The organism is Actinomycetospora chlora (assembly GCF_039542135.1).
Lineage (GTDB): Bacteria > Actinomycetota > Actinomycetes > Mycobacteriales > Pseudonocardiaceae > Actinomycetospora > Actinomycetospora chlora.
This window is the reverse complement of the sequence record NZ_BAABHO010000038.1, coordinates 1-57671: the sequence shown is the minus strand read 5'-3', so window position 1 is coordinate 57671 and position 57671 is coordinate 1. Positions and strand designations below refer to the sequence as shown.

37 protein-coding genes (1 of these 37 running past the window's edge) are annotated in these 57671 nt (G+C 75.6%); 17 read left to right on the top strand and 20 right to left on the bottom strand.

Annotated features, from left to right (window positions below; genetic code table 11):
* On the top strand, window positions 1-1226 hold the 3' portion of the coding sequence (locus tag ABD994_RS21415) for an ABC transporter ATP-binding protein (protein WP_345419819.1). Its footprint begins 487 nt before the window's first position; the window shows 1226 of its 1713 coding nt (coding positions 488-1713); its start codon lies beyond the left edge, outside the window; it ends in the stop codon at window positions 1224-1226.
* An 80-nt stretch (window positions 1227-1306) separates the two neighbouring features.
* On the opposite strand, the gene ABD994_RS21410 is transcribed toward ABD994_RS21415, so the two are convergent.
* The 6 genes from ABD994_RS21410 to ABD994_RS21385 all read right to left on the bottom strand — a co-directional run bounded on the left by ABD994_RS21410 (window position 1307) and on the right by ABD994_RS21385 (window position 20303).
* Complete coding sequence (locus tag ABD994_RS21410) at window positions 1307-14767, bottom strand: amino acid adenylation domain-containing protein (RefSeq protein WP_345419816.1); 13461 nt, start codon at window positions 14765-14767, stop codon at window positions 1307-1309.
* The gene (locus ABD994_RS21405) at window positions 14764-16209 is read right to left on the bottom strand and encodes a lysine N(6)-hydroxylase/L-ornithine N(5)-oxygenase family protein (RefSeq protein ID WP_345419813.1); all 1446 of its coding nucleotides are present in this window, start codon (window positions 16207-16209) and stop codon (window positions 14764-14766) included. The genes ABD994_RS21410 and ABD994_RS21405 overlap by 4 nt, the downstream gene beginning before the upstream one ends.
* A gap of 96 nt (window positions 16210-16305) precedes the next feature.
* Complete coding sequence (locus ABD994_RS21400) at window positions 16306-17262, bottom strand: iron-siderophore ABC transporter substrate-binding protein (RefSeq protein WP_345419810.1); 957 nt, start codon at window positions 17260-17262, stop codon at window positions 16306-16308.
* A 73-nt stretch (window positions 17263-17335) separates the two neighbouring features.
* Window positions 17336-18196 carry an ABC transporter ATP-binding protein gene (locus ABD994_RS21395; protein ID WP_345419807.1) on the bottom strand — a complete coding sequence of 287 codons (861 nt, stop codon included), beginning with the start codon at window positions 18194-18196 and terminating at the stop codon, window positions 17336-17338.
* Entirely contained in the window at window positions 18193-19278 is a 1086-nt protein-coding gene (locus ABD994_RS21390) for a FecCD family ABC transporter permease (protein WP_345419804.1), read from the bottom strand. The genes ABD994_RS21395 and ABD994_RS21390 overlap by 4 nt, the downstream gene beginning before the upstream one ends.
* The gene (locus ABD994_RS21385) at window positions 19275-20303 is read right to left on the bottom strand and encodes a FecCD family ABC transporter permease (protein ID WP_345419801.1); all 1029 of its coding nucleotides are present in this window, start codon (window positions 20301-20303) and stop codon (window positions 19275-19277) included. The genes ABD994_RS21390 and ABD994_RS21385 overlap by 4 nt, the downstream gene beginning before the upstream one ends.
* Before the next feature lie 161 nt (window positions 20304-20464).
* On the opposite strand from ABD994_RS21385, the gene ABD994_RS21380 reads away from it, so the two are divergent.
* On the top strand, window positions 20465-20932 hold the full coding sequence (locus tag ABD994_RS21380) for a BLUF domain-containing protein (protein WP_345419799.1): 468 nt from the start codon (window positions 20465-20467) through the stop codon (window positions 20930-20932).
* 139 nt (window positions 20933-21071) lie between these two features.
* The gene (locus ABD994_RS21375; protein WP_345419798.1) at window positions 21072-22685 is read left to right on the top strand and encodes a hypothetical protein; all 1614 of its coding nucleotides are present in this window, start codon (window positions 21072-21074) and stop codon (window positions 22683-22685) included.
* 196 nt (window positions 22686-22881) lie between these two features.
* Here the strand turns inward: ABD994_RS21375 and ABD994_RS21370 are convergent, their stop codons facing one another.
* Together ABD994_RS21370 and ABD994_RS21365 are read right to left on the bottom strand one after the other, a co-directional pair.
* On the bottom strand, window positions 22882-23181 hold the full coding sequence (locus tag ABD994_RS21370) for a hypothetical protein (RefSeq protein WP_345419795.1): 300 nt from the start codon (window positions 23179-23181) through the stop codon (window positions 22882-22884).
* Between the two features lie 307 nt (window positions 23182-23488).
* Window positions 23489-25912: an FUSC family protein gene (locus ABD994_RS21365; RefSeq protein ID WP_345419792.1), complete on the bottom strand. Its 2424-nt coding sequence runs from the start codon at window positions 25910-25912 to the stop codon at window positions 23489-23491.
* 75 nt (window positions 25913-25987) lie between these two features.
* Here ABD994_RS21365 and ABD994_RS21360 point away from each other — a divergent pair, with 75 nt between their 5' ends.
* The 3 genes from ABD994_RS21360 to ABD994_RS21350 all read left to right on the top strand — a co-directional run bounded on the left by ABD994_RS21360 (window position 25988) and on the right by ABD994_RS21350 (window position 29643).
* Window positions 25988-26749 carry a class I SAM-dependent methyltransferase gene (locus ABD994_RS21360; RefSeq protein ID WP_345419789.1) on the top strand — a complete coding sequence of 254 codons (762 nt, stop codon included), beginning with the start codon at window positions 25988-25990 and terminating at the stop codon, window positions 26747-26749.
* A 33-nt stretch (window positions 26750-26782) separates the two neighbouring features.
* On the top strand, window positions 26783-28339 hold the full coding sequence (locus ABD994_RS21355; RefSeq protein WP_345419786.1) for a 1,4-alpha-glucan branching protein domain-containing protein: 1557 nt from the start codon (window positions 26783-26785) through the stop codon (window positions 28337-28339).
* A gap of 74 nt (window positions 28340-28413) precedes the next feature.
* A complete protein-coding gene (locus ABD994_RS21350) occupies window positions 28414-29643 on the top strand; it encodes a glycosyltransferase family 4 protein (protein ID WP_345419783.1) in 1230 nt (409 codons plus the stop codon).
* A 128-nt stretch (window positions 29644-29771) separates the two neighbouring features.
* Here ABD994_RS21350 and ABD994_RS21345 read toward each other — a convergent pair whose 3' ends face one another.
* Window positions 29772-30035: a hypothetical protein gene (locus tag ABD994_RS21345; RefSeq protein WP_345419780.1), complete on the bottom strand. Its 264-nt coding sequence runs from the start codon at window positions 30033-30035 to the stop codon at window positions 29772-29774.
* A gap of 535 nt (window positions 30036-30570) precedes the next feature.
* A complete protein-coding gene (locus tag ABD994_RS21340; protein WP_345419777.1) occupies window positions 30571-31317 on the bottom strand; it encodes an acyltransferase in 747 nt (248 codons plus the stop codon).
* A 24-nt stretch (window positions 31318-31341) separates the two neighbouring features.
* Here ABD994_RS21340 and ABD994_RS21335 point away from each other — a divergent pair, with 24 nt between their 5' ends.
* From ABD994_RS21335 to ABD994_RS21325, 3 genes are read left to right on the top strand one after another with little or no spacing between them, the layout of a single operon-like run.
* Entirely contained in the window at window positions 31342-32202 is an 861-nt protein-coding gene (locus ABD994_RS21335) for a ribokinase (protein ID WP_345419775.1), read from the top strand.
* Window positions 32199-33155 carry a nucleoside hydrolase gene (locus ABD994_RS21330; RefSeq protein ID WP_345419772.1) on the top strand — a complete coding sequence of 319 codons (957 nt, stop codon included), beginning with the start codon at window positions 32199-32201 and terminating at the stop codon, window positions 33153-33155. The genes ABD994_RS21335 and ABD994_RS21330 overlap by 4 nt, the downstream gene beginning before the upstream one ends.
* 8 nt (window positions 33156-33163) lie before the next feature.
* Window positions 33164-33709 carry a DUF5709 domain-containing protein gene (locus ABD994_RS21325; RefSeq protein ID WP_345419769.1) on the top strand — a complete coding sequence of 182 codons (546 nt, stop codon included), beginning with the start codon at window positions 33164-33166 and terminating at the stop codon, window positions 33707-33709.
* Window positions 33710-33767: 58 nt separating this feature from the next.
* Here ABD994_RS21325 and ABD994_RS21320 read toward each other — a convergent pair whose 3' ends face one another.
* The 5 genes from ABD994_RS21320 to ABD994_RS21300 are packed head-to-tail and all read right to left on the bottom strand — an operon-like array spanning window position 33768 to window position 37851.
* Window positions 33768-34115 carry a TraR/DksA family transcriptional regulator gene (locus tag ABD994_RS21320; RefSeq protein WP_425550096.1) on the bottom strand — a complete coding sequence of 116 codons (348 nt, stop codon included), beginning with the start codon at window positions 34113-34115 and terminating at the stop codon, window positions 33768-33770.
* Window positions 34112-35332, bottom strand: a complete 1221-nt coding sequence (locus ABD994_RS21315; protein WP_345419766.1) for a THUMP-like domain-containing protein — start codon at window positions 35330-35332, stop codon at window positions 34112-34114. Before ABD994_RS21315 ends, ABD994_RS21320 begins: the two co-directional genes overlap by 4 nt.
* A 2-nt stretch (window positions 35333-35334) precedes the next feature.
* A complete protein-coding gene (locus ABD994_RS21310) occupies window positions 35335-36270 on the bottom strand; it encodes a class I SAM-dependent methyltransferase (RefSeq protein WP_345419763.1) in 936 nt (311 codons plus the stop codon).
* A complete protein-coding gene (locus ABD994_RS21305) occupies window positions 36267-37046 on the bottom strand; it encodes an enoyl-CoA hydratase/isomerase family protein (protein WP_345419760.1) in 780 nt (259 codons plus the stop codon). Before ABD994_RS21305 ends, ABD994_RS21310 begins: the two co-directional genes overlap by 4 nt.
* 40 nt (window positions 37047-37086) lie before the next feature.
* On the bottom strand, window positions 37087-37851 hold the full coding sequence (locus ABD994_RS21300) for an ABC transporter ATP-binding protein (RefSeq protein ID WP_345419831.1): 765 nt from the start codon (window positions 37849-37851) through the stop codon (window positions 37087-37089).
* A 172-nt stretch (window positions 37852-38023) separates the two neighbouring features.
* Between ABD994_RS21300 and glgX the strand changes: the two genes are divergently transcribed.
* Window positions 38024-40081 (top strand): glycogen debranching protein GlgX, encoded by a 2058-nt coding sequence (gene glgX / locus ABD994_RS21295; protein WP_345419757.1) that lies wholly within the window; start codon window positions 38024-38026, stop codon window positions 40079-40081.
* A 36-nt stretch (window positions 40082-40117) separates the two neighbouring features.
* Here the strand turns inward: glgX and ABD994_RS21290 are convergent, their stop codons facing one another.
* Window positions 40118-41125, bottom strand: coding sequence for a DUF559 domain-containing protein (locus ABD994_RS21290; RefSeq protein WP_345419754.1), 1008 nt, complete (start codon window positions 41123-41125; stop codon window positions 40118-40120).
* Between the two features lie 10 nt (window positions 41126-41135).
* Window positions 41136-43670: an alpha-glucan family phosphorylase gene (gene glgP, locus ABD994_RS21285; protein ID WP_345419751.1), complete on the bottom strand. Its 2535-nt coding sequence runs from the start codon at window positions 43668-43670 to the stop codon at window positions 41136-41138.
* A gap of 1572 nt (window positions 43671-45242) precedes the next feature.
* On the opposite strand from glgP, the gene ABD994_RS21280 reads away from it, so the two are divergent.
* From ABD994_RS21280 to ABD994_RS21255, 6 genes are all read left to right on the top strand, one after another.
* The gene (locus ABD994_RS21280; RefSeq protein ID WP_345419828.1) at window positions 45243-47339 is read left to right on the top strand and encodes an alpha-1,4-glucan--maltose-1-phosphate maltosyltransferase; all 2097 of its coding nucleotides are present in this window, start codon (window positions 45243-45245) and stop codon (window positions 47337-47339) included.
* A 57-nt stretch (window positions 47340-47396) separates the two neighbouring features.
* Window positions 47397-47906 carry an FxsA family protein gene (locus tag ABD994_RS21275; RefSeq protein ID WP_345419749.1) on the top strand — a complete coding sequence of 170 codons (510 nt, stop codon included), beginning with the start codon at window positions 47397-47399 and terminating at the stop codon, window positions 47904-47906.
* 50 nt (window positions 47907-47956) lie between these two features.
* On the top strand, window positions 47957-49744 hold the full coding sequence (gene treS, locus ABD994_RS21270; RefSeq protein WP_345419746.1) for a maltose alpha-D-glucosyltransferase: 1788 nt from the start codon (window positions 47957-47959) through the stop codon (window positions 49742-49744).
* Window positions 49744-51189 carry a maltokinase N-terminal cap-like domain-containing protein gene (locus tag ABD994_RS21265; RefSeq protein WP_345419743.1) on the top strand — a complete coding sequence of 482 codons (1446 nt, stop codon included), beginning with the start codon at window positions 49744-49746 and terminating at the stop codon, window positions 51187-51189. The genes treS and ABD994_RS21265 overlap by 1 nt, the downstream gene beginning before the upstream one ends.
* Before the next feature lie 80 nt (window positions 51190-51269).
* Window positions 51270-53501 (top strand): 1,4-alpha-glucan branching protein GlgB, encoded by a 2232-nt coding sequence (glgB, locus tag ABD994_RS21260; protein WP_425550095.1) that lies wholly within the window; start codon window positions 51270-51272, stop codon window positions 53499-53501.
* Between the two features lie 61 nt (window positions 53502-53562).
* A complete protein-coding gene (locus tag ABD994_RS21255; protein WP_345419740.1) occupies window positions 53563-54960 on the top strand; it encodes a neutral zinc metallopeptidase in 1398 nt (465 codons plus the stop codon).
* A 66-nt stretch (window positions 54961-55026) separates the two neighbouring features.
* Here the strand turns inward: ABD994_RS21255 and ABD994_RS21250 are convergent, their stop codons facing one another.
* Both ABD994_RS21250 and ABD994_RS21245 read right to left on the bottom strand, forming a co-directional pair.
* Window positions 55027-56040, bottom strand: coding sequence for a tetratricopeptide repeat protein (locus ABD994_RS21250; protein WP_345419737.1), 1014 nt, complete (start codon window positions 56038-56040; stop codon window positions 55027-55029).
* Between the two features lie 29 nt (window positions 56041-56069).
* Window positions 56070-56387, bottom strand: a complete 318-nt coding sequence (locus ABD994_RS21245) for a thiamine-binding protein (RefSeq protein WP_345419734.1) — start codon at window positions 56385-56387, stop codon at window positions 56070-56072.
* A gap of 60 nt (window positions 56388-56447) precedes the next feature.
* Between ABD994_RS21245 and ABD994_RS21240 the strand changes: the two genes are divergently transcribed.
* On the top strand, window positions 56448-56951 hold the full coding sequence (locus ABD994_RS21240) for a MarR family winged helix-turn-helix transcriptional regulator (RefSeq protein WP_345419731.1): 504 nt from the start codon (window positions 56448-56450) through the stop codon (window positions 56949-56951).
* On the opposite strand, the gene ABD994_RS21235 is transcribed toward ABD994_RS21240, so the two are convergent.
* Window positions 56927-57671: ATP-binding cassette domain-containing protein (locus ABD994_RS21235; protein WP_345419728.1), on the bottom strand; the 745-nt coding region annotated here is incomplete at its 5' end. The genes ABD994_RS21240 and ABD994_RS21235 overlap by 25 nt on opposite strands.

The window sequence follows — 57671 nt, the reverse complement described above, 5'->3', positions numbered from 1 at the left end:
CCGTGCTGGACTGGCGGTTCCTGCTGGCCGCGCTGGTGGCCGTGCCGGTCCAGGTGCTCACCGCGCGCTGGTACGTGCGGCGCTCGAGCCCGCTCTACCGCGAGCAGCGCGAGGTCGGCGGCGCCCAGCAGCAGCAGCTGCTCGACACGGCCGGCGGCGTCGCCACCGTGCGCGCGCTGGACCTCCACGACGACCACGCCGAGCGGGTGCGCTCGCGGGCGGCGGCCGTGGTGGAGCTCGCCCTGCGCGTCGTGCGGCTGCAGACCGGCTTCTTCGGGCGGCTCAACCTCGCCGAGTTCCTCGGCGTCGCCGCGGTGCTGGCCACGGGGTTCGCGCTGGTGGGCGGCGGGGCGGCGACGGTCGGCACGGCGAGCGCCGCGGCGCTGTACTTCATCAACCTGTTCACCCCGGTCAACGAGGTGCTGTTCCTGCTCGACACCGTCCAGTCCGCGGGGGCGAGCCTCGCGCGGGTGGTCGGCGTCGCGGAGCTGGACGACCCGCAGGACGAGCCGCGGTCGTCGGCCCCGGGCGTCCGCGTCCGGGGCGTCTCGCACGCCTACCCGGGCGGGAGCGAGGTGCTGCGCGGTGTGGACCTGGACATCGCGCCGGGCACCCGGCTGGCGCTGGTCGGTGCGTCGGGGGCCGGCAAGACCACTCTCGCGGGCGTCGTCGCCGGGGTGCACCGGCCCACGGCGGGCACCGTCGCGACCGGCGGCGCCGTGGCGATGGTCAGCCAGGAGGTCCACGTCTTCGCCGGCACCCTCGCCGACGACCTGCGCCTGGCCGCCCCCGCCGCGACCGACGACGACCTGTGGGCGGCCCTCGACCTCGTGGACGCCCGCGGGTGGGTGTCCGAGCTGCCCGAGGGCCTGCGGGCCGTCGTCGGCACCGGCGGGCACACCCCGACCGCCGCCCAGGCCCAGCAGCTGGCGCTCGCCCGGCTGGTGCTGGCCGACCCGGCGGTCGCCGTGCTCGACGAGGCGACCGCGGAGGCCGGCAGCGCCGGCGCCCGGGTGCTGGAGGCGGCCGCAGAGCGTGTGCTGCGCGGGCGCACCGCGCTCGTGGTCGCCCACCGCCTGTCCCAGGCCGCCGCGGCGGACCGGATCGCCGTCCTCGACGCCGGCGTGCTCGTCGAGGAGGGCACCCACGACGAGCTCCTCGCCGCCGGGGGGCGCTACGCCCGGCTCTGGTCCGCCGGCGCCGGCCGTGTCGCCGAGGGCCGCTGAACGACCGAGCCGCGGGTTACTGGCTGGTATCGCTCGCTGAACGAGCGATACCGGCCAGTAACCGCCGGCCGGGCGCCGAGCTAGGCACCGAACCCGAGCACCCGGTCGAGGACCCGGCGCGCGGTGGCGTCGTCCACCGCGGCCGGGTCGTGGACGAGCTCGACGGTCATCGGCCGCCCGGGCGGGGTCTCGTGGAAGGCCAGCGTCAGGTCGGCGACCGAGGCCCCGGTGGGCACCGCGTCGAGCCCCCCGAGCACCGACTGCTCGCTCGCCAGCGTCGCCTCCTCGTGGTGCACGAGCGCCGCCGGCGGCCGGACGAGCCCGGTGTGGGCGGCGACGTCGGCGAACGGGGTGTCGTGGACGAAGGCGGCGAGGTCGGCGGCGCGCACGCGGGCGAGCAGCTCCTCGGGGCCGGGGTCGCCGGCGGTGTCGGTGCGAACGACGACGAGGTCGGCCACCGCGCCGACGAGGTCGTCGAGGGCCGCGTCGACCCGCCCGGCGGCCATCGTCACGAGCGGCAGGTCCGTCCCGGCCCCCTCCGCGGTCAGCGCCGTGGCCAGCGCGGCCTGGAACACCATGAGCAGGCTCGTGCGGGTGCGCCGGGCGAGGCGGTCGAGCGCCCGGCGCGGCCCGGGCGCCAGCTCGGCGGCCAGGACCCGCGCCGGGGCGGGCGTGTGGGGCGGCGGGACGGGCAGGTCGACCAGGTCGGCGCGCTCGGCGGCGGGCCGGGCCGGCAGCGTGCGCGCCCAGCGCGCGTAGTCGGTGTAGTGCAACGGCAGCGGCACCCACGCGGGCTCCCCGCCGTAGCGGCGCGCCGCGTAGGCGATGGCGAGGTCGCGCAGCAGTGGCACGACCGACCACTCGTCGACGGCGGTGTAGCCGAGCACGAGCAGCAGCTCGCCGCCGACCAGGTGGGCCCGGAACGCGGGCTCGGCGGTGAGGTCGAACGGCGCGCGGGCCAGGTCCTCGGGGCTCCCGGAGGACGTGGTCAGCCCCGGTCCGCCGTCGCCGACCCGCAGCACCGTGCCGTCCGCGCTGACGGTGGTGCGCAGCGGCTGGTGGCGGGCGACGACGTCGTCGACCGCGGCCGCGAGCGCCTCGGGGTCGAACGGCCCGCGCAGGACGAGCGCGTGGTCGGGACGCCGGCGGGTGCCCTCGGCGAGCAGGCGGCGCTGCGCGGGGGCGACCGGCTCCGCCGCCAGCGGCGGGCCGCCCGGCACCGGGCTCGGCCGGGAGCGCGGCGCGCCGGCGAGGCGGGTCGCGAGCTCGGCGACGGTGGGCGCCTCGAACACGTCGCGCACCGCGAGCTCGACGCCGAGGGACTCCCGCACGCCCGAGACCAGGCGCATCGCGGCCATCGAGTGCCCGCCGAGCGCGAAGAAGTCGTCGTCGGCGCCGACGCGCTCGAGGCGCAGGACCTCGGCGACGAGCGCGGCCAGGCGCTCCTCCTCCGGCGTGGCCGGCGCCGCCGACGACACCAGCGCCGACCAGTCCGGCGCCGGCAGCGCCCGCCGGTCGACCTTGCCGTTCGGCGTCAGCGGCACCGGCCCGTCGAGCGCGACGACGAGCGCGGGGACCATGTGCTCGGGCAGGCGCGTGGCGGCCGCGGCGCGGACGTCCTCGACGTCGACGTGGTCGTCCACCGCCGTCACGTAACCGACGAGACGTGCCAGGTCGCCGTCGCGGTCGGCCACTGCGACGGCCTGCTGGACGTCGGGATGCTCGGCGAGCGCCGCGGCGACCTCGCCGGGCTCGATGCGCACGCCCCGGATCTTGATCTGGTCGTCGTCGCGACCGAGGAAGTCGAGCACCCAGCCTGTCGACGCCTGCGGGTCGCGGCGCCAGCGGGCCCGGTCGCCGGTGCGGTAGAGCCGCGCCCCCGGCGCTCCCGCGGGGTCGGCGACGAAGCGGGCGGCGGTGAGGGCGGACTGCCCGACGTAGCCGCGGGCCAGGCCGCGGCCGCCGACGTAGAGGTCCCCGACCACTCCGGGCGCCACGGGCTCGAGGCGCGGCCCGAGTACCCGGACGACCGTGTTCGGGTCCGGCTCGCCGATCGGCAGCGGGCCCTCCCACCCGGTGCGGGTGCGCCACAGCGTCGAGTTCACCGTCGCCTCGGTGAGGCCGTAGGCGACGAACATCCGCAGGCGGTCGGCCCAGCGGGCGACGAGGTCCGGCGGCACGGTCTCGGTGCCGACGAGCACGGTGGTCCCGTCCGGGATCGTGCAGTCCGCGGGCAGGGCCGCCACCAGCGACGGCGGCAGGATCGCGTGGGTGATCCGGCGGGCGTGCAGGACGTCGGTCAGCGCCGGCCCGGCGACGCGGGCCTCGCCGGGCAGGATCTCCAGCCGCCCGCCCAGGGTCAGGGCCATGGTCAGCTCGAAGGCGGCGACGTCGAACCCGACCGACGCGAACTGGAGGATCCGCGACGCGGCGGTGACGCCCATCCGGTCCGCGGCGGTGGCCGCGAGGCTCCCGATGCCCTCGTGGGGCACGACCACGCCCTTGGGGCGGCCCGTGGAGCCCGACGTGTAGAGCACGTAGGCCGCGGCGTCGAGGCCCGCGGGCCGGGCGCGGTCGCGGCGGGGCGCCGGGTCGACCCGCTCCAGGACGACCCTCGGCGGCCCGTCCGGGACCCGGTCGGCCGTCGCCGGGGTGACCAGCAGCCGCACCGCGCCGGAGTCGGCCACCATGTGGGCGAGTCGCTCCGGCGGGTGCGCGAGGTCGAGCGGCAACCACGCCGCGCCCCGCTTGAGCACGCCGAGCACCGCGGCGACCATCGTCACCGACCGCGGCACGGCCACGGCGACGACGTCCTCGGGCCCGACGCCGTCGAGGAGGTCCGCGACGCCCTCGGCGAGCCCGTCCAGCTCGGCGTAGCCCACCTCGCGCTCGACGTCGGCGACCGCCACCGCGTGCGGGGTGGCGTCGGCGTGGCGCTCGAACGCCGCGACGAGGGTCTCCTCGGGCACCGCGCGGGCGTCGGGGCGTCCCGACAGGTCCGCGAGCAGGGCGCGCTCGTCGTCGTCGAGGACGTCGACCGTCGCGACCGGGACGTCCGGGGCCGCGGCGACGGTGACGGCGACGCGCGCGAAGCGCTGCGCGATCCGCTCGGCGGAGGAGCGCTCGAACAGGTCGGCGGCGTACTCGAGGTGCAGCGTGAGGTCCCCGTCCGTCTCCACGAACGAGAACACCAGGTCGAACTTGGCGGTCGTCCCGGCCACGTCCTCCTCGGTGACCGCGAGCCCGGGCAGCGCCAGCGGCGCCCCGGACCGGACGTGGTGGCCGACCATCACCTGGAACAGGGGGGTCCGGGCGAGGACCCGCGGCGGGTCGAGCCGCTCGACGACGGTCTCGAACGGCACGTCGGCGTGCGCGAACGCGGCGAGGTCGGCGGCCCGCACGCGGTCGACCAGCTCGCCGAACGAGGGCGTCCCGGACAGGTCGGTGCGCAGCACGACCGTGTTGACGAAGAAGCCGACGAGGTCGTCGAGGCGCGGGTCGGTGCGCCCGGCCACCGGCGCACCGAGGGGCACGTCGTCGCCGGCGCCGAGCCGCGCGAGCAGCACCGCGACGGCGGCCTGCAGCACCATGAACGTGCTCGCGCCGCGGTCGCGGGCCAGCGCGCGCAGCCCCTCGGCCACGGCGGGCTCGAGGGTGAGCGCGACCGTGCCGCCGGTGAAGGTCGGCGCGGCCGGGCGGGGCCGGTCGGTGGGCAGCGCGAGCTCCTCGGGCGCGCCCGCGAGCGCGCCGGCCCAGAACATGACCTGGCGCGCCGCCGCCGAGTCCGTGTCGGCCGGGTCGCCGAGCAGGTCGGCCTGCCAGAGCGCGTAGTCGGCGTAGGTCACCGGCAGCGGGGCGAACGCCGGCTCCTCCCCCGCGCGCCGGGCCGCGTAGGCGGCGGCGAGGTCGGCGAACAGCGGCCCGTCCGACCACTCGTCGGTGGCGATGTGGTGCAGCACGAGCACGAGCAGGTGCTCGTCGCCGGGCAGCTCCACCAGCGTCGCGCGCAGCGGGGGCCGCCGCGCGAGGTCGAAGGGCCGCGCGACCTCGGCCTCGACGAGCTCGGCCGCCTCGTCCGCCGAGTCCGCCCGGGCCCGGGCCAGCGGGATCCGCACGTCGGTGAGCACCCGCTGGGTGGTGCCGTCGAGCAGCGTGCGCAGCGGGTCGTGGCGTGCGACGACGTCGTCGAGCGCGGCCGCGAGCGCCGCCGGGTCGAGCCGCTCGGGGTCGGGACGCAGCCGCAGCACGATCGGGTAGTGGTAGGCCCCGCCACCCGCCTCGTCGAGCTGGGCGAGCATCCACAGGCGCTGCTGGGCGGCCGAGAGCGGCAACGCCGCGGGACGCTCCCGCGGCGCGAGCTCCGGACGGGCCGGGCCCGCCGCGCGCCCGCCCGCCCGGCCCGCGAGCAGCGCCGGGGTGGGCGCGTCGAACAGGTCGCGCAGGGCGACGTCGGCGCCCAGCGCCGTCCGCACGCGCGACAGCAGCCGGGTGGCGACCAGCGAGTGCCCGCCGAGGTCGAAGAAGTCGTCGTCCGGCCCGACGCGCTCCAGCCCGAGCACGGCGGCGTAGAGCCCGCACAGCGTCTCCTCGGCCGGGGTCGCCGGTGGGCGCCCGCCGCCCGCGGGCGTGAGGTCAGGGGTGGGCAGGGCGCCGGTGTCGAGCTTGCCGTTGACGGTCAGCGGCAGCGTGTCGACCTCGACCAGCGCGGCGGGCACGAGGTGGTCGGGCAGGCGGGAGCGCAGGTCGTCGCGCACGGCGGCCACGTCGAGCTGCCCGGCGGGGACGACGTACCCGACCAGCCGCGCCGACCCGCCCGGCCCCGAGCGGTCGGCGACGACCGCGGCGCGGGCCACGGCGTCGTGGGCGGTCAGGGCGGCGGCGACCTCGCCCGGCTCGACGCGGTGGCCGCGGATCTTCACCTGGTCGTCGGTGCGGCCGAGGAAGTCCAGGACGCCCCCGGTGCCCGGCCGGCGGCGCACGAGGTCGCCGGTGCGGTACATCCGCCCGCCCGCCGGGTCGGTGGGGTCGGCCACGAACCGCTCCGCGGTGAGGCCGGGACGCCGCCAGTACCCGCGCGCGAGGCCGGTGCCGGCGATGTAGAGCTCGCCCGGCACGCCGTCAGGAACGGGTCGCAGCCAGGGGTCGAGCACGTGGGCGCGGGTGTTGGTGATCGGCCGGCCGACGGTCGGCGTCGCGCTGTCGGCCGTGCCGCCGCCCAGGGTGTTGATCGTGTACTCGGTGGGGCCGTAGAGGTTGTAGCCCAGCGTCCCGTCGGCGTCGCGCAGCGCGGTCCACACCGCGTCCGACACCGCCTCGCCCCCGAGCAGCACCAGCGGCACGGTCCGCTCGAGCAGCCCCTCCTCGATCAGCGCCTCGGCGTAGGTGGGGGTCACGTTGACGACGTCGACGGCGTGCTCGCGGGCGTGCGCGACGAGCCGCGTCGCGTCGCGTCGCAGCTCCTCGTCGAGGACGTGCACCTCGTGGCCCTCGACGAGCCAGAGCAGCTCCTCCCACGACATGTCGAAGGCGAACGACACGGTGTGCGCGATCCGCAGGCGGCGCCCGCCGGCCGCGGCCACCACCGGCTCGAAGATCTCGCGGCGGTGGTTGATCTGCATGTTGGTCAGCCCCCGGTAGGGGGTGACGACGCCCTTCGGCGCGCCGGTGGAGCCCGACGTGTAGATCAGGTAGGCGGGTCGGTCGAGTCGGTCGGCGCGGTCGCGGGCGAAGGCGCCGAGCTCGTCGTCGCCCAGCGGTCCCGCCGGCTGGGCCTCCCGCTCGGCGGCGACGGCGGGATCGTCGAGCACCAGGGCGGGCACCCCGGGGAACCGGTCGGCGACCCGGGCGACCGTCACGAGCACCACCGGCTCGGCGTCGCGCAGCGTGGCCCGCAGCCGCTCGGCCGGGTGGTCGAGCTCGAGGGGCAGGTACGCCGCCCCCGTGCGCAGCACCGCGAACAGCGCCACCACGGTCTCGGCCGAGCGGGGCACGGCGAGCGCGACCACGGTCTCGGGCCCGGCGCCGCGGGCGCGCAGCAGCCGCGCGGTGCGGTCGACGGCCGCGTCGAGCTCGCGGTAGGTGTACCCGACGTCCCCGGACACCAGGGCCAGGTCCCCGGGCACGAGCGCGGCCCGTTGCGCGAGCAGGTCGGCGACCGTCGCGTTCCCGAGGTCGACCGCCACCCCGTCGCGGCCCGCGACCACGGCCTCCCGCTCGGCGGGCAGCAGCGGGTCGAGCGCGTCCACCGCGGCGCCCGGGTCGGCCAGCACCTGCTCCAGCAGGCGGGTGAACCGCTCGAGCCACGCCGTCGCGGCGTCGTCGGTCAGCGTGTGGGCCAGCGTGACCCGCATCCGCTCGCCCGGGGTGACGATGACCGTCAGGGGGTAGTGCGTCGCGTCGTCGTTGCGCAGGGCCGTGACGCCGTGGCGGGCCGACAGCTCGGCGACGCGCTCCTCGCCGCCCTCGGGGCGATAGACGAACAGCGTGTCGAACAGCGTGCGCCGCCCGGCGGCGCGCTGGATCGCGCCGAGCCCGACCCACTCGTGCGCCAGGAGCCCCAGGCGCTCGTCCTGCACCCGTGCGAGCAGCGCGTCGACGGGCTCGCCGGCCCGCAGGACCAGGCGCGTCGGCACGGTGGTGAGGAACAGCCCGACCGTGGTCTCCACGTGCGGCACGGCGTCCGGGCGGCCGGCGACCGTGGTGCCGAGCACGACGTCGGTGCGCCCCGTCGCCGCGGCGAGCACGAGCCCCCACACCGTCGACAGCACCGCGTGCGCGGTGAGGCCGCGCTCGCGGGTCAACGTGCGCAGGCGGGCCGTGACGTCGGCGTCGAGCTCGAGGTCGCGCTCGCGCAACGGCCCGGGGGTGTCCGGCCCGACCAGCGTCGGCTCCTCCAGCCCCGCCAGCGCCGTGCGCCAGGCCTCCACCGCCGCGTCGGTGTCCTGCGCCGCCAGCCACGCGAGGTGGTCGCGGTAGGAGCCGGCGGGCTCGAGCTCGCGGTCCCCCGCGTAGGCGTCCAGGAGCTGGGACAGCACGGTCCACGCCGACCAGCCGTCCCACAGCAGCAGGTGCCGCGAGATCAGCACGCGGTCGGTCCCCGGGCCCCGCACGAGCACGACGCGGAACAGCGGCGGGCGCGCGAGGTCGAAGCCGGCCGCGCGGTCCTGCGCGGTCACGGCGGCCACCGCATCCTCGTCGGCCGCGTCGACCACCCGCACCGGCGGCGCGAGCGACGCCGCGACGAACTGCACGGGCTCGTCGAGGCCCTCGCTGGTGAAGCCGGCCCGCAGCGCGTCGTGGCGGGCGAGCAGCGTCGCCACCGCCGCGCGCAGGCGCTCCTCGTCGAGCCGGTGGTCGAGGTCGACGATCTCCTGGATCCGGTAGACGTCGGCGCTGCCGTCGGGTCCGCCGTCGAGCCCGGCGTGGAAGAACAGCCCCTCCTGCAGGGGCGAGAGGGGCCAGACCTCGGCGACGTCGAGGTCGGTCGGGACCCGCTCCGGGGCCACGGGGGCGCGCAGGTCCTCGACCGGCGCGGCGGCCCGGGCGGTGTCCGGCACCCGCGCGGCGACGCCCGCCGGGCTGCGGCCGGCGAACACCTCCGCGGGCCCCACGGCGAGGCCCGCCCGGCGGGCGCGGCCGGCCACGCCGATCGCAGCGATCGAGTCGCCGCCGAGGGCGAAGAAGTCGTCGTCGGGGCCGCAGCGCCCGCGGCCGAGGACCTCGGCGAAGACGGCACACAGGACGCGCTCCGCCTCGGACGCGGGCTCGCGGGCCGGGCCGGCGTCGGCGACGGCCGGCGCGGGCAGGGCCCGGCGGTCGAGCTTGCCGCTGGCGGTGAGCGGCAGCGCGTCGAGCACGACGACCGCGGCCGGCACCATCGCCTCCGGGAGCTCGGCGGCGAGGTCGGCACGCAGGGCGTCGGGATCGACCTCACCGACCACGTAGCCGACCAGGGCGGGCGACGGGCCGTCACGACGCACCGTCACCGCGGCGTGCGCGACGCCGGACCGGGCGGCGAGGGCGGCCTCGACCTCGCCGGGCTCGATGCGCTGCCCGCGGATCTTCACCTGCTCGTCGGTGCGACCGAGGTACTCCAGCTCGCCGTCCGGCAGGCGGCGCACGAGGTCGCCCGTGCGGTAGAGGCGGGCCCCGTCCGGGGCGGCGACGAAGCGCTCGGCGGTCAGGCCCGGCCGGCCGGTGTACCCGCGGGCCAGCTGCACGCCGGCGAGGTAGAGCTCCCCGGGCACGCCGTCGGGGACCTCGGCCAGGCACTCGTCGAGGACGTGCAGGCCGGTGTTCCAGACCGGGGCGCCGATCGGCACGCGGGTCGTGTCGGCGGCGGTGACCGCGTGGTGGGTCACGTCGACGGCGGCCTCGGTGGGCCCGTAGAGGTTGTGCAGCGGGACGCCGGTGAGCTCCCGCCAGCGCGCGGCCGCGGTCGCCGGCAGGGCCTCGCCGCTGGCCAGCACGCGGCGCAGCGTCCCGGCCCACGCGACGTCGTCGGTGACCTCGTCGGTGGCCAGGAACGCCTCGAGCATCGACGGGACGAAGTGCATCGTCGTGACGCCGGCGTCGGCCACCAGCGCGGCGAGGTAGGTCGGGTCGCGGTGCCCGCCCGGGCGCGCGACCACGATCGCCGCGCCCGTGACCAGCGGCCAGAAGAACTCCCAGACGCTGACGTCGAACCCCACCGGTGTCTTCTGCAGCACGCGGTCGTCGGGCGCGAGGCCGTAGGCGTCCTGCATCCACGCCAGCCGGTTGACGATCGCGCGGTGGCTGACGACCACGCCCTTGGGCCGGCCCGTCGAGCCCGACGTGAAGATCACGTAGGCGGCGTCGTCGGGGTCGACGGGCACCGGCGGGACGGCCTCGCGCCCGGCCGCGTCCAGCAGCACCCGGCGCGGGCCGTCGGGCACCGCGTCGGCCGCCTCGGCGGTGGTGACCACCACCTCGACCCCCGCGTCCTCGACGACCGCGCGCAGGCGCTCGCGGGGCAGGTCGAGGTCGAGCGGGACGTAGGCGGCGCCGGCGTGCAGCACCCCCAGCAGCGCGACGACCAGCCCCGCCGAGCGGGGCACCGCGACACCGACGACCGGGCCCGCCCCGGCGAGCGCGCCGGCCAGCTCGGCGGACCGCGCCGTCAGCTCGGCGTGGGTCAGGACGGCGCCCTCGGCCACCACGGCGGGCGCGTCGGGCGTGGTCGCGGCCTGCTCGGCGATCCAGCCGGTCAGCGTCGTCGGGGCCACCGGGCGTGCGACGTCGGGGTGCGCGACGGGGTCGTCGCGCAGCGGGATCGCCGCCACCGGGACGTCGAGGTCGGCGGCGAGGGCGTCGAGCGTGCGGCGCAGCTGGGCGACGACGAGGTCGGCAGCGGCCGCGTCGACGCGCGTCGGGTCGTGCTTGACCGTGAGCGCGAGTTCGCTGCCCCCGCTCGCGATCAGCGCCACCGGGTAGTGCACGGCGTCGACGACGTCGACCCCGTCGACCCCGTGCGGCTGCGGATAGTTCTCCACGACGACGAGCGAGTCGAACAGCTCGCCGAGACCGAGCGCGCGCTGGAGGGCCGCGAGCGCGACGCGGTCGTGGTCGAGCAGGGCGGTGCGCTCGTCCTGCAGGGCGGCGAGGACCTCGCCGGCCGCCGCACCCGGGGTCCACCGCACCCGGACCGGGACGGTGTTGATGAACAGGCCGACGGCGTCCTCGACGCCGGGCAGGCTCCCGTCGCGGCCCGAGACGGTGCTTCCAACGACGACGTCGCGCTGCCCGGTCAGGCGCCCGACGACCAGCGCCCACGCGCCGTGCAGGACGGTGCCGAGCGTGAGGCCGCGGCGACGGGCGGCCGCGACCAGCCGGCCCGTGGTGTCCGCGTCGACGACCAGCCGGACCTGACGGTGCCGGGGCGCGCGCTCGGGGGCGGCGGCGAGGTCGTCCGGGACGGTGGCGGGCGCGAGCGCGTCGAGCAGGCGCGTCGGGCCGTCCAGCCCGGCGAGCGCGGAGGTCCAGGCGGCCAGGTCCGCGTCGGCGTCGTCCGCGCGGGTGTGACGGGCGCGCAGCGTGGCCAGGTCGGTGTCGCGCGCGGGCGGCAGCGTGCCGGCGACGTCGTCGACCAGCTCGCGCACGACCACCGCGACCGACCACCCGTCGAGCACGATGTGCTCGAACGTCAGCACCAGGGCGGCGTCCTCGTTCTCCTCCTCGGCTCCAGCTCCGCTCCGCTCCGTGTCGCGCAGGTGCACCAGCGCCACCCGCAGCAGCGGCGGGCGGGCGAGGTCGAAGCGCTCCGCGCGCTCGGCCGCGACGACGTCGTCGAGGGCCGCCGGGTCGGCGCCGCGCAGGTCCACCTCGCGCCACGGCAGCGTGACCTCGCGGGCGATCGCCTGGACGACGCGGCCGTCGGCCCGCTGCGCGAAGCCCGCCCGCAGCTGCGGGTGGCGCTCCGGCAGCCGCCCGGCCGCGGCCCGCCACGCCGCGGCGTCGACGGGTCCGCGCAGGCGCACGACCTCCTGGACGGTGTAGACGTCCGAGAGGGCGGCGTGGACGAGGAAGCCCTCCTGCAGCGGGGAGGCCGGCCAGACCTCGTCCCAGCTCTCATCGGACAGTCCGTCACCCAGTGCCGCGCGGGCCGTGTCGTCGAGCTCGACAGTCACCGCGGCGGGCGCGGTGGTCTCCTCCCGCACCCCGGCCTCGCGCGCCAGCGCGGCGACGGTCCGGTGGGTGAAGATCTGGCGCGGCGTGATCTCCAGCCCGGCGGCGCGGGCACGCACGACCAGGGAGACCGACAGAATGCTGTCGCCGCCGACGGCGAAGAAGTCGTCGTGCACACCGATGCCCGGCACGGCGAGCAGCTCGGCGAACAGGGCGGCCAGCATCTCCTCGCGCGGGGTGCGCGGCGCGGTGCCCTCGATCTCGGCGGCAGGGTCGGGAGCGGGCAGCGCCGCGCGGTCGAGCTTGCCGCTGGGCAGCGTGGGCAGGGCCGGCACGGCGACGACCGCGGCCGGCACGAGGTGCGCGGGCAGCCGGTCGCGCAGGTGCTCGCGCACCGCGGCCGTGACGGCGGTGACGTCGCGGAACGGCGCCGGCGTCGACGTGCCCGCCGGGCCGCCGCCGCGGAACGCGGGGCCGTCCCCGAAGAGGACCTCGAAGCGCGTCGGCTCCTCCGGGTCCCAGGTGGCCCGGGCCCGGTCGGGAGCCAGGGCGATCAGGTCCTCGGGGTCGGCCGCCGGGACGTCGGGGAGCGGGGTGCCGTCGACCCCGGCGAGGGCCTCCAGGTCGGGGGTCAGGCGCGCGTTCGGCACGCCGACGAGCCGGACGGCCGGCCACGCCGCCAGCGCCGCCCGCACCTCCTCCACCGACCCCGTCCACCGCACCTCACGTGCGTGATCTTCCGTGCTATCGCTCGGAAGATCACGCACGTGGGGGTGGAGGACCGCGTGGTAGCGGTAGCGCGAGATCTCGTCGTGGAACGGGGTGCGCTCCAGCTCGACGTCGGCGGCGAGCCCCAGCTCGACGGCGACCGCGCCGAAGAAGCCGGGGTCGACGAGCAGCTCGGGCTCCCACGCGACCGACGCGTCGACCGCGCCGCGCAGCGCCGCGTCGTCGGTCCCGGGCGCCGCGCGGGCGACCTCCACGCCCGCGCGCAGCGTGCGCAGCAGCCCCGCGTGCCGGACGTCGCCGACGAGCAGCGAGCCGCCGGGGGCGAGCAGTCCGGCCGCGTCGTGCAGGACGCGGCGCAGGTACTCGCCGTCGGGGAAGTACTGGACGACCGAGTTGATCACGATGGTGTCGAACGGCCCGCCCGCGACGCCGGCCACGGCGTCCGCCGCGCGCGTCTCGAGCACGACGCGGTCCGCGAGCACCGGGTCCGCCGCGACGCGCCGCCCCAGCGCGGCGATCCCCTCGGCGGACAGGTCGACGCCCACGTAGCGCTCGACGTGCGGCGCGATCTCGGTGAGCAGCAGGCCGCTGCCCACGCCCACCTCGAGCACGCGCGACCCGACCGGCAGCGCGCGGATGCGGGCCACCACCGCGTCGCGCCACACCCGCATCTGCGCGCGGGGGATCTCGGCGCCGTCGTAGGTGGAGTTCCAGCCGGCGAAGCCGTCGTCGTCGGCCGCGTAGAGGACCTCGTGCAGGTCCTCCCACTCGGCGACGCGGTCGTCCCCGGCCCCGCCGAGCGCGGGCACGACGTACCCCACGAGCGCGCGCCCGCCCGGCAGGTCCTCCCGCACGACGACCGCGGCCTGTGCGACCGCGGGATGCGACCGCATCGCCGACTCGACCTCGCCCGGCTCGACGCGGAAGCCGCGGATCTGCACCTGGTCGTCGGTGCGCCCGAGGAAGTCGAGCACGTCGCCGTGGCGCACGACGAGGTCGCCGGTGCGGTAGAGCCGGTCGCCGGGCTCGCCGAACGGGTCGGCGACGAACCGCTCGGCGGTGAGCCCGGGCCGGCCCAGGTAGCCGCGCGCGAGGCCCGGGCCGCCGATGTAGAGCTCCCCGGGCTCGCCGTGGGGCACCGGCGCCAGCGCGGCGTCGAGGACCCGGGCGGTGGTCAGCGGGTCGGGGACGCCGATCGGCACCGAGGCGCCGTCGAGGGCGTCGGGGTGGCTCTCGCCCAGGGTGGAGTTCACGGTGGCCTCGGTCGGGCCGTACGCGTTGAACATCCGCCGCCCGCGCCCCCACCGCGCGACCAGCTCCGGCGCGACGCGCTCGGTGCCGGCCAGCAGCACCCCGGCCGGCAGGTCGACGTCGTCGGGCAGCGCGGCGAGCAGCACGGGCGGCAGGATCATGACGGTCACGCCGTGCTCGTGGAGGTACGCGGCGAGCTCGGGCACCGGCGCGCGCAGCTCGCTCGGCACGACCACGAGCCGCCCGCCCGAGAGCAGCGCCTGGCACAGCTCCCAGAAGGCGACGTCGAAGCCCGGCGACGCGAAGGCGAGGACGTGGTCGTCCGGGCCGACGCCGAGCCGCTCGGTCTGCGTCGCGACCAGCCCGTCGACGCCCGCGTGCGTCACGAGCACGCCCTTGGGGCGCCCGGTCGACCCGGACGTGTAGATGACGTAGGCCAGCCCGTCGACCGCGACGTCGGGGTCGAGCGGCGCGGGCGCCGCGGCGGCGACGTCGAGCTCGTCGAGGACGAGCGCACGGTCCGCCCACCCGGCCGGGAGCTCGCCGCGCAGTGCCGCGGTCGTCAGCAGCACGGCGGGCGCGGCGTCGTCGAGGACGAGGCGGACGCGCTCCGCGGGCTGGTCGGTGTCGACGGGCAGGTGCGCGGCCCCGGCGCAGAGCACCGCGACCTGCGCGACGACCGCGTCGACCGAGCGCGGCAGGGCGACCCCGACGAGACGCTCCGGGCCGGCCCCGTGCGCGACCAGCCGCGTCGCCAGGCGGGCGGCGCGGTCGGCCAGGGCGTCGTAGGTCAGGGACTCCTCGCCCATCACGACGGCGACGGCCTCCCCGCGCCGGGCGACCTGCTCGGCGAAGCGGTCGGGCCAGGTCCGCCCGACCCCCACCCGCGGGCGCCGGTCCGCGTCGAGGGTGCTCACGAGCCGACGGGCCGGTGCCCGGCGTGGTCCACGGCGCGGGCCTGCGCGGAGAGCGGCAGGTCCGCGGTCCCGTCCGCCCCGCGCGGGTGGGGCGCGGGCTCGACCTCGCCGGGCGGCGGCGCCCCGACGCGGTGCCCCAGCAGGGAGGCGACGATCTCGCCCGCCCGGACCGCGGTCGTCGAGAGCAGCGTCGAGCTGATCCCGTGCGTGTGCTCGGTCGCGCCCTGGACGTAGACGCCGGCGCGCAGCGTCGGGTCGGTGGTCAGGCGGTAGTCGCGCTCGACCAGCAGCTCGCCGTTCTCCGCCCGGCGGCACCACGTCCCGGTGTCGCCGAGCAGCGTGGTCGGGTCGATCGCGCGGTAGCCCGTGGCGTAGACGACGACGTCGGCGGGCACCGTCTCGTGCTCGCCGGTGGGCAGGAACTCGATCTCGACCTCGATGTCGGCCCCGCCCTGCGCCGGCTCCCGCACGCCGGACACCCGGCACGCCCCGTGCACGTGCAGCCGCTGGGTCCCGGCGACCTTCTCCTGGTAGGCGGTGCCGTAGAGCTGCTGGATCAGCTCGGGATCGACCACCGAGTAGTTCGTGTTCGCGTGGTAGTCCATGAGCATCTGCTTGACGTCGCCCGGCGCCGCGTAGAAGTGGTCAACGGCCTCCGGGTCGAAGATGCGGTTCGCGAAGGACGTGTCGTCGGCCGGGCTGTAGCCGTACCGGGAGAACACCGAGTGCACCTCGGAGTCCGGGTAGCGCCGGTGCAGGTGGTCGGTGGTCTCGGCCGCGCTCTGGCCGGCGCCGACGACGACGAAGCGGCGCGGCGCCCAGGCCGCCTCGTCGGCGTCGACCGCGGCGAGCCGGTGCAGCAGCTCGCTGTTGTGCCAGATGCGCGGCCCGCGGGCGACGCCGGTCGGCACCGTCGGCACCAGCCCGGTGGCGAGCACGAGGTTGCGCGTGCGCACGACCCGCGCCTCGTCGGTCGCGACGTCACGCAGCACGACCTCGAGCTCGTCGACGTCGTCGGACGGGCCCCGCACCGGCCGCACCGCGACCGCCCGGGTCCCGTACGACACGAGGTGCCGGACGTCCGCGGCGCACCACTCGAGGTAGTCGTGGAACTCCACCCGCGACGGGAACATCGTCTTGGTGTTGATGAAGTCCGCGAGACGGCCCCGGCTCTGCAGGTAGTTGAGGTACGACCGCGGGCTCGTCGGGTCCCGCATCGTCACGAGGTCCTTGAGGAACGACACCTGCATCGTGGCGCCCTCGAGCAGCATGCCGCGGTGCCACCCGAACGCCGCCTGCTGCTCGACGAACGCCGCCCGCAGCCGGCCGTCCGCCCCGGCACGCTCGTTGTGCTCCTCCACCGCCAGCGCCAGCGCGAGGTTCGAGGGCCCGAAACCGATGCCCAGGACGTCCAGGGTGTCCGTGCCCGCTGCGTGGCTCATCGCTCTCCTCGGGACATCGTGCGACGAAGTGAGGGCAGCCTCACCTAATCAGGCCGGTGCCCGGGGCGACAGGGGGCGAAACGTCCGGGTCGCGGCTCAGGGCGTGCCGTAGACCCGCGCGAGCTCCGGGGTGACCTGGTCCAGCGCGAAGGGCAGGCTCAGCGGGCTCGAGAAGCCCAGCGCGCCGGCGACCGGCGACGCCTCGTCGCCCAGGAACGCGACCCGGTCGGCGCGCACCGCGCCGAGGTTCGCGAACAGCGGGTTGGCCAGCACCGTCTGCGGGGGCACGCCGAGCACCGCGACGCCCTGCTGGTCGAGGCGGCCAAGTTGCTCGGTGGACAGCGTCTCGGTGGTCTCCTGCACGCCGAGCCCGAGGCCGGTGAACAGCTGCGTGCGGGCGTCGTCGCGGCCGAGCAGGTTGTACTCGCCGGAGGCGACCAGGGCGACCGCGATCGACTTGCCGGCGAGCTGCGGGTTCGCGGCACGGGCGTCGGCGAAGCGGCGCTCGACGTCGCCGACCACCTGCTCGCCGCGCTCGGGCACGCCGAGGGCGCGCGCGGTGATGCGGGTCTGCTCCTGCCAGGGGGCGGCGACGTTCTCGACCGGGTCGGCGACGGTCGGCGCGATCTGCGAGAGCCGGTCGTAGGTGGCCCGGTCCATGTAGGAGTAGACGCCGAGGATGAGGTCGGGCTGGAGCGACGCGACCTTCTCGATGTCGATCTCGTTGCCGCCGACCATCTCGGGGCGCGCGCCGTTCAGGGCCTGCTGCGCCCACGGGCGGGTGGTCTCGTCGAAGGCGCCGATGAAGTCGCGGACGCCGACGGGGACGACGCCCAGCGCGAGCGCGAAGTCGGCGTCGTTGTAGCCGACGGTGACGACGCGCTGGGGCCGTGTCGGGATCGTGGTCTGACCGAAGGCGTGCTGGACGGTCACGGGGAAGCCCGGCGTGGGGCCGGCGGCCGGTGCCTCGGAGCCCCCGGACCCGCACCCCGCGAGCAGCAGGGCGAGGACCGCGGCCAGGGCGGCGGCGAAGCGGACGGGCACGCGGGACATGAGCACTCCGTGGATCGTCGGTCACCAGATCGTGATCGTTAGGAGGGCAGGCTCACCTAAGTCGAGCCGTACGTCAATGTGTCTTGTCTGTCCCGACTCGTCCCATCGGCACCACCATGGGCGTTCCGGCCACCGGGTCGGGCACGACCCGGGCCTCGAGCCCGAACACGTCGCGCACCGTCTGTTCGGTCAGCACCTCGTGCGGTGTGCCCGCGACGGCGATCTCGCCGCGGTGCATCGCCACCAGCCGCTGCGCGTACCGCGCCGCGAGGTTGAGGTCGTGCAGCACCATCACGACGGTCCGGCCACGCTCGCGGTGCAGCCGCTCGACGAGCTGGAGGACGTCGACCTGGTGGGCGAGGTCGAGGAACGTCGTGGGCTCGTCGAGCAGGAGCACCTCGGTGCCCTGGGCCAGCGCCATCGAGATCCACACCCGCTGGCGCTGCCCGCCCGAGAGCGTGTCGAGCGTGCGCCCGGCGAACCCGGCCATGTCCGTCCAGTCCAGCGCCTCGGCGACGGCCCCCTCGTCCTCGCGCGACCACTGCCGGAACCAGCGCTGGTGGGGGTGGCGCCCGCGGGCGACGAGGTCGGCGACGGTGATCCCCTCGGGTGCGGTGGGGTCCTGCGGGAGCACGCCGAGGACCGTCGCGACCTCGCGGGACGGCACGGAGTCCAGGCGGCGGCCGTCGAGCAGGACGTGGCCGTGGCGGGGCGCGAGCAGCCGCGCCAGCGTGCGCAGCAACGTCGACTTGCCGCAGCCGTTGGGGCCGATGACGGCGGTGACGGTGCCCGCGACGACGTCGAGGTCGAGACCGTCGGCCCCCCCGACGACGACGGCGTCCCCGTAGCCCACGCGCACGCCCTCGGCGTGCAGGCGGACCCGCTCGGCGTCCGCCGCCACGGGGTGGACGGCGGGTTCGGTCTCGGCACTCACGCGGAGTCCTTCCTCGTCCGGCGGACCAGCAGGTAGAGCAGGTAGGGCGCGCCCAGCACGACGGTCACGACGCCGACGGGGACCTCGCCGCCGAGCACGGTGCGCGCCACCAGGTCGCCGCCGACCACGAGCAGCGCGCCGACGACGGCCGACGCCACCAGGGGCGGGCGCGAGCCCCCCGCCAGGCGCAGCGAGACCTGCGGCACGACCAGCGCGACGAACCGGATCGGCCCGGCCGCGGCCGTCGCCGACGCGGCGAGCACCACCGCGAGCCCGAGCAGCAGCACCCGCGAGCGGTCGACCCGCACGCCGAGGCCGCGGGCGGTGTCGTCGCCGAGGTCGAGGGCGTCGAGACGGAACGCGAGGGCGACCGCGATCGGCACCGCCACGGCGAGCACCACCGCCACCGGCACGACGTGCTCCCAGCCGCGGGCGTTGAGCGACCCCCGCAGCCACACCATCGCGAGCCCGGCCTGCTGGATGTTCGCCAGCACCAGCAGCCACGACGTCACCGACACCAGCGCGACGCTGATCCCCAGCCCCACGAGGATGAACCGGAACGCGTCGAGCCCCTGCCGGTAGGCGAGGACGACGACGAGCGTCGCCGCGAGCAGGCCGCCGACCAGCGCGGCGAGGGGCAGGCCGAGCGCCACGAGGATGCCGACGGCCGAGCCGCCGGTGCCGCCCAGCACGAGCACCGCGAGCGCGGCGACGGCCGCCCCGTCGGTGACGCCGAGGACGTCCGGGCTGGTCAGCGGGTTGCGGGCGACGCCCTGGGTGATCGCGCCGGCGACGCCCAGCGCGGCCCCGACCAGCGCCCCGCACAGCACCCGGGGCAGCCGCAGCTGCGTGACCACGAACGTCTCGCCGCGGCTGCCGCCCCCGGCCAGCACCCGCAGGACGTCGCCGACGGAGATCGGGTAGTCCCCGCGCCCGATGCTGATCGCGCCCACGAGCACGAGCACGGCGGCGGCGACGAGCACGAGGGCCGCGCCGCGGGGACGCCAGACCGCCGACACCGGACCGGCGCGCAGCGGGCGCCGGCCCGACACCCCGGTCGCGGTGCGGGTCGGGGCGCTCACAACCGCACCGACCGTTTGCGGACCAGGGCGATGAAGAACGGCGCGCCGACGATGCCGAGCACGATCCCCACGGCGAGCTCGCCGGGGCGCACCACCACGCGGCCCACGACGTCGGCGGCCAGCACGAGCACGGCGCCCACCACCGCGGCGAGCGGGAGCAGGCGCCCGTGCGCGGGCCCGACGAGCGAGCGCACGATGTGCGGCGCGATGAGGCCGACGAAGCCGATCGGCCCGCTGACCGCGACGGACGCCCCGGCGAGCAGGGTGATCGCGGCGAGACCGACGACCCGGGCGCGGGTCACGTGCTGCCCGAGCGCGCGGGCGCTGTCCTCCCCGAGCGCCAGGACGTCGAGCGCGCGGGCGTTGGCGCCGGCCAGGACCAGCCCCGCGACCACGAACGGGAGCACCTGCAGCGTCAACGCGGCCCCGCGGTCGTCGAGCGCGCCGGCCGCCCAGAAGCGGTAGGCGTCGAGCGAGGGGCCGTCGCCGAGGACCAGCCCCGAGGTGATCGCGAGCAGCAGTTCGGAGACCGCGAGCCCGGCCAGCGCCAGCGTCACCGGCGTGGGCCCGCCGCGGCTCGCGGCGCCCAGCGAGAAGACGATCAGTGCGGCCAGCGCGGCGCCCGCGAAGGCGAACCAGAGGTACCCGTAGACGTCGGTGACCCCGAGGATCGTCGTCGCGAGCACGACGCAGAAGGCGGCACCGCCGCTGATGCCGAGCAGCGCGGGGTCGGCGAGCGGGTTGCGGGTGTGGCCCTGCATGAGTGTACCCGCGACGCCCAGGGACGCGCCGACCATGAGGCCGAGCAACGTGCGCGGCAGGCGCAGCTCCCGGACGACGATGTCGGCGGGCGAGCCGGTCGGCGCGACCAGCGCCTGCCAGACCTGCCCGAGCGTGGTGGGCCCGGACCCGATCGCGATGCTCAGCGCGACGCAGACCAGCAGCGCGCCCGCCGCGAGCCCCAGCGCGAGCCACGGCCGGGTGCGCCGGCGCACCGGTGCCCGCGCGACGGCCGTCGGGACCACGGCGCACCTCTCGATCGACTCCTGGTGTGCTTAGGCGAACCTAACAGGAGCGCGGGGAGCAGGCCGAACCGTCGAGATCGTTCACCGGCGGACGGGTGTGGTCGGGCTCACGCATCCGCTAGCGTCCTCGGCGGCGCAGGACCCACCACGGAGGAGACGAGATGGCGGACGCGGCGACGGCCGGGCCGGTGTTCCGGCTGATGTACTCGAGCCACCTGCGGATCCCCGAGCACGAGCGCAAGGCCGAGCTCGGCGCGATCTTCTCCACCGCGCGGTCGAACAACAAGCGCCGGGACGTCACGGGTGCCCTGCTGGTGTGGCACGACAGCGTCGTCCAGGCCCTCGAGGGCGACGAGGCCACCGTCCGCGAGCTGTACGAGACCATCCACCGGGACACGCGCCACGAGCGGATCACGCTGCTCGAGGAGGGCACGGTGCCGGAGCGGACGTTCGGGCGCTGGTCGATGGCACGCGTGTCGGACGACGACGACGAGCCCGACATCCCGCTGCTCATGAACCGCGACAAGGGCGGCATCTCCCCCGCCGCCCCGCGCGCCACCACCCCCGAGGAGGACGCGGTCGTGGCGACGATGCGCGAGTACGCCCGGGGGTCGGCGCAGCCGGCCTGACACACCGCGCCAGCCGTCACCTTCTCGCCCTGCCGGTGGCATCGAGAGACCGGATCAGCGGCTGTCCGTCGCGCCCAGTGTGAGTTGACTGGGGCTTCTGGGTCGATGACGACCCGGGAGCGCGACGGGGGGAGCGGCTGTGGCCGACGTCAACGACAGGTGGTCCGGCGGGATACTCGATGAGATCAGCGTGCGGTCGGAGGCACGAGAGCCGGTATCAGACTCGACTCTCGGCATCTCCGTTCCGTCGACGCCCGAAAGAACGACTCCGAAGAACCGGCTCGTCACCATCGGCGACTCACTGACCCACGGTTTCCAGTCCGGGGCGATCTACAACACCGGGCTGTCCTATTCCGCGACCATCGCCTATGAGCTGGGCTGGAGAGACTTCACCTACCCGCGCTACGGTGGGCCGGGCGGCGGCTTGCCCTTGAACATCGAACTGCTCCTGCGCCATCTCGTGGACAAGTATGGCAAGAAGCTGTCGTTGTGGGAGGCGCCACTGGCCGTCTTCGACGTGCAGCGCTATCTCGACCAGAACGAGGACTACTGGGAGCGAGGAGACGGCTCGCACTACCTGAAGGAGTCGTCGGCCAGAAATCACGCACTCGCTGTCTTCGGCTACGACATCCGCGACGCGCTCGAATGGACAGCGAACAAGTGCATCGAGGAACTGGGGCGGAGCCCGTCATCAGATCGCTACTGGAGCCTCGTGCCCGACAACGCGATCCACCGGGCGGCTCTACGCGTCTTCCCGACCGGTGACAGCTCCGCCCGCGACAAGACGCTCCTCGATCTAGCTCGCGACTTCGGCGACGAGGTCCACGGAGACGCGACCGCAGGGATCGAGACCCTTGTGGTGTTCCTGGGCGCCAACAACGTACTACCTACCGCACTGCATCTCGACATCAAGCCGAGTGGCGACGACTACCAAGACCTCCACAAGAAGAACGAGTACACGATCTGGCGGCCGAGTCACTTCAGCGCTGAACTGAAGCTCCTCGCCGAAGAAGTCCGAAGCGTCAAGGCTCGCCATGTCATCTGGTGCACTGTCCCCCACGTGACCGTCGTCCCGGTGATGCACGGTGTCGGCACGAGAAAGACACGCCGGGGCTCGCGGTATTTCCCGAACTACACCAGTGTCTACATCGCGGATGCCGACTTCGACGAGGACCGCGATCGGAACCTGACCGACGAGGACGCCCGTCTCATCGACAGCGTGATCGATGAGTACAACGATTCGATCACCGAGGTCGTGCGACGTGCGCGGGCCGGCGACGGCGACGAGACGCCGCGGGACTGGCACCTCCTCGACGTCGCGGGCCTCTTGGACCGCCTCGCGCAGCGTCGCTACATCGCAGACCGTCGTGCCAGGCCGGAATGGTGGACGCCGTACGAAATGCCTCCAGCCCTGGCTGATCTGCGGCCGACGGTCACGTCCGAGTACATCGAGGCGACCGAGTGTGGAGGGCGCGCACGTGGAGGGCTGTTCTCGCTCGACGGGGTGCACCCCACGACCGTCGGCTATGGACTGATCGCTCAAGAGATGATCGACATCATGTCGAAGGCGGGTGTGGTGTTCCGTACCCAGAACGGCGACGAGCGTCGCGGGCCCGTCAAGGTCGACTTCGAGCGGCTACTGATGCACGACACCTTGGTGAGCCGGCCACCGGCCAACCTGTACGGAGGCCTCGGCACGCTGCAATCGATCTACCACCGCTTCCCTGTGATCGGCCGCGTCCTGCCGCACTGATCACCCCCGGGATCGCCCCTCCCGGCCGGGGCGGCCCTCGGCGACCTGCCGCACTTCGGTGCCATCGCCGTATGGGGCGTCACCTGGATCGTGCTGGGCGCGACGCTCATCGCGTCGCCCCGGGCGTGAGCGTCCCGGACGCACACGGGCCCGGCCCCCCGATCGGTGGGGCCGGGCCCGTGGCGTCGGTGCGAGGTCAGAGGTTCACGGTGAGGTGGTTCCCGCTGACGTTGTCGTTGAGGATGTTGGTGCAGGTGAGGTTGAGCAGGTTCGAGCCGCCGACGGGCGCCTGCGCGAGGGTGTTGGCCAGCGAGTCGCCGCTGATGTCGCCGTTCGCGGTCGCCTCGCCGCCGGTGACGTTGCAGTCGTTGTCGGAGCTCGAGTGCGACTCGTGGTGGTCCGAGTCGTGGCTGCACTCGGTCGCGGACGCGAACGGCGCGGCGGCGAGCAGGCCGGCGGCGACGCCGACGGTCACGACGCCCATCTTCTTGAACACGTGGACTCCTTCGGGTGCGTGTCGGGGGAGCGGGACGGTCCGGCACCTCAGCAACGGCCGTCCCCGTCGTCGCGCCGGGCCGGTGGGACCCGCGGTGACGCGACCACTCAACGAGGGGGGTCTCGACGGGGTTACGCACCGGGGTCGAGAACTACTCTCCGTCGAGATGACCCGTCGACGTCGTTCTTGCTCCCACGATCGCGCACCCTCAGTGCTCTCTTCGGACCAGCGAGAACGCTGAGGACGTGAGTGCTTCCGGCCGAGCAGGTGGTGACGCAGCGCACAGGACCGTCCGGCGCCGAACGAGCTACGCGACGGCGCGCACCGACGCCGGGGCCCGGACGGCCGCGCGGGCCGGCGCGACGGCCGGCCGCATGCTCCGCCCCGGCAGGACGACGTCGCCGACGACCTCGGCGTCGGCGGCGAGGCGCACCGCGGTCGGGCCGACGTCCGTGCCGCGGGCCGGCACCACGACGAGCTGCGCGCCCGGCGCCGCGGGCGCGGGCAGCACGAACCCGCCGTCATCCGTCGTGGCCACCGGTGTGCCGCCGACACCGTCCCGGTCGACCACGGTCACCGTCGCCCGGGCCGCTCCGAGGTCGGGGCCCAGCACGCGCCCGGACAGCTCCCCGGCCGCGGCGTCGTCGCGGAGGTAGCCCCGCACCCCGGCGAGGGCGACGACCGCCTCGTGGAGACAGCGCAGCTCCCGCACGACCGGGCCGTCGGGTCGGCGCGCGACGAGGTCCCCGACGGCGCGGGCGGTGGCACGCGGGACAGCGGGGTCGGGGACCCCGAACCGCTCGACCAGCCGGGCGAGGTGGTGCGCGGCACCGCCGTCGCCGCCGGACCCGGGCGGGAGGGCACGGGTGGCGCGGGCCAGCCGGGCCGCGTGGTGCGCGACGGTGGTCCAGCCGGCCACGCGGCGGCGGGTCTCGCGGTCGGGCACCACCAGCAGCGTGCGGGTGAGCGGGTCGGTGACCGTGAGCATCTGGTGCACCGCGGCGTCGAGCGACCGCGCGTCGGCCCCGAGATCGACGCCGGGCGCCGGGTGCCGCAGCCACGTGTCGACGTCGTCGAGCAGCATCGTCAGCCGCTCGACCATCACGCGCCGCGCACCCGCGGCCGCGTCGCGCGCCCGCGTGGGGACGACGAGCAGCGCGACGACCGCCCCGAGCGCGCCGCCGAGCAGCGTCTCGCCGAGCCGCAGGACCATGAGGCCCGGCGTGAAGCTGCCGAGCAGGGAGTACAGCTCGCCGACGAGCAACGTGATGAAGAAGATCATCAAGGCGTACGACACCTTGAAGAGGTAGAAGCCGAGGAAGACGCTCACGAGCATCACCGGCACGGCCACCGCGGGCGAGCCGCCGGTGAGCGCGGCCAGCGGGATCGCCGCCACCAGCCCGATCATCGTCCCGACGACCCGGTGCCCGGCCTTCCGGACCGTCTCGGCCGCGGTGGCCGTCCCGGTGAACGCGAGGAACGCGGCGAGGACGGCCCAGTACCAGCGCTGGCCGGAGACCGCGTCGCCGAGCGCGACCGCCAGCGCCGTCGCCAGCCCGACCTGCAGCGCCTGCCGCGTCGTCGGGCTCAGGCGCGCGACCCAGGAGGACGGCACGGTCCCGTCGACCGCGGCGTCACGCATCGCCGCGACGGTGACGCCGGAGCCGGGCAGGAAGCCGCCGAAGAGCTCGACGGCGGGGCTGAAGGGAACGTCGGAGCCCTCGTGGGCGTCGGAGCCGCGCACAGCGGCGGTCCACGCCTCCCGCGCGTCGAGCAGCCCGCCCACGGCCGCGCGGACAGGCGCCGCGCGGTCGCCGTCGAGCCCCGCGGCGGCCGCCGCGGCCCGGTCCCAGTGCCCGGCGCCCAGCAGGCCGAGGAGGTCGCGGACGTCGGCGGTGCCGTCCCGCCCGGCCAGCCGCCGGACGGCGTCGACGACCGCGCGCGTGGCCAGCTCCCCGTCGATGACGGCGTGCCGCACGGCGCGAGCGTGGGCGTCGTGGGCCACCGCCCCGGGGCTCGCGAGCTGGCCCTCGAGCATCAGCGCGGCCTCGGTGAGCGCGGTCAGCCGGTCGTGCAGCCGGTCGGCGACGCGCTCGTCACCCGGCGCGTCGAGCAGCTCCCCCGCGGCCGCGACGGCGCCCTGCACCCGCGCGGTGAAGGCGCGCACGGTGCGGCGCAGCACGCGGTCGTGGCGCACGGGCAGCACCACCAGCGACAGCAGCGTGGCCCACGCGAACCCGACGCCGACGGCCAGCAGGATCGCGGGCACCTGCTCGGGGCGCAGGCCGAGGAACAGGGCGAAGAAGTAGCCCATGAACGTGACCATGCCGCCGATGAAGTACCGCGGCCCGTAGCGGCGGATGACCACCGCCACCATCATGACCAGCACGAACGTCGCCAGCGACAGCACGCGGACGCGGTCGACGAGCAGCGCGGTGCCCATGCCGGCGAGCAGGAAGAGCGACATCACGCCCAGCGTCGCGGCCCGTCCGCGGCGGGTGGGGTCGGCGACGCCGAACGCGGCCATCATCGCGATGACCCCGCCGAGCATCATCGGTACGAGCGCGCTCGGCGCCCCGACGAGGTGGGCGACGACGAGCTCGACCACCAGCGCCGACCCGACCCCCACCGTGGCCCGCCCGGCCGCGGAGAGGCGGACCAGACCCGGGTCGGACGCCACCAGCCGGAGACGCCACTCGTGCAGCTGCGCGACGACGCGGGATAGTTGCACACGCTAAGCATATGGTCCGTCGCCGCCGGTGGCCCGCCCACGCGACGCTCCTCACGGGCGGCAGACTGGCCGCCCGTGGACGACGTCGACGCCCTGCCCCTGACCGGAGAGCGCACGGTGCCGGGCCTCGACGTCGAGAACTACTGGTTCCGGCGCCACGAGGCGGTCTACCGCGCGCTCGCCCCGGGGTGCGCCGGGGCGGTCGTGCTCGACGCCGGCGTCGGCGAGGGCTACGGGGCGGCCCTGCTGGCGTCGTCGGCGCGGCGGGTGGTCGGGCTGGAGCTGGACCCGGCCGTCGCGGCGCACGTGGCCCGGCGGTACGCGACGGTGGACGTGGTCCGGGCCGACCTCCAGGCGTTCCCGCTGGCCGACCGCAGCGTCGACGCCGTGGTGACGCTGCAGGTGGTCGAGCACCTCGGGGACCAGCCCGGGTTCCTCGCCGAGTGCGCCCGCGTCCTGCGTCCCGGCGGGCGGCTGCACTGCGCGACGCCCAACCGCCTGACCTTCTCCCCCGGCGCGGGCCCCGACGACCGCCCGCTCAACCCGTTCCACACCCGGGAGCTGACGGGCGCCGAGCTGGCGTCGCTGGTCACCGGCGCCGGCCTGGAGCTCGAGGCCGTGCTGGGCCTGCACCACGGGCCGGCGCTGCGGGCGCTCGACGCCCGCCACGGCGGCTCGCTCATCGACGCCCAGATCGCGCTGGCCCTGTCCGGCGATCCCTGGCCGGCCGACCTGGCCGCCGACGTCGCCGCCGTGACCGCCCACGACTTCGTGCTGCGCGCCGGGGACGTCGACGCCTCGCTGGACCTGCTCGTCACGGCCGTGCCGCCGCGTTGAGACACTGCCCTCCCGAGCGTTGGGAGGGCGTGCGTGACCCGGGAGCCGGTGGGGACGTTCTGCCTGGTGCTGCACTCGCACCTGCCGTGGCTGCTGCGCCACGGCGCCTGGCCCGTCGGCGAGGACTGGCTCTACCAGGCGTGGGCGCACTCGTACCTGCCCGTCGTCGAGACGCTCGAGCGCCTCGCCGGCCGCGGCCGGCGGGACCTGCTGACCCTCGGCGTCACCCCCGTCCTCGCCGCCCAGCTCGACCACCCGGCGGCGCTGCGGGCGATGCACACCTGGCTCGCGGACTGGCAGCTGCGGGCTCACGAGGCCCACGTGACCGACCCTGCGCTGTCCACCCGCGAGCACCGCGCGGCCGCGCACGCGCTCGCGGTCTTCGAGCGCGACTGGCGCCACGGCGCGTCGCCGGTCCTGCGCCGGCTCGGCGACGACGGCGTCGTCGAGCTGCTCGGCGGGCCCGCGACCCACCCGTTCGCGCCGCTCCTGCCCGGTCGCGTGCGCCGCTTCCTGCTGGACGCCGGGCTGCGCGACGGCGCCCTGCGGCTGGGCCGGCGGCCGGCGGGCATCTGGGCGCCGGAGTGCGGCTACGCGCCGGGCCTGGAGCAGGACTACGCCGCGGCGGGCGTCGAGCGCTTCCTCGTCGACGGACCGGCGCTGCGCGGGGACACCGCCGCCGCGCACCCCGTCGACGGCACCGACGTGGTCGCCTTCGGTCGCGACCTCGAGGTGACCTACCGCGTCTGGTCGCCGCGGGCCGGCTACCCGGGCGCCGCGGACTACCGCGACTTCCACACCTACGACCACGCCACCGGCCTCAAGCCCGCCCGCGTCACCGGCCGGCGCGTCGCCCCCGGGGCCAAGTCGCCCTACGACCCCGACCGCGCCGCGGCGGCGGTGGCCCGGGACGCGGCGGACTTCGTCGACGTCGTCCGCACGCGGCTGGACGACCTGCGCGCGCGGCGGGGACGACCCGGGCTGGTGGTCAGCGCGTTCGACACGGAGCTGTTCGGGCACTGGTGGCACGAGGGCCCGGCCTGGCTCGAGGCCGTGCTGAGCGCGCTGCCCGAGGCCGGGGTGCGGGTGACGACCCTGCGCGGCGCGGTCGAGGCCGGGCACGTCGAGGAGCCGGTGGTGCTGCCGGCGTCGTCGTGGGGGTCGGGCAAGGACTGGCGGGTGTGGGACGGGCTCGCGGTTCGTGACCTCGTCGCCGACAACGCCGACGTCGCCCGCCGCCTGCTCGCCGCGGTCGACGGGGCGCCGGCGACGGCCGGCCGCGACGCGACCCTCGACGCCCTGGCCACCCAGGCGGCGCTGGCGCTGTCGAGCGACTGGGCGTTCATGGTCACCAAGGACTCCGCGGCGCACTACGCCCGCCGCCGCGCGGCGCAGCACCGCGACCGCGTCCGCGAGCTGACCGACCTGCTCCCGGCCGGCCGGCACGCCGAGGCCGCGGCCCGCGCCGCCGCCTTCGCGGCCCAGGACGACCCCTTCGGCCGCCTCGACGCCCGCGCGCTGCGCCGCCACCCACCCGGTGACCGCGGTCGCACCACCCTTACCTACTCCGGAGTAGGGTCGCTCGCCTGAGATGTCAGCCTGGCGTCCACGCTGACGCTCAACGTCAGGAAATCCGCCTCGATCTTCGACGTGAGGGGCCGCCGGTGCGGGTGCTGATGCTGTCCTGGGAGTACCCGCCGGTCGTGGTCGGCGGATTGGGACGCCACGTGCACGCGCTGGCCGAGGCGCTCGGGGACGCCGGGCACGACGTGGTCGTCGTCGCCCGCCACCCCGCCGGCACGGACGCCGAGACCCACCCCACGACGCTCGAGCGGGTCGGGCCCGTCCGGGTGCTGCGCGTCGCCGAGGACCCGCCGCACCTCGAGTTCGTGCGCGACCTCGTCGCCTGGACGCTCGGCATCGGGCACGCAATGCTCCGCGCGGCCCTGCCGCTGCTGCGCGACTGGACCCCCGACGTCGTCCACGCCCACGACTGGCTGGTCGCCCACGGGGCCATCGCCCTGGCCGACCTCACCGGCGCCCCGCTCGTCGCGACCCTGCACGCGACCGAGGCCGGCCGGCACGGCGGCTGGCTCTCCCAGCCGCTCAACCAGCAGGTGCACTCCGTGGAGTGGTGGCTCGCGCGACGCGCCGACACCGTCGTCACGTGCTCGGCGTCGATGCGCGGCGAGGTGTCCGGCCTGTTCGACCTCGACCCCGACGACGTCGCCGTCGTGCACAACGGCATCGACCCGTCCGGCTGGTCCCGCGCGAGCGGGCGGACCGACGGCGCCCCGACCCTGCTCTACCTCGGCCGCCTCGAGTGGGAGAAGGGCGTCCACGACCTCGTGGCCGCGCTGCCGGCGATCCGGCGCGCCCACCCCGGCACGCGGCTGCTGGTCGCCGGCACCGGCTCGTGCAGCGACTGGCTGGCCGAGCGCGCCCGCGCCGCTCGCGTCCGGCGGTCGGTGCGCCTGCTCGGGCACGTCGACGACGCCGTGCTGCGCGAGCTGCTCGCGACGGCCGACGCCGCCGTGCTGCCCAGCCGCTACGAGCCGTTCGGCATCACCGCGCTCGAGGCCGCGGCGGCCGGGGCCCCGCTCGTGGCGTCACGCGCGGGCGGGCTGGGCGAGGTGGTGGTCGACGGCGTGACGGGCCTGTCGTTCGACCCCGGCGACGTGCCCGGCCTCGCCGCGGCCGTGGTGCGCTGCCTCGACGACCCGGGCGCCGCCGCCGACCGGGCCCGGGCCGCCCGCGGCCGGCTGGCCACCGACTTCGCCTGGCCCGCGATCGCACGGCACACCGCCGACCTCTACGCCGCCGCCCGCTCCGGCCCGCCCCGCGTGCTCGGCCGCCCCAAGATCCCCACCGGGAACGTCTTCGGCTCCGTGTGACCGAGAGCCGTCACGGGCCGCACTGACGTGTCGGGAAGTACGGGACCCCGAACGTCCCCGCTCGGCAGGATCGATGAGGCAGACTCGGCCGGGGTCACCGGACTCGGTCACGACTCCCACGCGAGTCCCTAGTCGTCGTCGCCCACCTTGTTGTAGAAGCTGAAGGTGACGGTCGCCAGATCGTCGGACCCGACGGTCTCGACGTTCCTCATCTGGACGGCCATGACGAACGGCCCGGGATACGACGAGTTGTGCCTCGGCACCATGAAGTCCACCGACTTGGAATCGTCAAGGTCGGAGGTGTCCTCCGTCGCACCTTCGTAGAAGTAGGTGTTTCCAGAGATGTGCACGCGCTTGTCCGACTCGGCGAGGGCGTACATATCCATCTCCACTCGGCACTCACCACCCCACTTGACCGCAGGAATGTTCAGAGGAACCCAGGTCGGGTCCCCGACTCGCAGTTAACGGTCCAGCTCGTGCACCGTGTGCGTCCACTCGTCCGAGCCGAAGTCCTCGGCGTCCTTGCCGTCGACGCGCACGGTCCCTGAGAGGTCTCGATAGTCGGTCATCTTCTCCCCCTGTACTCGGTGGTCACCACGCCGGCGACCATCGATGAAATTAGGCACCGAACCGTGGGGAAACCACAGGATCGCGAACAAAGGGGAAGAAGTGACTATGTGTCGACGTCCATGGCCTTTCCCGACCGTCGTCTTCACCCAGAAGACGGCCGGCCTTCCAGGCTTGGTAGGTAAGATGCGATACGTCGTATCGTCTCTGGGGGCTTCCGTAATCGCCCGGAAGCTCCCAGCATCCGCCCGGAAGGCCGCCGCGTCCGATTCGGTGCAATGACCGCACGCGCCGTCCTACTCAGAGCCCGACCATCGCCTCTTTCGGGTGCGGGCTGCACCGACCGTGGCCGGACCCCAGTCATGTCGGGCGGGCCGGCTCCCCCGCCGAGGTGCCGGGGGCACCGTCCGTGGAGGCGGCCGCCTGGCCCGCCGCCAGGGCCGTCTTGCGGGCGATGTCGGCGAGGGCCTCGCGCTGCGCCGCCGCGGCCTCGTAGTCGGCCATCCGGTCCCGCACGACGCGGGCCGGGGCCCCGACGGCCACCGCCCAGTCCGGGACGTCGCCCCGCACCACCGCGTGGGCGCCGAGCACGCAGCCGCGCCCCACCCGGGCGCCGCGCAGCACGGTCACCTTGGTGCCGATCCACGTCTCCGGCCCGACGCGCACCGGCGACTTGACGATCCCCTGGTCCTTGATCGGGGCGTGCACGTCGGCGTAGCGGTGGTCGAAGTCGCAGACGTAGATCCAGTCCGAGAGCAGCGTGGCCTCGCCGAACTCGATGTCGAGGTAGCAGTTCACGGTGTTCTCGTTGCCGAACACCGCCTTGTCGCCGATGCGCAGCGAGCCCTCGTGGCACCGCAGGCGGGTGTGGTCGCCGATGTGAACGAACCGCCCGATCTCCAGGCGCCCGAAGCCCTCGCGCGCCTCGAGCGACACGCCCTTGCCCAGGAACACCAGCCCGTGCAGCACGATGTGCGGCTGGCGCACGCGGACCTTGAGCATCCGCCAGTAGCGCACCAGGTAGAACGGCGTCCACGCGCGGTGGCGCACGATCCAGCGCAGCGAGGCCCACGTGAGCAGTCGCGGCTGGCGCGGATCCGACCTCACGGACACGAACCCTACGATCGCCCCGTGTCCCGCCCCGGCCCGAGGGTCCCGCCGACCGCGGCGGTCGTCGGCAGCGTCAACCTCGACCTCGTCGCGCGGCTGGAACGCCTGCCCGCCGCCGGGGAGACCCTGAGCGCCCGCGGCGTCACCCGCGTGCCCGGCGGCAAGGGCGCCAACCAGGCGCTCGCCGCCGCGCGGCTGGGCGCCCGGGTGCGCCTGTTCGCCGCCGTCGGCGACGACCCGCTCGCCGGCGAGGCCCTCGCCCTCCTGCGCGACGCCGGCGTCGACCTCGCGGCCGTCACCGTCGCCGACGGCCACCCCACCGGCACGGCGATGATCCAGGTCGACGACGACGGCGAGACCACCATCGTCGTCGACGCCGGCGCCAACGCCGCCCTCACCGTCCGCGCCGGGGATCTCGACGCCGACGTCGTCCTCACCGTCCTCGAGGTGCCCGACGAGGCCGTGGCCACCGCGATGGCCGCCCCCGGCTTCACGGTGCTCAACGCGGCCCCCGCCCGCGCCGTCCCCGGCGACGTCCTCGCGGGCGTCGACCTGCTCTGCGTCAACGCCACCGAGCACGGCGTGCTCGCCGCCCACGCCGACCTCGACGGTGTCGCCGCCGTCGCGGTCACCCACGGCGCGGCCGGGGCGGAGCTGCGCCGTCGCGGGCGCCTGGTCGCCCGCGCCGCGCCCCCGCGCGTCGACGCCGTCGACGGCACGGCCGCCGGCGACGCCTTCACCGCGGCCCTCGCCCTGGCGCTCGCCACCGGCCTCGACGACGACGCCGCCCTGCGCCGCGCCTGCCGGGCCGGCGCCCTCGCCGCCACCCGGTCCGGTGCGCAGCCGTCGCTGCCGACGCTCGCCGAGGTGGACGTCCCGTGATCCCGCTGGTCGTCGACACCGACCCGGGTGTCGACGACGCCTACGCGATCGCGCTGGCCGCCCGCGCCCCCGAGGCCGACCTGCGGGCCGTGACGGCCGTGTTCGGCAACGTGGACCTGCCCACCACCACGACCAACGCCCGCCGGCTGCTCGGCATGCTCGGGCGCGGCGACGTGCCCCTCGGCGTCGGTGCGGACCGTCCGTTGGTCCACCCCGTCACGCAGCGTGCCGCCGACGTCCACGGCGACGACGGGCTCGGCGGGGTGGCCGAGCGCTTCGGCCCGCTCGGGCCGGAGCCGGCCGGGCGGGCGCTCGACGTCGTCGCGGGCGTCCTCGAGACCTCGTCCGAGCCCGTCGTGCTCGCCGCGATCGGCCCGCTCACCGACGTCGCGCTGCTGCTGGCGACGCGCCCGGACCTCACCGGGCGGATCGGCCGGCTCGTCGTCATGGGCGGGTCGGTCGGCATCGGCGGCAACGTCAGCGCCGCCGCGGAGTTCAACGTCTGGTCCGACCCCGAGGCCGCCCGCCGCGTCCTCGTCGAGGAACGGGTGCCGACGACGCTGGTGCCGCTCGACCTGACCCACGTCGTCACCGTGGACCGCTCGTGGCTCGAGGCGCTCGCCGCGTCCGGCCCGCTCGGCGAGGCCCTGGCCGCGACGCGCCACGTCTACGGACACGGGGAGGCCCTGCGTGTGGACCGCGTCCCCATCCACGACGCGGTCGCGCTCCTGGAGGCCGTCGTCCCCGGGACGCTGGCGACCGTGCCGCTGGAGCTCGAGGTCGACACGTCGCTCGGCCCGTCACGGGGGCTCGTGCTCGCCGACCGCCGCGGGCGCGCCCCCGGGGGTCACACCGTCGACGTCGCGGTGCCGGACGGCACCGACGTCGACGGCGTCCGCGCGGCGCTGCTGCGGCGGCTGAGCGGCGACATGCCCGTCCGGCCGCGCGGGTAGCCCGCCGCATGACCGAGCCCGAGCAGAGCGACGAGATCCCCGAGGAGCCCGACCTGGGTGCGAGCGTGCAGCTGGAGTCCGGCGAGACGCTCGACGGCCGGCCCGGCACCGACGGCCTCGACGCGGGCGTCGTCGCCCCGAACCGGCCCTTCGGCCTCGACGATCCCGACACCACGCCCGAGGGCCAGCGCGAGCGCGAGACGATCGACGACCGCCTGGCCCGCGAGATCCCCGACGACACCGGCGGCGCGGCCACCGCGCCCGGCCCCGAGCTCTCCGAGGGCGAGATCGGGTCCGAGGCCGGCCAGGGCCGCAGCGGGCGCCTCGCGGCGGCCGAGCCCGACCCCGACCAGGTGCCCGGACGGTCGCTGGCCGCGATCGACGAGGGCATCTCGGGGGGCGCGGCGTCCGCGGAGGAGGCGGCGATGCACGACATCACCGAGGACGAGCTCGTCGACCTCGACGACCCCGGCGAGCCGGTCGACGGACCCGACGTGCGCCTGCGCGGCGACGACGTCGACCCCGCGAGCGGGGTCCCCGAGAACCGGCTCTGACACCCGGCACACCGCGGCCCGGCACCGATCCGCTCGGTACCGGGCCGCGGTGCGTCGGTCAGCTGTCGGCGTGCTCCCGACAGGTGTCGGCCTGGGCGCGGGCCTCGAGACGCTCGTCGTCGATCTCCCGGCCGCACACCCGGCAGCGGCCCCAGGTGCCGTCCTCGATCCTCTGCAGCGCCGCGTCGATCTCGGCCGCCTGGCGCTCGCTCTCGTCGGCGAGCCCCTCGCGCTCCATCGTCTCCTCGACCTCGGAGCCGTAGTCCCCGGGGTGCTGGCCGAGCGCGCCCTCCTGCTGCACGGACACCTCCGGCTGGTGCTCCCGCGACCAGGAGCCCATCTCGCGCAGGCGGTCACGCTCCTCGGTCAGCACACGGCGCGCCTTCTCGGCATCCATGGAGCTCACTGCCTCCTCGAACTCGGGTCGGAGGTCGCGGATACCCGGTCGGTGACCGCCTCGCACACGTAGGCCTCCGGGCCGGTCGCGAGGCGGGCGAGGACGACGGTGGCCTCCTCGGCGCCCGCGAGCTTGAGCCGCGGCCGCAGCGCGTTCGGGTCGACGTCGAGGCCGCGGACGAGGATCTCCACGCGCCCGACGTCGCGGGCAGCCAGCGTCCGGCGCAGCGTCTTCTCGGTGTAGCGGCCGTGCTCGAGCACCCGGAACGCCCGGACCCCCGGCGGCCGGGCGTCGCCGGAGAGGTACGCGAGGTGCTCGTCGAGGCGCCACAGCCCGTGCCGCGCGCCGTAGTGGCGCACGAGGCCCGCCCGGACGACCGCGCCGTCGGGGTCGACGATCCACTCCCCCACCGGCGCGACCGGGCAGTCGTCGTCCTCGTCGTCGGTGAGGTCGAACCCGCCACCGCGGGTGGCGAGCACCGTCGCCCGGCGCCGTGCCGTCGCCAGGCCGGGCGACCACAAAGCGGCCTCCCGCACGCGCCCGTCGAGGCTGACGATCTCGATCTCCCCCGCCCAGGGCGCCAGCGCCGGGTCGAGCCCGGGCGCCGTCGACACGACGAGATCGTGGTGGATTTCCTGACGTCGGACGTCAGCGTGGACGCCACGCTGAGACACCAGGGCCAGCTCGTCGAGGGGTGGGGTGAAGTCGGCGGGACGCCAGGTGCGGCGGCCGGCGGCGGTGCGGCGGGCCGGGTCGGCGACGAGCACCGTGCCGCGGGTGACCGGCGCGAGGGCGTCGGCGCGCACCAGCGGCACGCCGGGCACGTTGACCCGCGCCATGGCCAGGCGCACCGGGTCGAGGTCGGAGCCCACGAGCCGCGACGCCGTGTGCCGCAGCGCGTCGAGCTCGGCGCCGATCGAGCACGTCACGTCGTGCACGTCGCGCCCGGCCAGCCGCGCGGCGCGGTGGCGGGCGACCGGCGCGGCGGTGGCCTGCTCCGCGGCGTCGGCGGTCAGCAGCCACCCGTCGGGCACCCGCCCCCGTGCCCGCTCCTGCAGCAGCGCCGTCTCCAGCACCGGCGCGGCCCGGTCGCCGAGCCGCGTCCGCAACATCGAGACGGCCTTGAGCCGGTCGCCGGCGAGCAGCGGTGCCGCCCCCGCGACGGCGTCGCGCCCGGCGTCGGACGCCAGGTACGCGACGTCGTCGAGCGTGAAGCGGTACGTCAAGGTCAGCTCGAGAGCGCCACCGGGTCCGGCGGCCGCACGCCCGTGACCAGCGCGTTGTAGAACAGCGAGCGCGGCACCACCCGCGACAGGCGCGCGTCCAGCCGCGACAGGCGCTGCCAGGTGCGGTAGGCGAACATCGCCCACCCCATGCCGAGGCGCTCCGGCGGCACGGCGGCCTCGAACGTCCGCACCGGCCACCCGAACACCGCGGCGGTGAGCTCCTCGGTGACGACGCGGACGTCGACGGCGCCCGCGGCGTGGGCGAAGCGCTCGAGACGGTCGGGGTCGAAGACGTGCTGGTCGACCACCGACTCCAGCGCCGCGGCCCGCGACGACTCGTCGAGCTCGGCCGGCGGGCGCAGCCACGACGCCGGCGCGAACCGCGTCGTCGCCCACCACGTCGCCTGCCCCAGCTTGCGGGCGTAGAGGTCGCCGATCCGCGTCGGCTCGCCGGCGAACACGAACCGCCCACCGGGCCGCAGCACCCGCAGGATCTCGCGGAACGCCGTGTCGAGGTCGGGGATGTGGTGCAGCACCGCGTGGCCCACGACGAGGTCGACCGACGCGTCGGGCACCGGGATCGTCTCCGCGTCGGCCACCCGGCCCTCGACGTCGAGGCCGAGTCCCGCCGCGTTGCGCGTCGCGACCGCGACCATGCCCGGCGAGAGGTCGGTGACCGTCCCGCGCCGCGCGACGCCGCCCTGCATGAGGTTGAGCAGGAAGAACCCGGTGCCGCAGCCGAGCTCGAGCGCGTGCTCGTACGGGCCGGGATCGGGTGACACCGCCCGGAAGCGGTCCACCGCGAACGTCGTGCAGCGCTCGTCGAACGAGATCGACCACTTCTCGTCGTAGGTGTCCGACTCCCAGTCGTGGTAGAGGACGTTGGCGAGCTTGGGGTCGTCCCGCGCCGCGTCGACCTCGGCCTGCGTGGGACTCATCGGCCGAGGAACTGGGCCTTGCCCGGCCCGTTCTCGACGAACGACCGCATGCCGATCGTCTGGTCCTCGGTGCCGAACAGCGCCGCGAACACCTCGGACTCGAACGTCAGGCCGTCGCGCAGGTCCATGTCCAGGCCGCGGTCGATGGCCTGCTTCGCGGCCGCCAGGGCGCGCGTCGGGCCGTTCGCGAACTGCGCGGCCCAGGCGTGGGCCCGGGTGTAGACCTCGTCGGCGGGCACGACCTCGTCCACGAGGCCCAGCTCGAGGGCCTCCTTCGCCTTGACGAAGCGGCCGCTGAAGATGATGTCCTTCGCCTTCGCCGGGCCGACCAGGCGCGCGAGCCGCTGCGTCCCGCCGCCGCCGGGGATGATCCCGAGCAGGATCTCCGGCTGGCCGACGGTCGCGTTGTCGCCGGCGATGCGCCGGTCGCACGACAGCGCGATCTCGAAGCCGCCGCCCAGGGCGTAGCCGGTGATCGCGGCGACGACCGGCTTGGGGATCTCCGAGACGGCGCCGAACCCGCGCGACAGCTCGTGGGTGCGCTCGGCCATCTCGGCGTACGAGAGCTCGGCCATCTCCTTGACGTCCGCGCCCGCGGCCAGCGTCTTCTCGCCGCCGTAGACCACGACGGCCCGGACGTCGGCGCGGCTGGTCGCCTCCGCGGCCACCTCCGCGATCTCGAGGTTGACCTGGCGGTTCACCGCGTTCATCGGGGGGCGGTCCAGGCGGATCGTGCCCACCCCGCCGTCCACCTCGAGCCGCACGAACTCCGTCACTCGACGAGCCTCCTCGATCGGTTCCTGGGTCGGCCGGACACTATCGCCGGACCGCGGTGAAGCGCCGCCGCCGGCTGGAGAGCTCGAGCGGCTGCCCGAACGTCGCGGAGAGGTTCTCCGAGGTCATGACGTCGTCGAGCAGCCCCTGGGCGACCACCCGGCCGTCGCGCATGAGCATCACGTGGCTGCAGTTGGGTGGGATCTCCTCGACGTGGTGGGTCACCATCACCGTCGCGGGGCCGTCCGGGTCGGCGGCGAGCTCGCTGAGCAGCTCGACGAGGTCCTCGCGGGCCCCCAGGTCCAGCCCGGCGGCGGGCTCGTCGAGCAGCAGCAGCTCGGGGTCGGTCATCAGGGCCCGCGCGAGCAGCACGCGCTGGCGCTCGCCGGTCGAGAGCGTCCCGTAGGCGCGCCGCGCCAGCGCCGACACGCCCATGATCTCGATGAGCCCGAGCGCGCGGCGGTCGTCCTCGTCCTCGTAGCGCTCCCGCCAGGTGCCGAGCACGCCGTAGCCCGCGCTGCGCACGACGTCGAGCACCGGCTCGTCCGACGGCACCCGCCCGGCCAGGTTCGCGCTGGCCAGGCCGATGCGCGGGCGCAGGTCGAACACGTCGACGCGGCCGAGCCGCTCGCCGAGCAGCTCCACGGTGCCGGTGGTCGGGTGCATCTCGGCGGCCGCGAGGCGCAGCAGCGTCGTCTTGCCGGCGCCGTTGGGGCCGAGGACCACCCAGCGCTCGTCGAGCTCGACGGTCCAGTCCAGGTCGGCCAGCAGCTCGGTGCCGCTGCGCCGCACCCCGACGCGGTCCATCCGGACCACGGTGTCCGGGTCCGCCGCCCGCTCGATCGTGCCCTCGGTCACGCCGGACGCCTGCGGTCCGGCTCCGGCCTGCGGGTCCCGGTACGTCACGACCGCCATCCTGACGGATCGGCCCCCGCGACGGGCGACGGGCCCGGGGGCGATCGGGCACGATCCCCCCACGATGGCGAGCACCCTCCCCGACCTCCCCGACGCCCGCGGCACCCACCTCGACGGCGACGTGCTGCGCGCGTGCGTGCCGGCGACCCCGAGCGCCGAGGCGGTGGAGCTGTGCCTGCCCGCCGAGGGTGGCGAGCGCCGCGTCGAGCTCGCCGGCGGGAGTGACGGCTGGTGGCGCGGCGAGGTCGGCGGGATCGCCCCGGGCACGGCCTACGGCCTGCGCGTGCACGGGCCCTGGGACCCCAGCCGGGGCGTGCGGACCAACCCCGCCAAGCTCCTCGTCGACCCGTGGGCCCGTCGTGTCACCGGCAGCGTCACCGCGCTCGCCGAGGCCCGCGCGTACGCGGGCTCCGACCCGTTCGGCGAGCGGCGCAGCGACGTCGACTCGGCCCCCGTGGTCCCCCACGGCCTCGCCACGGCCCCCCTGGACGACGCCGCCGGCCCGCGGCCGTCGGTGCCGTGGGCGGACACCGTCGTCTACGAGACCCATGTGCGGGATCTCACGATGCTCCACCCCGACGTCCCCGAGCACCTGCGCGGCACCTACGCCGGGCTCGCGCACCCGGCCGTCGTCGAGCACCTCGCCCGGCTCGGCGTGACCACCGTCGAGCTGCTCCCGGTGTTCGCGCACGCCGACGAGCCGTCGCTGCTCGCCCGAGGTCGCCGCAACCACTGGGGCTACTCCACGCTGGCGTACCTCGCCCCCCAGCCGCGCTACGCCGCGACACCCGGCCGCGAGGTCGAGGAGTTCCGCGCGATGGTCGCGACGCTGCACGGCGCGGGGCTCGAGGTCGTGCTCGACGTCGTGTTCAACCACACCTGCGAGGGCGGCGCCGACGGGCCGTCGCTGTCCTGGCGGGGTCTCGACGCCGCCGGCTGGTACGCCCTCGACGCCCACGGCCGCGACGTCGACCTCACCGGGTGCGGCAACACCCTCGACCCGGCCTCGCCGCTCGTGCGCGCGCTGACCCTGGACTCGCTGCGCCACTGGGTGACGACGATGGGCGTCGACGGCTTCCGCTTCGACCTCGCGTCGACCCTCGGGCGCCCCCGCGGCGGCGGGTTCGACCCGGCGGCGCAGCTGCTCGCCGACATCGCGTCCGACCCGGTGCTCTCGCGGGTCAAGCTCATCGCCGAGCCGTGGGACGCCACCGGCGAGGGCTACCGGGTCGGCGGCTTCCCGCCGGCCTGGGCCGAGTGGAACGGGCGCTTCCGGGACGACGTCCGCGACTTCTGGCGCGGCCACGGTCCGCTCTCGGCCATCGTCACGCGCGTCGCCGGGTCGTCGGACCTCTACTGGCCGGCCCGCACCCCGGCGGCGTCGGTCAACTTCGTCACCGCGCACGACGGCTTCACCCTCGCCGACCTCGTCGCCTACGAGCGCAAGCACAACGAGGCCAACGGGGAGGAGGGCCGCGACGGCACGGACGACAACCGCTCGGCCAACCACGGCGTCGAGGGCCCCACGTCCGACCCGGCGATCCTCACGCTGCGCGCCCGCCAGGCCCGCAACCTCCTCACGACGCTGCTGCTCTCGGCGGGCACCCCGATGCTGCTCGGCGGCGACGAGCTGGGGCACACCCAGCACGGCAACAACAACGTCTACTCCCTCGACGACGAGACCTCCTGGCGCTCGTGGGCCCACCCCGACCTCGTCGACTTCGTCGCCCGCGCGCTGGCCCTGCGCCGCGCGACCCCGGCGCTGCGGCGCACCGACTTCTTCTACGGCCGCGCCGACACCGACCCCGACGGCGCCGCCCCCGACGTCGCCTGGCTGCACCCCGACGGCCGCGAGCTCACCGAGCCCGACTTCCACGCCCACGGCCGGACGCTCGTGGTGCGCATCGACGGCGAACCGGCGCTGCTGCTGGTGCTGCACGCCGGCGACGCGGCGGTCGACGTGCTGCTGCCCGACGCCTTCGGCGACGCCGCCTGGGCCCCGGTGCTCGACCCGGGCACGCCCAGCGGCGCCCCGCCGTCGACCGACCCGCTCCCGGCCGGCGGGACGCTGACCGTCCCGGGCCACACGGCGCTGGTCCTCCGCGCGACCCCCCGCGGCTGAGCTCGGTGGCGAACCCCGCGCTGAGCGCGGGTTCCGTCACCGAAGCCGGCGGCCCGCCAGGGTCCGGCGCAGCGCTCCGAGGAACGCGTCCGGGTCCTCGTGCAGCTCGTACCAGTGGGTGCGCAGGACGACCCACCCGGCGGCCGCGAGCGCGGACTGGCGTGGTCCGTCGCGCAGGAACGCGCGCAGGTCCCGGTGGTACGCCCACCCGTCGATCTCCACGACCACCTTCTCGGCGGCGAAGACGAGGTCCCCGAGGACCGGCCCGAACCCGGGCAGCACGATCTCGGCGTTCGCGCCCCAGCCCGTGATCCCCGCGCCGCGCAGGAGCCGGTGGGTCCGTCGCTCGGCCTCCGAGCGGGCACCGCCGTCGGCGAGCGCCAGCAACCGCTGCGCCCGGACGGCCCCGTGACGACCCGGCCGGCGCTCGTGGGCCGCGTGCAGGGCCGCCAGGTCCACCCGTCTCCGCAACAGGGCCCGGTCCACGAGCCGCGAGCCGTCCTCGAGACCCAGGCACACCGCTGCGTCGAGCACGGTGACCGCCCGGGTCGTGATGCGCAGGCCGTTCAGGCTGGTGCGATCGGCGGGTGCCACCTCGGCACGGAGGACGCGCACGCCGGGGCGTGGCCGTGGCTGGTGGTCCCGGCCGACGGCCACCTCCACCTGTGCCGGCGCGACGTCGAGGAAGCCCCACCACCACGCCGCGGACCGCCCGACGAGCACGGCATCGTCGCCGAGGGACAGCATCGCCGCCCAGGTCCGCGACGTCGGGGTGTCGTCGTGCTCGCCGACCCGGTAGACACGCGGCCCTGCCGACCACCAGGCACGGGACGCCACCCGACGCCCGACGGCGTCGTCGCTGAGGCCGGCCGCTCGGGCCTGCGCGAGGGAGACGACGCCGGCCTGGCGGCGCACCTGGCGGCGGAACCTGCTGCGTTGCTCTGAGGTGCTCACACCCGGGTTCGACGCAGCGACGGGCCGGACGGCTCCCTCGCCGTCGACGACCTCGGTGACGAACTCCGCGCTGAGCGCGGGATCCGTCACCGAGGATGCACTAGGCCGGCAGGACGACGCGTCCCAGCTCCGCCGGGGCGGCGAGGAGGTCGTGGCGCGGCAGGACCCGCACCGTGTAGCCCAGGACCCCGGCGTGGGGCAGGGCGACGACGGCCTCGAAGCGGTGCGAGCCCTCGGGGCCCGGGCCGATCGGGGTCATGGCCTCGACGGTCGCGCCCGACAGCTCGTCGGCGTCGTCCGCGCGTCCGACCACCGCCTGGACCAGCACCTCGTCCGGGGAGAGGCCCCCGAGGGCGACCTCGGCCCGCACGGTCATGGGGGCGCCGAGCACCGGGGTGTCGGCGCCGCCGGAGGCATCGACCTCGGCCACCGACACCGAGTCCCACGCCGCGTCGAGACGGGCGCGGTAGGTGGCGAGCTCCTTGGCACCGGCGAAGGCGTCGGCCACGACGCGCGCCGCCGACCGGGCCGCCGGGACGTACCACTGCTCGACGTAGTCGGTGACCATCCGCGTCGCCTGCACCTTCGGCGACAGCGTCGCGAGCGTGTGCCGCACGAGCGCGGTCCAGCGGTCCGGCACGCCGTCGGCGCCGCGGTCGTAGAACAACGGTGAGACCGTCGACCCGAGCAGCTCGTAGAGCGCGTTGGCCTCGATGTCGTCGCGGCGGTCGGGGTCGTCGACGCCGTCGGCGGTCGGGATCGCCCAGCCGTTGCGGCCGTCGTAGAGCTCGTCCCACCAGCCGTCGCGCACCGAGAGGTTCAGCCCTCCGTTGAGGGCCGACTTCATCCCCGACGTGCCGCACGCCTCCAGCGGACGCAGCGGGTTGTTGAGCCAGACGTCGCAGCCCCAGTAGAGGTAGCGCGCCATCGACATGTCGTAGTCGGGCAGGAACGCGATGCGGTGCCGCACGGCGGGGTCGTCGGCGAAGCGGACCATCTGCTGGATCAGCCGCTTGCCGGCCTCGTCGGCGGGGTGCGACTTGCCGGCGATCACCAGCTGCACCGGCCGGTCCGGGTCGAGCAGGATCGCCTTGAGCCGCTCGGGGTCGCGCAGCATCAGCGTCAGCCGCTTGTAGGTCGGGACGCGGCGCGCGAAGCCGATCGTGAGCACGTCGGGGTCGAAGACGCGCTCGGTCCACGCCAGCTCGGGCTCCGACGCGCCGCGCTGGAGCCACGACGCCCGCACCCGCCGGCGGACCTCCTCGACGAGGCGGCGCCGCAGCGTCCCGCGCATCTCCCAGAGCAGCGCGTCGGATACCCCGAACAGCTCCGGGCTGCCCGCGGCGGACGCCCCGGCGGTCAGCCCGGCGATCTCGCGCGCGGTCCAGGTGGGGCCGTGGACGCCGTTGGTCACCGAGCCGATCGGCACCTCCGGCGCGTCGAACCCGCCCCAGAGCTGCTGGAACATGCCGCGCGAGACCTCGCCGTGCAGCTGCGAGACCCCGTTGCTGCGCTGCGCGAGGCGCAGGCCCATGTGCGCCATGTTGAACATGTCGCCGGCGGGCTCGCGGCCCAGCGTCAGCACCCGGGCGGGCTCGATGCCCGGCAGCATCTCGGCGGTGAAGTAGTGCTCGACCAGCCCGATCGGGAAGCGGTCGATGCCCGCGGGCACCGGCGTGTGGGTGGTGAAGACGGTGCCGGCGCGGACGGTCGCGAGCGCCTGGTCGAAGTCGAGCCCGGCGTCGGCGACGAGCTCGCGGATGCGCTCGAGGCCGAGGAAGCCGGCGTGGCCCTCGTTGGTGTGGAACACCTCGGGCGCCGGGTGGCCGGTCAACGCGCAGAAGGCGCGAACGGCCCGCACGCCGCCGATCCCGACGAGGATCTCCTGGCGGATGCGGTGCTCGGCGTCGCCGCCGTAGAGCCGGTCGGTGATCTGGCGCAGGTCGGGGTCGTTCTCCTCGATGTCGGCGTCGAGGAGCAGCAGCGGTACCCGCCCGACCGACGCCTGCCAGACGCGCGCCCGCAGCGTGCGGCCGCCGGGCATCGCGACGCCGACGAGCAGCGGCGTGCCCTCGGAGTCCTGGAGCAGGTGCAGCGGCAGCCCCTGCGGGTCGAGCGCGGGGTAGTTCTCCTGCTGCCAGCCGTCGAGCGAGAGCGACTGGCGGAAGTAGCCGGAGCGGTAGAGCAGCCCGACGGCGATCAGCGGCACGCCGAGGTCACTGGCGGCCTTGAGGTGGTCGCCGGCGAGGATGCCGAGCCCGCCCGAGTAGTTCGGGAGCACCTCGCTGACGCCGAACTCCATGGAGAAGTAGCCGACCGCGCTCGGGCCGTCGCCGGTGCGCGTCTGGTACCAGCGGGGCTCGGCGAGGTAGCGGCGGAGGTCCTCGGCGCGCTCCCGCACGCGGTCGACGAACGCGGGGTCCTCGGCGAGCTCGGCCAGCCGCTGCGGGCGCACCTCGCCGAGCAGCCGGACGGGGTCCCCGTCGACCGCCCGCCAGGCCGCCTCGTCGACGCCGGCGAACAGGTCCTGGGTGGGCCCGTGCCACGTCCAGCGCAGGTTCGTGGCCAGCTCCTGGAGGGGCGCGAGGGCGGCCGGGAGCTGGGCGCGGACGGAGAAGCGACGCAGAGCCTTCACGCGGGCGAACCCTACGGCGCGGCCCCCGACGCGCCGCGCGGTGCCCACCCCTCCTGGATCGATTCGATGACTACGCTGCGCCGCGTGAGCGCGCTGGGGAGATGGTGGCGGTCCGGACGACGTCCCGAGGGGGCGGACCACACCGGTGAGCAGCAGATCGTCGGGACGGACGGGGCCAGCGCGCCGGCGTTCGGGGAGAGCTTCCCGCCGCGGTACGACCCGCGGTACGACCCGCGGTACGACTCCCCCGCCGACCGCGCCGAGGAGCGGACCGAGCAGCGGGCCGAGGAGCCGGCCGAGGTGACCACCGGCCCGCCGTCGACGGGGTGGTGGCGCCGCCGCCGCGGCTGGGGCCCGGCCCACGACGTCGAGGTCGGCCCGCCCCCGCCGCCCGACGCCCGCCCGCACGGCCCCACCACCGGCGGCTTCCCGGTGCCGGGCCGCCCCGGACCCGCCTCCGGCCCGTTCCCGGCGGTCACCGACGTCGCCCCCTCGGGGCCGTTCGCCGCGCCGGACCCGGCCGGGCACCCCACCCCGGGCCCGTTCCCCGCGCCCGACGAGCCCGCCACCGTCGACCTCACCCCGTCGCACGGCTTCCGCGCCGTCGGGTCGGACATGCCGGGCCTCGACGGTGCGGGACCCGACGGGGCCGGCCCGCCGGCGCCGTCGCTGCCCCCGTGGCGCCGCCCGGCCACCCCGCCGTGGGGGATCGCCACCGGCCGTCCCTCCGGTCGCTCCGCCCCGGGCACCTCGCCGACCTCGGCGGACGCCGCCGCATCGATTCCGTCCGTTCCGGGTAGCGGACGCGACATGAGCTCGCCGTCGGACCGCGACCCCGACCTGCCGTCCGGGCGTGCGGCCGCCCCGGAGGCCGTTCCGGACACCCCGGAGACCCCGCAGCCCGAGGCCGAGGTCGACGCCGGCACCGGGCCCGCCGCCCGGGGCGACGCCGCCGCCTGGTTCTCGCCGCGCACGCCCTACGCGCCGCTCGCCCCGGCCACCGAGTCGTCGGAGCCCGAGCCCGAGCCGCCGTCGACGACGGTGTCCGCCGGCCCGGCGCCGGAGAGCGACCCCGGCGCGTCCTGGCGCGCCACGGCCGCGGGCGCGGCCGGCCTGGGCACCGCGGGCGTGCTCGCCCGCGCGACCGACGCCGGGTCCGACGACCGCACCGACCTCTCCGGCGACGTCTCCGGTGACCGCGACGCCGCACCCGTGTCCCCGGGACACGGGTCGACCGTCCCGGCGACCCCTGACGCCACCGCCGCGACGACCGTGACCCCGGCCGCCGCGCCGACCGACCCGGCCACCAGCGAGCCCGCCACCGGCTCCCCGGCGCCGGGCGTCATCGCCGACGACGACCCGCTGGGTGTCGGCCCGCTACCCGACCCCGAGCCCGACCCCGACCCCGTGACGGTCGAGCCGGCCGGCGCCGACGTCCCGGCCGAGGAGCCCGCGGACGCCCCCGCGACCGACCCGACCGCCACCGACCCGGCGCCCGTCGACGAGGCGCCGGCCGCGAGCACGGCCAGCCCCGCCCCCGGGATCCCTGCCGGGGCCATCGACCCCCGTGACCTGCCCGAGGGCCGGATCGGGATCGACGAGGTGACCCCCGAGGTCTCGGGCGGGCGGTTCCCGTCGAAGGCCGTGGTCGGCGAGGTCGTCCCGGTCGAGGCGACCGTGTGGCGCGAGGGCCACGACGCGGTGGCCGCGACGGTGGTCTGGCAGCGCTGCGGCGCCGCGAGCCACGGCCAGGCGCGCGACGCCAGGATTCCGTGCGGCGACGAGGCGCCCCGCAGCACCCGCATGGTCCCGACCGGCCCGCTGACCGACCGGTTCGCCGGCCAGGTCGTGCCGGACGCCGAGGGCCTGTGGAGCTTCCGGGTCGACGCCTGGAGCGACCCGTGGGCGACGTGGCGGCACGCGGTGGAGGTCAAGGCCGACGCCGGGCAGGGCGCCGCCGAGCTGGCCAACGACCTCGAGTCCGGTGCCCGCCTGCTCGAGCGGGCCGCCGAGGGCATCGAGCAGCGCCTGCGCGACTCGCCGCGGCACGCCGACGACGCGCCGGCCACCGAGCGCACCGGCGGGATCGCGATGCCGCCCGTGCTCGACCTGGCCCGCACGCTGACGCGCGCCGCGGAGGGGCTGCGCGACACGAGCAAAGAGCTCCCCGCGCGCCTCGGGCTCGCGCTCTCCGAGCCCGTGCACCGGACGATGACCGAGCACCCGGTCCGCGAGCTGGTCACGCAGGGCGCGACGCACCACGTGCAGGTCGAGCGCTCGCTGGCCCTGACCGGGGCCTGGTACGAGTTCTTCCCCCGCTCCACCGGCGGCTGGGACGAGGACGGCAAGCCCGTGCACGGCACGTTCGCCACGGCGACCGCGCAGCTCGACCGGGCCGCGGCGATGGGCTTCGACGTCGCCTACCTGCCGCCGATCCACCCGGTGGGCAGGGTCAACCGCAAGGGGCCGAACAACACCCTGACCCCGGGTCCCGACGACGTCGGCTCGCCGTGGGCGATCGGCTCCGCCGACGGCGGTCACGACGCGATCGACCCGGCGCTGGGCACGATCGAGGACTTCGACGCGTTCGTCGCCCACGCCCACGACGTGGGCCTCGAGGTGGCGCTGGACCTCGCGCTGCAGTGCGCCCCGGACCACCCGTGGGCGGCGGAGCACCCCGAGTGGTTCACGATCCGCCCCGACGGGACGATCGCCTACGCCGAGAACCCGCCGAAGAAGTACCAGGACATCTACCCGGTCAACTTCGACACCGACCCCGAGGGCATCTACGCCGAGGTCCTGCGGGTCGTCCTGTACTGGATGGAGCACGGCGTCCGCGTGTTCCGGGTGGACAACCCGCACACCAAGCCGCCGAACTTCTGGAACTGGCTCATCGCCGAGGTCCACCGCCGCGACCCGGGGGTGGTGTTCCTCGCCGAGGCGTTCACGCGGCCGGCGCGGCTGTTCGGGCTGGCGAAGGCCGGGTTCAGCCAGTCCTACACGTACTTCACGTGGCGGACCGGGCGCGACGAGCTGCGCGAGTTCTTCGAGCTGCACCGCGACCGGCTCGACGAGTGCCGACCGAACTGCTTCGTCAACACCCCGGACATCCTCCACGAGTCGCTGCAGACCGGCGGCCCGGGCATGTTCGCGATCCGGGCGGCGCTGGCGGCCACGCTGTCGCCGAGCTGGGGCGTCTACTCGGGCTTCGAGCTCTTCGAGCACGAGCCGGTGCGCCCGGGCAGCGAGGAGTACCTCGACTCGGAGAAGTACCAGCTGCGCCCGCGGGACTTCGCCGGCGCGCTGGCCGAGGGCCGCAGCCTGGAGCCCTGGATCACCCGGCTGAACCAGCTGCGCCGCGCGCACCCCGCGCTGCGCCAGTTGCGGACCCTGCGCTTCCACGACACCGACAACGAGGCGCTGCTCGCCTACTCGAAGACCGACCCGCTCACCGGCGACACCGTGCTGTGCGTCGTGACGCTCAACCCGTTCGGCGTCGAGGAGGGCATCGTGCACCTCGACATGCCCGCGCTGGGCCTGGAGTGGCACGAGCGCTTCGGCGCGTTCGACGAGGTCAGTGGCCAGACCTTCGAGTGGGGCGAGGCCAACTACGTGCGCATCGAGCCGTGGCGGGACGTCTGCCACATCATCTCGGTGGTCCGCCGCTGAGGGCACGAATCGGGCGCGCCGTCCGTTGGGCACGGTGAGAGACCTCGGGAGGTCATCGTGCGCATCCTTCTCGCCCTGGCGGTCTACCTGGCCGTCGAGATCACCGTCCTGGTGCTGGTCGGTCAGGCGGTCGGGTTCTGGGGCCTGCTCGGCGTGCTGCTGCTGTCCGCGGTCGTCGGCGCCTGGGCGATCAAGCGGGAGGGCCGCCGGTCGATGACCGAGCTGGTCGAGGCGGCCCGCCGCGGGCGGCCCGCGGAGGCCGAGGTCGCCGACGGCATGTACGTCGCGCTGGCGGGCGTTCTGCTGGTGGTGCCGGGCCTGCTCTCGACGCTCGCGGCGCTGGTCCTGCTCGTGCCGCCGGTGCGCCGGGCGCTCGCCCGCCGGGCCGCCGACCGCGCGGTGCGGGCCGGCAGCGCGCGGCGGGGGCCCGTGGTGACGGTCGTCGGTGCCGGCGGCCCGGCGCCGTGGGACGCCGCGCGGTGGAACGCCGGGCCCGGCCGGGTGCCGCCGTCGCGGGGCATGGTGATCGAGGGCGGCACCGTCGACGAGCGTCCTGACACACCCTGACGTGCCCCGACGCGGCACGATCCGGACCCCGACCACTAGCGTGACGCGTGATGAACGAGGGAGTCACCGCCGTGCCCGCCGTGGACGGGGCAGCGGACGAGCGGCCCGTGCACGACGAGGCGGCGTACGACGCGCCGAGCGCCGCGGACTTCCGCCGCGCGCGGACGCTGCCGGTCGACGACGGGTGGTACAAGCGCGCCGTCTTCTACGAGGTCCTGGTCCGGGCGTTCGCGGACTCGAACCGGGACGGCTTCGGTGACCTGCGCGGGCTCACCGACAAGCTCGACTACCTGGCCTGGCTGGGCGTCGACTGCCTGTGGCTGCCGCCCTTCTACGACTCCCCGCTGCGCGACGGCGGCTACGACATCCGCGACTACCGCAAGGTGCTCGGCGACTTCGGCACGGTCGAGGACTTCGTCGAGCTCGTCGACCAGGCGCACGCGCGGGGCATCCGCGTGATCACCGACCTCGTCATGAACCACACCTCGGACCAGCACTTCTGGTTCCAGGAGTCGCGCCGCGACCCGCAGGGGCCCTACGGCGACTTCTACGTGTGGTCCGACGACGACACGCGCTGGCCCGAGGCGCGGATCATCTTCGTCGACACCGAGTCGTCGAACTGGACCTACGACTCGGTGCGCGGGCAGTTCTACTGGCACCGCTTCTTCGCCCACCAGCCCGACCTCAACTTCGACAACCCCGCCGTGTGCGAGGCGATGATCGACACGCTGCGGTTCTGGCTGGACCTGGGCATCGACGGCTTCCGCCTCGACGCCGTGCCCTACCTGTTCGAGCGCGACGGCACCAACGGGGAGAACCTCCCCGAGACGCACGCGTTCCTGCGGCGGGTGCGCAAGGTCGTCGACGACGAGTACCCCGGCCGCGTCCTGCTCGCCGAGGCCAACCAGTGGCCCGCGGACGTCGTGGAGTACTTCGGCGACGCCGAGGTCGGCGGCGACGAGTGCCACATGGCGTTCCACTTCCCGCTGATGCCGCGCATCTTCATGGCCGTCCGCCGCGAGTCCCGCTTCCCGATCTCGGAGATCCTCGCGCAGACGCCGGCGATCCCCGAGAAGGCGCAGTGGGGGATCTTCCTGCGGAACCACGACGAGCTGACGCTCGAGATGGTCACCGACGACGAGCGCGACTACATGTACGCGGAGTACGCCAAGGACCCGCGCATGAAGGCCAACATCGGCATCCGCCGCCGGCTGGCCCCGCTGCTCGACAACGACCGCAACCAGCTCGAGCTGTTCACCGCCCTGCTGCTGAGCCTGCCCGGCAGCCCCGTCCTCTACTACGGGGACGAGATCGGGATGGGCGACAACATCTGGCTCGGTGACCGCGACGGCGTGCGCAGCCCGATGCAGTGGACACCCGACCGCAACGCCGGCTTCTCGACCTGCGACCCGGGCCGGCTCAACCTGCCGATCATCATGGACCCGGTGTACGGCTACCAGGCCGTCAACGTCGAGGCCCAGTCGAACTCCACGGCGAGCCTGCTGCACTGGAACCGCCGGATGATCGACATCCGCAAGCAACACCCGGCGTTCGCGCTGGGCACGTTCCACGAGCTCGGCGGCTCCAACCCCAGCGTGCTCGCCTACGTCCGCGAGCACGTCGACGCCGACGGCAACCGCGACGTCGTGCTGTGCGTGAACAACATGTCGCGATTCCCCCAGCCGGTGGAGCTGGACCTCATCGCGTGGAAGGACCAGGTGCCCACCGAGCTCACGGGCGGTGTCCCGTTCCCGGCGATCGGGGAACTCTCCTACCTGTTGACCCTCCCGGGTCACGGTTTCTACTGGTTCGCCATCCATCCGGCCGAGGAGCGCTGATGCCCGCCACGAGCCCCGCCGACGGCACGGACCCCCTCGCCGGCCTGCACGACGACCTGCTGGCCTGGCTGCCGAGCCAGCGCTGGTTCCCGGCCAAGGGGCGCACGGTCGCCGGCCTGCGCACGGTCGCGCACGCGACGGTCTCCCTCCCCGACGAGCTGCCGCGCGTCGAGCACGCCGTCATCGCCGTGTCCTTCACCGACGCGGGCGGCAGCGCCGAGGAGCGCTACCAGCTCGTGCTGGGGGTGGCCTCGAGCCCGCCCGGCGACGTCGAGTACGCGGTGATCGGGCGGCGTCCGAACGACCAGGGCGGGCAGGACGTGGTCTACGACGGCCTGGCCGACGGTCGGATCAGCCGCCTGTTCCTCGCGCTCATCACCGAGGGCCAGACGCGCGGCCCGCTGCGCTTCGTCCCGGAGCCGGGCACCGAGGCCCCGATCGTCGGGCCCGGTCGGCCGCTGCTCGGCGAGCAGTCGAACAGCTCGGTGATCTACGGCGAGCGCGCCATCATGAAGCTCTTCCGGCGTGCCACGGCCGGGCTCAACCCGGACCTCGAGCTGCACCGGGCGCTCGGCCGGCAGGGCAGTCACGAGGTCGCCCCGCTGCTGGGCGCGATCGAGGGCGAGCTGGACGGCGAGCCGATGACGGTCGCGATGCTGCAGACCTACGCCGCGAACTCCGCCGACGGGTGGTCGATGGCGCTGACGAGCGTGCGCGACCTGCTCGCCGAGGCCGACCTGCGTCCCGACGAGGTCGGCGGCGACTTCGCCGGCGAGGCGCACCGCATCGGCAAGACCGTCGGCGCCGTGCACATCGAGTTGGCCGCCGCGCTCGGCACGCGGCCGCTCGACGCCGCGGGCGCCGCCGAGGTCGAGGAGTGGATGCTCGAGCGCCTGGAGCGCGCGAGCGGTGTCGTCGAGGGCGTCGCCGAGCAGCACGACGCGATCGCGGCCGTGTACCGCGGGGTGTCGACGGCGGGCCCCTCGACCGTGCAGCGCATCCACGGTGACCTGCACCTGGGGCAGGAGCTGCGCACGCCCACGGGCTGGCTCGTCATCGACTTCGAGGGCGAGCCGTCGAAGTCGCTGGCCGACCGCGTGCGGCCCGACTCCCCCATGCGCGACGTCGCGGCGATGCTGCGCTCGTTCGACTACGCGGCGTTCCACCAGCTGCTCGACTGGGAGCAGTCGGTCGACGGCCCGGACCCGCAGCTGGAGCGCCGCGCGCAGGAGTGGGCCGAGCGCAACCGGTCGTCGTTCTGCGACGGCTACGCCGAGGTCACCGGCACCGACCCGCGCGAGAACCCGGCGCTGCTGCGGGCCTACGAGCTCGACAAGGCGGTGTACGAGGTGCTGTACGAGACGCGCAACCGGCCGGGCTGGGTCTCGATCCCGCTGCGCTCGATGCGCCGCCTGCTGACCGACACGGGCGCGGCCCGGCGCTGAGCCGGCGTGACACCGGATCGCCGCGGGTAGTCCGCCCGGTGGTCGTCCCCCGACACCCCTGATCTCGAGGAGCTCGTAGCGTGCCCGCCGTCCCCGCGCACCGGAGCGTCTCCGTCGCGCCGTCCGACCTCGACGTGCACCTGCTGATGGAGGGCTCGCACCGCGACCCCCACGGGGTGCTCGGGCCGCACCGCGACCCGTCGTCACCCGGGACGGTGGTGGTGCGGGCCCTGCGGCCCGGCGCCGACGAGGTCGACGTCGTCGTCGACGAGGGCCCGACCGCGGGCCGCTACCCGCTCGCCGAGGTCCACCCGGCCGGGGTGTTCGCCGCCGGCGTGCCCGGCCCGCTGCCGCGCTACCGCCTGGCGACGCGGCGCACCGACCCGGGCACGGGCGAGACCGTCGAGACGATCAGCGACGACCCCTACCGCTTCTCGCCGGTGCTCGGGCCGGTCGACCTGCACCTCATCGGCGAGGGGCGCCACGAGCGTCTCTGGGACGCCCTCGGCGCCCACTTCCGCCGCTGGCCCACCCCGTCCGGCCCGGTCGAGGGCACGTCGTTCGCCGTGTGGGCGCCGCACGCCCGCGGGGTGCGCGTGTGCGGCGACTGGGACGGCTGGGACGGCACGGCGACGCCGATGCGCGCGCTGGGCTCCGGGGTCTGGGAGCTGTTCGTGCCGGGCCTGGGCGACGGCACCCGCTACGGCTTCCGGATCCTCTCGCCGGACGGGCACTGGCTGGACAAGGCCGACCCGATGGCCTTCGCCGCGGACCTGCCGCCAGCGCCGGCCTCGGTGGTCACGACGTCGACCCACGAGTGGACCGACCAGGAGTGGATGGCGCGCCGGGACGCGTCCGCGCCGCACGCCGAGCCGATGAGCGTCTACGAGCTGCACCTGGGCTCGTGGCGACAGGGCCTCGGCTACCGCGAGCTCGCCGACGAGCTGGCCGACTACCTGACCGAGACCGGCTTCACCCACGTCGAGCTGCTGCCGGTCGCCGAGCACCCGTTCGGCGGGTCGTGGGGCTACCAGGTCAGCTCGTACTACGCGCCGACCTCGCGGTTCGGCACCCCGGACGACTTCCGGTACTTCGTCGACCGCCTGCACCGCGCGGGCATCGGCGTGATCGTCGACTGGGTGCCCGCGCACTTCCCCAAGGACGAGTGGGCGCTCGCGCACTTCGACGGCACGCCCTGCTACGAGCACGGCGACCCGCGCCGCGGCGAGCAGCTCGACTGGGGCACGCTCGTGTTCGACTTCGGGCGCTCGCAGGTCCGCAACTTCCTCGTCGCCAACGCGCTCTACTGGCTCGACCAGTTCCACGTCGACGGCCTGCGCGTCGACGCGGTCGCCTCGATGCTCTACCTGGACTACTCGCGCGACGAGTGGACGCCGAACCGCTACGGCGGGCGGGAGAACCTCGAGGCGGTGTCGTTCCTCCAGGAGGTCAACGCCACCGTCTACAAGCACCACCCGAGCGCGGTGACGATCGCCGAGGAGTCGACGGCCTGGCCGGGCGTCACGCGCCCGACGCACCTGGGCGGCCTCGGGTTCGGGTTCAAGTGGAACATGGGGTGGATGCACGACACGCTCGACTACGTCGGGCGCGACCCGATGTACCGGGGCTACCACCACAACCAGATGACCTTCTCGATGACGTACGCGTACAGCGAGAACTACGTGCTGCCGCTGTCGCACGACGAGGTGGTGCACGGCAAGGGCTCGCTGTGGACGCGCCAGCCCGGCGACGACGACCGCAAGGCCGCGGGCGTGCGGGCGCTGTTCGGCTACATGTGGGCGCACCCGGGCAAGCAGCTCGTGTTCATGGGCGGCGAGTTCGGCCAGGTCCGCGAGTGGTCCGAGGAGCGCTCGCTGGACTGGGAGCTGCTCGACGACCCGCGCCACGGCGGGCTGCGCCGGCTGGTCGGCGACCTCAACGCCGCCTACCGCGCGCTGCGCCCGATGTGGGAGCTCGACGTCGACCCCGCGGGCTTCTCCTGGATCGACGCCAACGACGCCGGCGGCAACGTCCTGTCGTTCCTGCGCCACGACCGCGACGGCAACCCGGTGGCCTGCCTGGTCAACTTCTCCGGCGTCGACCACCCGAACTACCGCGTCGGGCTGCCGAGCACCGGGCGCTGGCGCGAGGTGATCAACACCGACGCCGACGTCTACGGCGGACGCGGGGTCGGCAACTACGGCGCGGTCATCGCGACGTCGCGCCCGTGGCACGGCCGGCCGGCGTCCGCCGAGGTCACGCTGCCCGCGTCGGGCGTGCTGTGGCTGGCGCCGGACGTCCCGGGCGAATGAACGGGCGGGTCCTGGTGGGTTCCGCGCCCACGCACCGCGACGCCCCGGCATGATGTCGCCCGTGCGGGGATCGCTCGGGCGGGCAGTGGTGGTGCTGTGTGCCGTCGTGGCGGTGCTGTGCACCTCGGGGTGTGCCTTCGCGGTCGACGGGCGGGCCGTCGCCGGGCCGGAGGTCACGGCCGGCATCGACCCGTCGTTCATCCAGGGCACCAACGGCAGCGACGAGGACCGCCTGGCCGCGGCCGTGCTGCGCGACCTCGAGGGCTACTGGGGCCAGACGTTCCCGGCGCTGTCGGGCGGGCAGGCGTTCCCGCCGCTGCGCGGCTACTACTCGGTCGACCCGTCGGGGCGCACCGCGGCACCCGGCGCGTCCGGCGTGCCGTGCCTGGCGAACCCGCGGCAGGTCGAGGGCACGGCGTTCTACTGCCCGGACGGCGACGTCATCGCCTGGGACCGCTCGGGGCTGCTGCCCCAGCTGCGGCGCGACTTCGGCGACGCCGCGGTGATCGTCGTGCTGTCCCACGAGTTCGGGCACAGCGTGCAGGGCCGGCTCGACCGCACGGGCGCGCTGGCCACGGCGCCCACGATCCTGCTCGAGGCGCAGGCCGACTGCTACGCCGGCGTGTTCCTGCGCCGCGTGCGCGACGGCTCGCTGCCCGACCTGCGCACCGGCTCCGCGGGCATCGACGGCGCCATGGGCGCCCTGATCGGCTTCCGCGACCCCGTGGGCACCTCGCCGCGCAACGCCGACGCGCACGGCAACGCGTTCGACCGCGTGACGTCGTTCCAGGACGGCTTCGACGGCGAGCCGCAGACGTGTGCGGCCATGGGCCGCGACCGGGTGTTCACCCAGCAGTCGTTCCGCTCCGCCGAGGACGAGAGCTCCGGCGGCAACCTCGGGCTCCAGCCGCTGATCGACGCGATGCTGCCCGACCTCGACCGCTGGTTCGGCGGCGTCGTGCGCCAGCGCGGCGGGCAGTGGACGACGCCCGCCACGGACAACGGGGCGGCTACCTGCGACGGCGGCTCCGGCGAGGTGCAGGGGCCGGTCGCGTGGTGCGCGGCCGGATCCGGAGGGCCGTCCTCGATCAAGATCGACGAGGCGGGCCCGCTCGCCACCGACCACGCCCGCATCGGCGACTACGCCACCGGCACGCTCCTCGCGTCCCGCTTCGGCACGGCCGCGCTCGCCGGGCTGGGCAAGCCGACCGAGGGTGCCGCCGGCGGCCGGGGCGCGCTGTGCCTCGCGGGCGCCTACAGCGCCGCGGTCGGCACCGGCACCAGCGGCTTCGGTCTCTCTCCCGGCGACCTCGACGAGGCCGTCACGCAGCTCCTCAAGGAGGACACCGCCTCGCGCGGCACCGACGGCGTCCCCGCCGCGGGCACCGGCTACGAGCGCATCCGCGTCTTCCGCGCCGGCGTCGACGGCGGCCCCGACGCCTGCCTCCGCGGCGTCTGAGCCCCACGGGCTGCAGCGAACGGGTATCTCGCTGCTTCTAGGCGCGCGAACTCCCCGTTCGCTCGCTCAGTAGAGCGCGCGGGCCAGGGCGCGGCGGGCGGTGGTGACGCGCTCGTCGTCGGTGCCGAAGAGCTCGAACAGCCCGACGAGGTGGGTCCGGGCGCGGTCGCGGTCGTCGCCGGAGGTGCGGGCCACGGTCTGCACGAGACGGTCGAACGCCCCGGTGACGTCCTGCGCGGCGACCTGGGCGTCGGCGGCCGCGATCTGGGCGTCGACGTCGTCGGGCGCGGCGTCCGCGCGGCCGATCGCCGACGGGTCGGCGGACTCGGCGCGCTGCAGGAACCGCACCTGGGTCAGCGCGGCGGCCGCCTCGGGGTGGTTCGGCTCGCTCGCGAGGATCTGCTCGTAGATCCCGACGGCCGCGGCGTAGTCGCCCCGGTCGAGCGCCTCCTCGGCGGCGACGAGGCGAGGGTCCTCGGGCTCCTCGACCGGGGCGGCCTCGCCGGCCGCGCCGGCCCGCGCCTCGGCCTCGGCGATGCCGGGCATCTGGTCGCGCAGCGCGTCGAGCAGCTGGCCGATCCACTGCCGCAGCTGGGGCTCGGGCTGCACGCCCTGGAAGGACGTCACCGGCTGGCCGCCGGCCACGACGACGACCATCGGGATCGACTGCACCTGGAACGCCTGCGCGATGCGCGGGTTCGCGTCCACGTCGATCTTCGCGAGGATCCACGCGCCGCCGCCCTCGCCGGCGAGCTTCTCCAGCACCGGGGAGAGCTGCTTGCACGGCTGGCACCACTCGGCCCACAGGTCGACGACCACCGGCACCTGCATCGAGCGCTCGATGACGTCGTCCTGGAACGACGCCTCGGTGACGTCGATGACCGTGGCGGGCGCGGCCCCACCGGCGGGGGGCGGACCGGCGCCGTCGGCCGGGGCCGCCGGTCGCTGCTGCGGGGCGGCGCCGGCGGAGCGTTGCTCGGCGCGGGCCTTGAGACCGGACAGGTCGACGGCCCCGGCCATCGCGGAGGACAGAGCTGCGGCCTGTGCCGCCTGGCGGGAATCAGGACGTGCCACGGTCATCAGTCTGCCACTCGGGCGTGACGCCGGACCTAGTGGCGCAACCGCTCCTCGACCCGCGCGACCTTGGCCTGCATCTGGCCCGTGTGCCCCGGGCGGATGTCGGCCTTGAGCACGAGCGAGACGCGCGAGCCGTAGCGTCCCGCGGCCTCGGTCGCGCGGCGCACGACGTCCATGACCTCGTCCCACTCGCCCTCGACCGAGGTGAACATCGACGACGTCTCGTGGGGCAGACCGGACTCGCGCACCACCCGCACCGCCGCCGCGACGGCCTCGGACACCGAGCCGTCCTCGCCCGCCGCGCCGTCGGGCCCGACGCCGGACGGGGACACGCTGAACGCCACGATCACGCCGCCAGCCTGCCACGGATCCACTGCCGGGTTCGGCTCCACTGCTACGTTCGCCTCGCCATGACCGCGTCCGCCCCGCTGCCGTTCGACCCGATCGCGCGGGCCGCGTCGATCTGGGGTGAGCGGATCGGCGAGCCGCGCGCGATGGCCGCCGTCACCAGCGTCATGCGCGTCCAGCAGATCCTCCAGCAGGCCGTCGACGGGGCGCTGCGCGCGCACGGGCTGACGTTCGCCCGGTACGAGGCCCTGGTGCTGCTGCGGTTCTCGCGCGCCGGTGCGCTGCCGATGCGGATCATGGGCGAGCGGCTGCAGCTGCACCCCACGTCGATCACCAACATCGTCGACCGGTTGCAGGGCTCGGGGCTGGTGGCCCGCCGGCCGCACCCGACCGACGGGCGCACGACCCTCGTGGAGATCACCGACGCCGGCCGCGAGCTGTGCGCGGCGGCCACGGCGTCGGTGACGGCGATCGACTTCGGGCTGGTCGGCCTCGACGACGCCGAGACCGAGGCCCTCACCGCCCTGCTCTCGCGCGTGCGTCACGCGGCGGGCGACTTCGCGTAGGAGCGCAGGACGCCGCCGTCGAGGTGGCGGACCTCGTCGACGAGGTCGAGCCCCTCGCCGCGGTGGGCGAGCAGGACCACCGTGCGGCCGCCGACGGCGTCGAGCAGGTCGGCGACGAGCTCCCGGGCGGTGGCCGGGTCGAGACCCTCGGTGGGCTCGTCGAGCACGAGCACGGCGGGGTCCGCGAGCAGCGCGCGGGCCGCGGCGAGGCGGCGCCGCTCGCCGCCGGAGACCCGGCCGGCCTCCAGCCAGGTGTCGAGGCCGTCGGGCAGCCCGGCGAGCCAGTCGCCGAGACGGACCCGCTGCAGCGCCGCGACGAGCTCGGCGTCGGTGGCGTCCGGCGCGGCTGGGTGCAGGTTCTCGCGCAGGGTCGTGGCGAAGACGTGGTCGTGCTCGCCGACCAGCGCGACCGCGCGGCGCCAGGCGTCGCCGGGGACCTCGGCGGCGTCGACCCCGCCGAGGGTGACCGTCCCGGCGCGGGGGTCGAGCAGGCGCAGCAGCACCGCGGCGAGCGTCGACTTGCCCGACCCCGACGCGCCGGTCACGCCGAGCCGCCACCCGGCGGGGAGGTCGAGGGCGAGGCCCCGCAGGGCCGGCTCGGCGCCCCACCCCGCCGTGAGGCCCCGGACCCGCAGCGCGCCGCGGCCCACCGGACGCGGGTGCAACGGCTCGGTCGCGGGCGGGGCGGGAGCCGCGAGGGCGGCGAGCCGGGCCCGGGCG

What these genes read in the sequence shown, in the direction of transcription:
- ABD994_RS21300 (WP_345419831.1), bottom strand. Translation starts at nt 37,851, where the DNA reads ATGGACCGCGTCGGGGTGCGGCGCAGCGGCACCGAGCTGCTGGCCGAC.
- ABD994_RS21240 (WP_345419731.1), top strand. Translation starts at nt 56,448, where the DNA reads ATGACCGCGTCCGCCCCGCTGCCGTTCGACCCGATCGCGCGGGCCGCG.
- ABD994_RS21250 (WP_345419737.1), bottom strand. Translation starts at nt 56,040, where the DNA reads ATGACCGTGGCACGTCCTGATTCCCGCCAGGCGGCACAGGCCGCAGCT.
- ABD994_RS21405 (WP_345419813.1), bottom strand. Translation starts at nt 16,209, where the DNA reads ATGAGCCACGCAGCGGGCACGGACACCCTGGACGTCCTGGGCATCGGT.
- ABD994_RS21265 (WP_345419743.1), top strand. Translation starts at nt 49,744, where the DNA reads ATGCCCGCCACGAGCCCCGCCGACGGCACGGACCCCCTCGCCGGCCTG.
- ABD994_RS21400 (WP_345419810.1), bottom strand. Translation starts at nt 17,262, where the DNA reads ATGTCCCGCGTGCCCGTCCGCTTCGCCGCCGCCCTGGCCGCGGTCCTC.
- glgX (WP_345419757.1), top strand. Translation starts at nt 38,024, where the DNA reads ATGGCGAGCACCCTCCCCGACCTCCCCGACGCCCGCGGCACCCACCTC.
- treS (WP_345419746.1), top strand. Translation starts at nt 47,957, where the DNA reads ATGAACGAGGGAGTCACCGCCGTGCCCGCCGTGGACGGGGCAGCGGAC.
- ABD994_RS21380 (WP_345419799.1), top strand. Translation starts at nt 20,465, where the DNA reads ATGGCGGACGCGGCGACGGCCGGGCCGGTGTTCCGGCTGATGTACTCG.
- ABD994_RS21310 (WP_345419763.1), bottom strand. Translation starts at nt 36,270, where the DNA reads ATGAGTCCCACGCAGGCCGAGGTCGACGCGGCGCGGGACGACCCCAAG.
- ABD994_RS21325 (WP_345419769.1), top strand. Translation starts at nt 33,164, where the DNA reads ATGACCGAGCCCGAGCAGAGCGACGAGATCCCCGAGGAGCCCGACCTG.